Origin of the sequence: Ensifer sp. PDNC004, assembly GCF_016919405.1 — a bacterium.
Lineage (GTDB): Bacteria > Pseudomonadota > Alphaproteobacteria > Rhizobiales > Rhizobiaceae > Ensifer.
Genome location: NZ_CP070353.1, coordinates 228,321 through 283,599, shown reverse-complemented (window position 1 = coordinate 283,599; position 55,279 = coordinate 228,321). Strand labels below are relative to the sequence as shown.

General features: G+C 64.2%; 55 protein-coding genes, 1 other RNA gene and 2 pseudogenes (2 of these 58 only partly in view). 26 read left to right on the top strand and 32 right to left on the bottom strand.

What is annotated here, in order from left to right; genetic code table 11:
• On the bottom strand, positions 1 to 275 hold the 5' portion of the coding sequence (locus JVX98_RS09240) for a histidine phosphatase family protein (protein WP_205238388.1). It extends 382 nt beyond the left edge of the window; only the first 275 of its 657 coding nucleotides appear in the window; the start codon lies at positions 273 to 275; the stop codon falls past the left edge of the window.
• 25 nt (positions 276 to 300) lie between these two features.
• Positions 301 to 1,053 carry a pyridoxine 5'-phosphate synthase gene (locus JVX98_RS09235; protein ID WP_205238387.1) on the bottom strand — a complete coding sequence of 251 codons (753 nt, stop codon included), beginning with the start codon at positions 1,051 to 1,053 and terminating at the stop codon, positions 301 to 303.
• A 473-nt stretch (positions 1,054 to 1,526) separates the two neighbouring features.
• On the opposite strand from JVX98_RS09235, the gene JVX98_RS09230 reads away from it, so the two are divergent.
• From JVX98_RS09230 to JVX98_RS09220, 3 genes are all read left to right on the top strand, one after another.
• Positions 1,527 to 2,639, top strand: a complete 1,113-nt coding sequence (locus JVX98_RS09230) for a hypothetical protein (RefSeq protein ID WP_192446673.1) — start codon at positions 1,527 to 1,529, stop codon at positions 2,637 to 2,639.
• Between the two features lie 397 nt (positions 2,640 to 3,036).
• Positions 3,037 to 3,711, top strand: coding sequence for a MerR family transcriptional regulator (locus JVX98_RS09225; protein ID WP_043624165.1), 675 nt, complete (start codon positions 3,037 to 3,039; stop codon positions 3,709 to 3,711).
• Between the two features lie 252 nt (positions 3,712 to 3,963).
• A complete protein-coding gene (locus JVX98_RS09220) occupies positions 3,964 to 4,638 on the top strand; it encodes an MnmC family methyltransferase (RefSeq protein ID WP_192446674.1) in 675 nt (224 codons plus the stop codon).
• Positions 4,639 to 4,660: 22 nt separating this feature from the next.
• On the opposite strand, the gene JVX98_RS09215 is transcribed toward JVX98_RS09220, so the two are convergent.
• Entirely contained in the window at positions 4,661 to 5,164 is a 504-nt protein-coding gene (locus JVX98_RS09215) for a glyoxalase superfamily protein (protein WP_192446675.1), read from the bottom strand.
• A gap of 247 nt (positions 5,165 to 5,411) precedes the next feature.
• A complete protein-coding gene (locus JVX98_RS09210) occupies positions 5,412 to 6,539 on the bottom strand; it encodes an ATP-dependent RecD-like DNA helicase (protein WP_043624159.1) in 1,128 nt (375 codons plus the stop codon).
• Between the two features lie 403 nt (positions 6,540 to 6,942).
• On the opposite strand from JVX98_RS09210, the gene JVX98_RS09205 reads away from it, so the two are divergent.
• From JVX98_RS09205 to JVX98_RS09185, 5 genes are all read left to right on the top strand, one after another.
• Complete coding sequence (locus JVX98_RS09205; protein WP_205238386.1) at positions 6,943 to 8,031, top strand: AbrB family transcriptional regulator; 1,089 nt, start codon at positions 6,943 to 6,945, stop codon at positions 8,029 to 8,031.
• Between the two features lie 46 nt (positions 8,032 to 8,077).
• Positions 8,078 to 8,500 (top strand): hypothetical protein, encoded by a 423-nt coding sequence (locus JVX98_RS09200; protein ID WP_205238385.1) that lies wholly within the window; start codon positions 8,078 to 8,080, stop codon positions 8,498 to 8,500.
• 353 nt (positions 8,501 to 8,853) lie between these two features.
• Positions 8,854 to 9,231 (top strand): hypothetical protein, encoded by a 378-nt coding sequence (locus JVX98_RS09195; protein ID WP_205238384.1) that lies wholly within the window; start codon positions 8,854 to 8,856, stop codon positions 9,229 to 9,231.
• Positions 9,215 to 9,766 carry an RNA polymerase sigma factor gene (locus tag JVX98_RS09190; protein ID WP_034792734.1) on the top strand — a complete coding sequence of 184 codons (552 nt, stop codon included), beginning with the start codon at positions 9,215 to 9,217 and terminating at the stop codon, positions 9,764 to 9,766. The genes JVX98_RS09195 and JVX98_RS09190 overlap by 17 nt, the downstream gene beginning before the upstream one ends.
• The gene (locus tag JVX98_RS09185; protein WP_205238383.1) at positions 9,763 to 10,596 is read left to right on the top strand and encodes an anti-sigma factor; all 834 of its coding nucleotides are present in this window, start codon (positions 9,763 to 9,765) and stop codon (positions 10,594 to 10,596) included. The genes JVX98_RS09190 and JVX98_RS09185 overlap by 4 nt, the downstream gene beginning before the upstream one ends.
• 145 nt (positions 10,597 to 10,741) lie before the next feature.
• Here JVX98_RS09185 and JVX98_RS09180 read toward each other — a convergent pair whose 3' ends face one another.
• Positions 10,742 to 11,377, bottom strand: coding sequence for a TetR family transcriptional regulator (locus tag JVX98_RS09180; RefSeq protein WP_192447183.1), 636 nt, complete (start codon positions 11,375 to 11,377; stop codon positions 10,742 to 10,744).
• Between the two features lie 91 nt (positions 11,378 to 11,468).
• Between JVX98_RS09180 and JVX98_RS09175 the strand changes: the two genes are divergently transcribed.
• Together JVX98_RS09175 and JVX98_RS09170 are read left to right on the top strand one after the other, a co-directional pair.
• Positions 11,469 to 12,122 (top strand): O-methyltransferase, encoded by a 654-nt coding sequence (locus JVX98_RS09175; protein WP_205238382.1) that lies wholly within the window; start codon positions 11,469 to 11,471, stop codon positions 12,120 to 12,122.
• 54 nt (positions 12,123 to 12,176) lie between these two features.
• Positions 12,177 to 13,067 carry an SDR family oxidoreductase gene (locus JVX98_RS09170; RefSeq protein WP_205238381.1) on the top strand — a complete coding sequence of 297 codons (891 nt, stop codon included), beginning with the start codon at positions 12,177 to 12,179 and terminating at the stop codon, positions 13,065 to 13,067.
• Between the two features lie 130 nt (positions 13,068 to 13,197).
• On the opposite strand, the gene JVX98_RS09165 is transcribed toward JVX98_RS09170, so the two are convergent.
• From JVX98_RS09165 to JVX98_RS09145, 6 genes are all read right to left on the bottom strand, one after another.
• Positions 13,198 to 13,569: a nitrile hydratase accessory protein gene (locus JVX98_RS09165; protein ID WP_205238380.1), complete on the bottom strand. Its 372-nt coding sequence runs from the start codon at positions 13,567 to 13,569 to the stop codon at positions 13,198 to 13,200.
• A complete protein-coding gene (gene nthB / locus JVX98_RS09160) occupies positions 13,556 to 14,215 on the bottom strand; it encodes a nitrile hydratase subunit beta (protein ID WP_205238379.1) in 660 nt (219 codons plus the stop codon). Before nthB ends, JVX98_RS09165 begins: the two co-directional genes overlap by 14 nt.
• On the bottom strand, positions 14,212 to 14,856 hold the full coding sequence (gene nthA, locus JVX98_RS09155) for a nitrile hydratase subunit alpha (RefSeq protein ID WP_205238378.1): 645 nt from the start codon (positions 14,854 to 14,856) through the stop codon (positions 14,212 to 14,214). The genes nthB and nthA overlap by 4 nt, the downstream gene beginning before the upstream one ends.
• A 91-nt stretch (positions 14,857 to 14,947) precedes the next feature.
• The gene (locus JVX98_RS09150) at positions 14,948 to 15,541 is read right to left on the bottom strand and encodes a LysE family translocator (RefSeq protein WP_192446686.1); all 594 of its coding nucleotides are present in this window, start codon (positions 15,539 to 15,541) and stop codon (positions 14,948 to 14,950) included.
• Between the two features lie 36 nt (positions 15,542 to 15,577).
• A complete protein-coding gene (locus tag JVX98_RS32520; protein ID WP_256442668.1) occupies positions 15,578 to 15,706 on the bottom strand; it encodes a hypothetical protein in 129 nt (42 codons plus the stop codon).
• A 154-nt stretch (positions 15,707 to 15,860) separates the two neighbouring features.
• Positions 15,861 to 16,772 (bottom strand): MBL fold metallo-hydrolase, encoded by a 912-nt coding sequence (locus JVX98_RS09145; RefSeq protein ID WP_205238377.1) that lies wholly within the window; start codon positions 16,770 to 16,772, stop codon positions 15,861 to 15,863.
• Positions 16,773 to 16,888: 116 nt separating this feature from the next.
• On the opposite strand from JVX98_RS09145, the gene JVX98_RS09140 reads away from it, so the two are divergent.
• Together JVX98_RS09140 and JVX98_RS09135 are read left to right on the top strand one after the other, a co-directional pair.
• On the top strand, positions 16,889 to 17,797 hold the full coding sequence (locus tag JVX98_RS09140) for a LysR family transcriptional regulator (protein WP_205238376.1): 909 nt from the start codon (positions 16,889 to 16,891) through the stop codon (positions 17,795 to 17,797).
• 161 nt (positions 17,798 to 17,958) lie between these two features.
• Positions 17,959 to 18,804 carry an aldo/keto reductase gene (locus JVX98_RS09135; RefSeq protein WP_205238375.1) on the top strand — a complete coding sequence of 282 codons (846 nt, stop codon included), beginning with the start codon at positions 17,959 to 17,961 and terminating at the stop codon, positions 18,802 to 18,804.
• 164 nt (positions 18,805 to 18,968) lie between these two features.
• Here the strand turns inward: JVX98_RS09135 and JVX98_RS09130 are convergent, their stop codons facing one another.
• The 3 genes from JVX98_RS09130 to JVX98_RS09120 all read right to left on the bottom strand — a co-directional run bounded on the left by JVX98_RS09130 (position 18,969) and on the right by JVX98_RS09120 (position 22,755).
• Positions 18,969 to 20,000: an NADP-dependent oxidoreductase gene (locus JVX98_RS09130; RefSeq protein WP_246764983.1), complete on the bottom strand. Its 1,032-nt coding sequence runs from the start codon at positions 19,998 to 20,000 to the stop codon at positions 18,969 to 18,971.
• 381 nt (positions 20,001 to 20,381) lie between these two features.
• Positions 20,382 to 20,954 carry an acetolactate synthase small subunit gene (gene ilvN, locus JVX98_RS09125; protein ID WP_034792687.1) on the bottom strand — a complete coding sequence of 191 codons (573 nt, stop codon included), beginning with the start codon at positions 20,952 to 20,954 and terminating at the stop codon, positions 20,382 to 20,384.
• 22 nt (positions 20,955 to 20,976) lie between these two features.
• A complete protein-coding gene (locus JVX98_RS09120) occupies positions 20,977 to 22,755 on the bottom strand; it encodes an acetolactate synthase 3 large subunit (protein WP_205238374.1) in 1,779 nt (592 codons plus the stop codon).
• A 510-nt stretch (positions 22,756 to 23,265) separates the two neighbouring features.
• Between JVX98_RS09120 and JVX98_RS09115 the strand changes: the two genes are divergently transcribed.
• Entirely contained in the window at positions 23,266 to 24,639 is a 1,374-nt protein-coding gene (locus tag JVX98_RS09115; protein ID WP_205238373.1) for an MATE family efflux transporter, read from the top strand.
• A 46-nt stretch (positions 24,640 to 24,685) separates the two neighbouring features.
• On the opposite strand, the gene JVX98_RS09110 is transcribed toward JVX98_RS09115, so the two are convergent.
• From JVX98_RS09110 to cax, 3 genes are all read right to left on the bottom strand, one after another.
• Positions 24,686 to 25,054: a hypothetical protein gene (locus JVX98_RS09110; RefSeq protein ID WP_205238372.1), complete on the bottom strand. Its 369-nt coding sequence runs from the start codon at positions 25,052 to 25,054 to the stop codon at positions 24,686 to 24,688.
• Between the two features lie 389 nt (positions 25,055 to 25,443).
• Positions 25,444 to 25,833: a hypothetical protein gene (locus JVX98_RS09105; protein ID WP_246764982.1), complete on the bottom strand. Its 390-nt coding sequence runs from the start codon at positions 25,831 to 25,833 to the stop codon at positions 25,444 to 25,446.
• A gap of 80 nt (positions 25,834 to 25,913) precedes the next feature.
• Positions 25,914 to 27,014, bottom strand: a complete 1,101-nt coding sequence (gene cax / locus JVX98_RS09100) for a calcium/proton exchanger (RefSeq protein WP_192446692.1) — start codon at positions 27,012 to 27,014, stop codon at positions 25,914 to 25,916.
• Positions 27,015 to 27,287: 273 nt separating this feature from the next.
• Between cax and JVX98_RS09095 the strand changes: the two genes are divergently transcribed.
• The 4 genes and pseudogenes from JVX98_RS09095 to JVX98_RS09080 all read left to right on the top strand — a co-directional run bounded on the left by JVX98_RS09095 (position 27,288) and on the right by JVX98_RS09080 (position 30,665).
• Positions 27,288 to 29,300, top strand: coding sequence for an ATP-binding protein (locus tag JVX98_RS09095; protein ID WP_205238371.1), 2,013 nt, complete (start codon positions 27,288 to 27,290; stop codon positions 29,298 to 29,300).
• A gap of 132 nt (positions 29,301 to 29,432) precedes the next feature.
• Positions 29,433 to 29,766, top strand: a pseudogene (locus JVX98_RS09090) (class I SAM-dependent methyltransferase); the annotation flags it as partial.
• Complete coding sequence (locus tag JVX98_RS09085) at positions 29,741 to 30,145, top strand: MAPEG family protein (protein ID WP_371826558.1); 405 nt, start codon at positions 29,741 to 29,743, stop codon at positions 30,143 to 30,145. The pseudogene JVX98_RS09090 and the gene JVX98_RS09085, both read left to right, overlap by 26 nt.
• A 118-nt stretch (positions 30,146 to 30,263) precedes the next feature.
• The gene (locus JVX98_RS09080; RefSeq protein WP_205238370.1) at positions 30,264 to 30,665 is read left to right on the top strand and encodes a VOC family protein; all 402 of its coding nucleotides are present in this window, start codon (positions 30,264 to 30,266) and stop codon (positions 30,663 to 30,665) included.
• A gap of 19 nt (positions 30,666 to 30,684) precedes the next feature.
• On the opposite strand, the gene miaA is transcribed toward JVX98_RS09080, so the two are convergent.
• Complete coding sequence (gene miaA / locus JVX98_RS09075) at positions 30,685 to 31,596, bottom strand: tRNA (adenosine(37)-N6)-dimethylallyltransferase MiaA (protein ID WP_205238369.1); 912 nt, start codon at positions 31,594 to 31,596, stop codon at positions 30,685 to 30,687.
• On the opposite strand from miaA, the gene serB reads away from it, so the two are divergent.
• The gene (gene serB, locus JVX98_RS09070; RefSeq protein ID WP_205238368.1) at positions 31,595 to 32,482 is read left to right on the top strand and encodes a phosphoserine phosphatase SerB; all 888 of its coding nucleotides are present in this window, start codon (positions 31,595 to 31,597) and stop codon (positions 32,480 to 32,482) included. The two genes, miaA and serB, sit on opposite strands and share 2 nt — an antisense overlap.
• Entirely contained in the window at positions 32,479 to 33,054 is a 576-nt protein-coding gene (locus JVX98_RS09065) for a GNAT family N-acetyltransferase (protein WP_205238367.1), read from the top strand. The genes serB and JVX98_RS09065 overlap by 4 nt, the downstream gene beginning before the upstream one ends.
• Before the next feature lie 89 nt (positions 33,055 to 33,143).
• Here the strand turns inward: JVX98_RS09065 and JVX98_RS09060 are convergent, their stop codons facing one another.
• The 10 genes from JVX98_RS09060 to JVX98_RS09015 form a co-directional block, all read right to left on the bottom strand.
• A complete protein-coding gene (locus tag JVX98_RS09060) occupies positions 33,144 to 34,049 on the bottom strand; it encodes a LysR substrate-binding domain-containing protein (RefSeq protein WP_205238366.1) in 906 nt (301 codons plus the stop codon).
• 618 nt (positions 34,050 to 34,667) lie between these two features.
• A complete protein-coding gene (locus tag JVX98_RS09055; RefSeq protein WP_205239412.1) occupies positions 34,668 to 36,143 on the bottom strand; it encodes a DegQ family serine endoprotease in 1,476 nt (491 codons plus the stop codon).
• Positions 36,144 to 36,459: 316 nt separating this feature from the next.
• Positions 36,460 to 36,846, bottom strand: coding sequence for an ACT domain-containing protein (locus JVX98_RS09050; protein WP_034792627.1), 387 nt, complete (start codon positions 36,844 to 36,846; stop codon positions 36,460 to 36,462).
• Positions 36,847 to 36,852: 6 nt separating this feature from the next.
• Positions 36,853 to 37,038 carry a DUF2065 domain-containing protein gene (locus JVX98_RS09045; RefSeq protein ID WP_034792618.1) on the bottom strand — a complete coding sequence of 62 codons (186 nt, stop codon included), beginning with the start codon at positions 37,036 to 37,038 and terminating at the stop codon, positions 36,853 to 36,855.
• 7 nt (positions 37,039 to 37,045) lie between these two features.
• Positions 37,046 to 37,966, bottom strand: a complete 921-nt coding sequence (gene hflC / locus JVX98_RS09040) for a protease modulator HflC (RefSeq protein ID WP_060515963.1) — start codon at positions 37,964 to 37,966, stop codon at positions 37,046 to 37,048.
• Positions 37,963 to 39,081 carry an FtsH protease activity modulator HflK gene (gene hflK, locus JVX98_RS09035; RefSeq protein ID WP_034792611.1) on the bottom strand — a complete coding sequence of 373 codons (1,119 nt, stop codon included), beginning with the start codon at positions 39,079 to 39,081 and terminating at the stop codon, positions 37,963 to 37,965. Before hflK ends, hflC begins: the two co-directional genes overlap by 4 nt.
• Before the next feature lie 156 nt (positions 39,082 to 39,237).
• Positions 39,238 to 39,774: a dihydrofolate reductase gene (locus JVX98_RS09030; protein WP_205238365.1), complete on the bottom strand. Its 537-nt coding sequence runs from the start codon at positions 39,772 to 39,774 to the stop codon at positions 39,238 to 39,240.
• Complete coding sequence (locus tag JVX98_RS09025; protein ID WP_192446702.1) at positions 39,767 to 40,372, bottom strand: glutathione S-transferase; 606 nt, start codon at positions 40,370 to 40,372, stop codon at positions 39,767 to 39,769. Before JVX98_RS09025 ends, JVX98_RS09030 begins: the two co-directional genes overlap by 8 nt.
• A gap of 168 nt (positions 40,373 to 40,540) precedes the next feature.
• Complete coding sequence (locus JVX98_RS09020) at positions 40,541 to 41,335, bottom strand: thymidylate synthase (RefSeq protein ID WP_192446703.1); 795 nt, start codon at positions 41,333 to 41,335, stop codon at positions 40,541 to 40,543.
• A 99-nt stretch (positions 41,336 to 41,434) separates the two neighbouring features.
• Positions 41,435 to 41,743 (bottom strand): DUF2853 family protein, encoded by a 309-nt coding sequence (locus JVX98_RS09015; RefSeq protein ID WP_043621481.1) that lies wholly within the window; start codon positions 41,741 to 41,743, stop codon positions 41,435 to 41,437.
• A 146-nt stretch (positions 41,744 to 41,889) separates the two neighbouring features.
• Between JVX98_RS09015 and ssrA the strand changes: the two genes are divergently transcribed.
• The 5 genes and pseudogenes from ssrA (at position 41,890) to JVX98_RS08990 (ending at position 44,492) form a co-directional block, all read left to right on the top strand.
• Positions 41,890 to 42,248: a transfer-messenger RNA gene (gene ssrA, locus JVX98_RS09010) on the top strand.
• A gap of 157 nt (positions 42,249 to 42,405) precedes the next feature.
• On the top strand, positions 42,406 to 42,918 hold the full coding sequence (locus JVX98_RS09005) for an SspB family protein (RefSeq protein WP_043621479.1): 513 nt from the start codon (positions 42,406 to 42,408) through the stop codon (positions 42,916 to 42,918).
• Between the two features lie 18 nt (positions 42,919 to 42,936).
• Positions 42,937 to 43,149 (top strand): DUF4169 family protein, encoded by a 213-nt coding sequence (locus JVX98_RS09000; protein ID WP_205238364.1) that lies wholly within the window; start codon positions 42,937 to 42,939, stop codon positions 43,147 to 43,149.
• Positions 43,150 to 43,237: 88 nt separating this feature from the next.
• The gene (locus JVX98_RS08995) at positions 43,238 to 43,501 is read left to right on the top strand and encodes a ribbon-helix-helix domain-containing protein (RefSeq protein ID WP_205238363.1); all 264 of its coding nucleotides are present in this window, start codon (positions 43,238 to 43,240) and stop codon (positions 43,499 to 43,501) included.
• A 224-nt stretch (positions 43,502 to 43,725) separates the two neighbouring features.
• Positions 43,726 to 44,492: pseudogene (locus JVX98_RS08990) on the top strand (hypothetical protein).
• Between the two features lie 138 nt (positions 44,493 to 44,630).
• Here JVX98_RS08990 and JVX98_RS08985 read toward each other — a convergent pair.
• From JVX98_RS08985 to JVX98_RS08975, 3 genes are all read right to left on the bottom strand, one after another.
• A complete protein-coding gene (locus JVX98_RS08985) occupies positions 44,631 to 45,965 on the bottom strand; it encodes a TadE/TadG family type IV pilus assembly protein (RefSeq protein WP_205238362.1) in 1,335 nt (444 codons plus the stop codon).
• A gap of 462 nt (positions 45,966 to 46,427) precedes the next feature.
• Complete coding sequence (locus JVX98_RS08980) at positions 46,428 to 50,144, bottom strand: AsmA-like C-terminal region-containing protein (RefSeq protein ID WP_371826557.1); 3,717 nt, start codon at positions 50,142 to 50,144, stop codon at positions 46,428 to 46,430.
• A gap of 267 nt (positions 50,145 to 50,411) precedes the next feature.
• Positions 50,412 to 51,818, bottom strand: a complete 1,407-nt coding sequence (locus JVX98_RS08975; RefSeq protein WP_205238360.1) for an FAD-binding oxidoreductase — start codon at positions 51,816 to 51,818, stop codon at positions 50,412 to 50,414.
• Between the two features lie 399 nt (positions 51,819 to 52,217).
• Between JVX98_RS08975 and JVX98_RS08970 the strand changes: the two genes are divergently transcribed.
• The gene (locus JVX98_RS08970) at positions 52,218 to 52,394 is read left to right on the top strand and encodes a hypothetical protein (RefSeq protein WP_162770665.1); all 177 of its coding nucleotides are present in this window, start codon (positions 52,218 to 52,220) and stop codon (positions 52,392 to 52,394) included.
• 191 nt (positions 52,395 to 52,585) lie between these two features.
• Positions 52,586 to 53,041 (top strand): DUF1772 domain-containing protein, encoded by a 456-nt coding sequence (locus tag JVX98_RS08965; protein WP_205238359.1) that lies wholly within the window; start codon positions 52,586 to 52,588, stop codon positions 53,039 to 53,041.
• Here JVX98_RS08965 and JVX98_RS08960 read toward each other — a convergent pair.
• Positions 53,038 to 55,279, bottom strand: the 3' portion of a protein-coding gene (locus tag JVX98_RS08960; protein ID WP_371826539.1) for an efflux RND transporter permease subunit. It continues 932 nt past the right edge of the window; the window shows 2,242 of its 3,174 coding nt (coding positions 933-3,174); its start codon lies beyond the right edge, outside the window; the stop codon is at positions 53,038 to 53,040. The two genes, JVX98_RS08965 and JVX98_RS08960, sit on opposite strands and share 4 nt — an antisense overlap.

Sequence of the window (55,279 nt, the reverse complement as noted above, 5' to 3'; positions counted from 1 at the left end):
CCGGCCACGCCATAGCTGATTTCGCGAAGGGCGGCGGTTTCCGTCACGGGCGCGGCAAGGCGTGCGGCGATCGCCGCCGCCGTTTCGGCAGTGCGCAAGAGGTCGGAGCTGAAGATCTCGACCTGCCTCCCGCCGACAAGGGTCGCGAGACGCTCGGCCGTGGCCTCAGCATCCTGCCGGCCGCGCTCGGTCAGGCCGGTGTCGTACCACCCGCCCACCCTGCCCTCGACGTGGTGGACGGACTGCGTGTGGGTGACGACGAAGAGTTCCTTCATGGCGAAGGGCCCTCAGACTTCTTGGTCAGACCTCCTGGCCGCAGGCGCGGCGGAAGCGGCGCACGGTCTCGGCCATGCCGTATTCCAGCGCATCGGCGGTCAGGCCGTGGCCGATCGAGACTTCGGCAAGGTTCGGAATGTGCTTTGCAAGCAGCGGCAGGTTGGCGACCGTCAGGTCGTGGCCGGCATTGACGTCGAGACCGAGCTCGACCGCCATCGCCGCCGTACGGCCGAGTTCGCCGGCGATCTTCTCGGCTTTCTCCGGATCGTCATAGCAGCCGCCATAGGGGCCAGTGTAGAGCTCGATGCGGTCCGCACCCGTTTCTCTGGCGATGCGCAGCGCTTCCATGTCCTCGTCGCCACCGGCAAACAGCGAGACACGAAAGCCCTTCTTCTTCAGCCGGCCGACGACATTGCCGAGCAGATTGTGGTTTTTGCGGAAATCCCAGCCGTGGTCGGAGGTCGCCTGCGCCGGATCGTCCGGCACCAGCGTCACCTGCTCCGGCCGGTGCGCTTCGACGAGACCGAGGAACTCCTCGTTCGGGTAGCCTTCCATGTTGAATTCCGTCGCCGGGAATGCACCGTCGATCAGGTCGCGGATCGGCTGCAGGTCGGAAAAGCGGACATGGCGCTGATCCGGCCGGGGATGCACCGTCAGACCGGCGGCGCCGGCTTCGAGCGCGATGCGCCCGAGCGCGGTGACGGACGGCCAGGGCAGATCGCGCCGGTTGCGAAGCATTGCGACGGCATTCAGATTCACGGACAGTTTTGCAGGCATGTCTGAACTTTCCAGAGGCGGGGCCGCTCACGGCCCGATGCGGGCAATGTGGATGCAATGTTCTACTGCATATTTAACGAAAGCAGAAACGGTTTGAGGTCGGGATTATGCAGCAATTCCAAGGAGTACCAATGCAATGGCCGCGGCAATGGCGCGCAGTGCGTTTGCCCGCCTTGTCTTGATCGAATCTTGACAATCGATCTCTCTAATATGCAGGAAAGCTCAATCACCGGAACGAAACCTTCGCGCCGACGGCACGTCGGCTCCGGGTGAGCGGTCACCGCTACGATCTGTCACAGGGATTAAGGACGCAATTTTTACGTTTATTTCAGAAAAAACTCAAATTTGGCGTCTACCACCCCTGACAACCACTTCTTTTGGCCTTAAATTTCCGAATCAGATCGAATGGCCCTGGCCTAAGCCGCGATCGCTTTCATAGATTTTCAGATCACATGACACTGGAGCAAGCACCGATGACGACGGTCGAAAGACCCTGCGATGAGACGATACGGCGGACCCTCCGTCGCATCCTCGAAAGCAAGGCTTTCGCGCGTTCCGAGCGCTTGCGGGCGTTTCTTTCCTATGTCGTCGAAAAAGAGATGATCGGCGAAGGCCATCAGCTCAAGGGCTACTCGATCGCCATCGACGTCTTCGACCGGCCGCAGGCCTTCAACGCCGACAGCGACCCGCTGGTGCGCGTGCATGCCGGCAAGCTGCGCAAGCTGCTCAAGGCCTTTTACGAGGGCGACGGCGCCGACGAGGAATGGCGCATCGCCATCCCGAAGGGCACCTACGTTCCGGAATACCGCCACGCGCGGACGGAAGTGGCCGAAACGGTCGCCCCCGCGTCGCGCCAGCCGAAGCCGGCCAAGCGACGCTTTGCCGGGCATCGCCCCGCCTGGCCGCCGGCGCCGCTCTCTTCGCCGCTCTCCGTTCTGAGCGTCCTGCCGCTGTTGCTCTTTGCGCCGATGCCGTCGCAGGAAATGACGCTGGACCTCGACGCCCAGGCCAAACTCTTCAACGCCCGCCACGCCACCGAGCGGGTGCTCCCCGCCGTCACCGTGAAGCTCAGCGGCGCCGAAAACAGCGATGCGAAGGCCTTCGCCACGGCGCTTCGGCTTGCCGCCCAGCGTCACAAGACACTGGCGCGCGCCACCGACGGCGACACCGGCCGCCCCGTTTCGCGCAACTCCGCCCTCTCCTTCACCGTGCAGGTGACCTGGTACGAGGCACCGGCCCAGGGCATTCGCGTCACGCTCTCCCATGACGGCGAGACGGTGCCGTTGCGCCAGGACTTCATCACCTGGAAGCGGCTCGAGACCGAGCCGGACCTGCTTTTCGAGAGCATGTCGCTCGCCGCCGAACTGTTTTCGCTCGATGGCGAGATCTACAATCACGCCCGCGAAGAGCAGATCGAAAGCCCGCTGATGGGCTGCATGGCCGCTACCCAGCGCTATCGCAAGCACCTTACCCGCGACACCTTCGAGACTGCCTGGTCCTGCCAGCAGAAACTCTCGCCGCTGCGCGGCGACGAGCCGCTGTTCATCCTCAGCGCCAACAGCCCGCTCAAGGTCATCGGACACTGAACGTGCCCGGCGGGCCGGCAAGAGCGGCCCGCATGAAGCGGCTGCGGACCCGCGGTCCAGCATACTCACCCGCCTTACTAAAGACTGGTCATATTAGCGATTCGCGTATACGGTACACGCATGCGTTGGGAATGGGTGCCTGGGTGCTCGTCAGGCAAGCATCGATGTCCTGAGTAAACCGTGCCTTGCGCGCGGAGGTGCCCCAACCGAGCAGCAGGTATTGTCGTTGACGATCAACGAGTGCCTCACCGCGCGGATCCGTCCGCACCTTTGAGACCCGGCGATCGCCACCGCTTCCGGACGCGGATTGCGCGCACCCCTGGGTCGATCTCGATTCAGGAAAATGCAGAAACAGCGCGCCGAAAGACGCGCAGGCTGTAGACCGGGGACCTTCGACATGCCGCGAGACCACTGGAAATTCGAGGGCGTACTGGCCGCGCCCGATCGTGTCGGCTTTCTGCCGGACCTGCCGCTTCCCCACCATGACCCCACCACGCCGCTGGCGATCGCCGACATGGCCGACGCTTTCGGCGTCACCCATCGCACGCTGCATTTCTACGAGGAAAAGGGGCTCCTGACCGCCGCCCGCATGGGACCGATGCGGGTCTACAACGAAGATCACATTCGCCGCATGGCGGTCATCAATGCCTGCCGCGAGATCGACATGCCAATCTCGACCATCCTGGAACTGTTGACTGCCCTTGCGGGCACCGAGGAACAGGCCGAAGCGGACAAGCTGTTTCGCGACGCCCTGCTTGCCCGAAGGCGCGAACTCGCCGCCCAGCAGGCCAACCTGCGCCGGCAGATGCAGCGCATCACCGAACTGCTCGAAACCACCGACGGAGGTGAAGCCACCGACGAGGACGGCCATGTCCACCTCTCGCCGATCGAAAGCGAATGCCTGACCTTCATGGCCGACGGCTATCCGGCGGCGCGCATCGCTGGGCTGATGGACATGGACGTAGCGGCAGCGCTCACCCTCGAGGCCGGAATCATCCGCAAGTTCGGCGCCAACAACCGCTTCCAGGCGATCGCCAAGGCGGTGCTTTCAGGCATGATCTCGGCGGAATAGCGCGAACACGACAGCTGCTCCCTATGCCTTGCCGTCAGCATCCTCGTGTGTCACCGGGACGAGATAGAGCTGCTCTTCGCGCCGCTCGCGAAGCTTTCCCGCACCCCCTTCCCGCGAGCCTGCCACTGTAAGGCGCGCCGAATAGTTTACCGGTCCGCGCGGCACAATTCACTTGAACGATAGACATTGCGGTGTCGTCATCACCATGCGCGTGTTACGAGGGCGCCTGAACAACACGGATGAGAGACCCCGATGCTTCCCTGGATAGAGCTGGACCGCGCAACCATTCCCGGCGACGGCGACGAGCTGCGCCTGAAGCAGCGCGGGCAGGAATTCTCGATCATGCTCGGCTCGAACGAGCTGATGAACAGCCGGCTGAGCGGCTCGGAAGAAGCACTGGCGACACTCGCCCATGAGCGCATCGCCGGCCGGAAAAACCTGAGCATGCTGATCGGCGGCCTTGGCATGGGCTTCACACTGCGCGCGGCCCTCGGCGTGCTGCCGGACGATGCCCGCGTGACCGTCGCCGAACTGGTTCCGGCCGTCGTCGACTGGGCGCGCGGCCCCATGGCCGATCTGCACAAGGGCACGCTCGACGATCCCCGCGTCGACATCCATGTCGGCGATGTCGGCGCTCTGATCCGCTCGAAGAAGGCCGCCTATGACGCCATCCTGCTCGATGTCGACAATGGCCCTGATGGCCTGACGCGCCCTTCCAACGACAGCCTCTACAGCCACACCGGCCTTCGCGCCGCGCAAGCCGCCCTTCGGCCCGGCGGCGTGCTTTCGGTCTGGTCGTCTGCCCCCGACAGCGCCTTCACCCGTCGCCTGCGCGAAGTCGGCTTTGCCACCGACGAGGTGAACGTGCGCGCCAACGGCAAACGCGGCGGCGCCCGCCACATGATTTGGATGGCGACGAAGCGCTAGCGCATCCGGCTCATTTGGCAGATCAGATCACCTGCGATTTTCGATAGGCCTCGACAATCTCTTCGAGCGGCACCCCGTCGAGCGTAACGCCGGCGATGCGGCAGTTGGAAAAGGCCGCCCCGGAGAGATTGATATTCTGGAATTGCGCTCCGGACAGATTAACGTCGTTGACGTACCAGCCCGTCATGTTGCTGTCGTTGAACTTGGCGCCGGAAAAATTGATCTGATTGAACGATGTTGCCGACAGATTGGCGTCGTTGAAACGTGATCCCGCCAGATCGGTGTCGTTGACATCCAGCCTTTGTGTCGTGCGATGAAGCTTTATCTCATTGCCCTCGGCCGAGAAAAGAAGCGGCTTGTCGCCCGCATCCTGGCCGACCGCTGCGGAAAGCGCGTTCCAATCTTTCACCCCAAATTGCTTTGCAATCAATTCCAGGCAGTCGCTGTGCGACAGGTCCATCTTGCGATCACTGAGCGCCTGTCGCAGGGCTTTCGCCATGCTTTTGATACCAGCGGTTCTAAGCATTCGAGTTCCTCCAGGGGCAACCAAATGTCAGAGCTCACATTGCTGACCGACGGCCCAAGGGCTGGAAGTCGAACGGGGTATCACATAGGTGTTTTCACCATACCAAACGTGGCGTGAGCGGCGGGCAACACAAGGCCATCACAAATTAGTATAGGCCGAATCTGGATTGTCAATGAAGCCAACGGCCCGCGCACGACACGCGAGCTGCTTGCAAATGGCGCCACCCTTCCTCAGGGATCCGCCCCGCCTAGCGAACGATCGTCAGTCGCTCTGCCGCCCGCGTGATGGCGGTATAGAGCCAGCGTTCGCGGGTATCGCGAAACGCCCAGCTCTCGTCGAAGAGCACGACATTGTTCCACTGCGAGCCCTGCGCCTTGTGCACCGTCAGCGCATAACCGTAGTCGAACTCGTCGTAGCGCTTGCGCGTCGTCCAGGGGATCTCGCCCTCGACATCCTCGAAGGCCGCCTTCAGGAGCTTGATCTTGGCAGCACCCCGGTCCATGTCGTCGTCTTCCGGCCGGATCATCAGGTTGATGCCAGGCTTTACCGTCTCCTTCGACGAGCTCATCACCTGCCAGAGCGAGCCGTTGAGCAGGCCCTTGGCCGGATCGTTCCTGAGGCAGACGAGCTTGTCGCCGGATTGCGGGTAGTCGCTGGTGAACCCCTTCAGCTCGCGAAGGCGCTGGTTGTAGCGCCGGCGGGTCTTGTTGGTGCCGACCAGCACCTGGTCGGCTTCGAGCACCAGTTCCTGGTTGACCTGGCCGCGACCGATCACCTGCGTGGTGCCGTAGTCCCCGTGCATGATTTCCTTGCCTTCGCGCACCTGCATCGCCAGCTGGATGATCGGGTTGTCGCGCGCCTGGCGGTGAATGTCCGTCAGCAGGTAATCCGGCTCCTGGTTGGTGAAGAAGCCGCCGCCCGTAACTGGCGGCAACTGGCCGGGGTCGCCGAGCACCAGGATCGGCGTGCCGAAGCTCATCAGGTCCTTGCCGAGCGCCTCGTCCACCATCGAGCATTCGTCGACGATGATCAGCGCCGCCTTGGCGACCGGGCTCTGGCGGTTGATCGCAAACATCGGCGCGATCGAGGTCTTGCCGGTTTCCTCGTCGGAAACCTCTTCTTCGCCGCGCGGCCGGTAGATCAGCGAGTGGATCGTCTTGGCGTTGCTCGCACCCTTGGAGCGCAGCACCTGCGCGGCCTTGCCGGTAAAGGCGGCAAACAGCACGTCGCCATCGACATGCTCGGCAAAGTGCCGGGCCAGCGTCGTCTTGCCGGTACCGGCATAGCCGAACAGCCGGAAGAGCGGCGAGCGGCCCTCTTTCAGCCATTGCGAAACGGCCTTCAGGGCCTCGTCCTGTTGCGGTGCGAATTGCATGAGGCTGAGTGTCAGGATTCGGGCCGCACACGCAAGCCCGGAATTGCGGCCCCACAGGAGGGCCAGAGACAACCGGCATCGCGAACATCACCGCTGCGCGCAAAATTACCCCGTAAAATCAAGGTCGCGGCTCGTTACCGCGCCTGGCAGCAGGGCTTTCGGCCGGCGGAATTTGTTCACGTTTTTTTCTCATTTCGCCGCCTGCCCGCATGGCGTTTGTATTCCCCGCTGTCGATCCTGTGGCACTTTCTGGCTCTGCCCCTTGAATGCAACGCCGCATTGTTGCTAACGAGCGTGGCGTGATGGCGCCCGCGCTCCTGCTGGCGAAGACCATCGCTCTAAGCCCGTCAAGGCCGGCCCCGATGGCCGTTCTCGCCTTTCCGGGTCATGCCGGAGAGTGCCCGTGAAAACCGACAAGCCAGCTGCGCCGCCCACCCCGGACAAGGTCGGCATCGGTCGGCTCGCGCCCTGGCTGCAATGGAGCCTGCTGCTGGCGGTCTCCATCGTCCTTGCCTCGTTTTTCGAATTCATCGGCCTTCCGGCCGGGCTGCTCATGGGCCCGATGCTGGCCGCCGTGCTCGTCGGCATGAATGGCGGCACCATCCGGTTGCCGCGCCAGCTGTTCTTCTGCGTACAATTCATCCTGGCGATGATGATTGCCGGCGCCATGACGCCGGGCATGCTCGTCACCTTCTCCGGCAACTGGCCGCTGTTTCTCGCCGTCATCCTCTCGGTCATCGCCGTCAGCACGCTCTGCGGCTGGGTCATCACCCGCATGCGCATCCTGCCGGGCACGACGGCGATCTGGGGCTCGTCGGCCGGCGCTGCCTCGACCATGCTCTTGATGGCCGATGCCTATGGCGCCGATGCGCGCCTCGTCGCCTTCATGCAGTATCTGCGCGTGATTTTCGTCGCCAGCACCGCGACCGTGGTTGCGCATATGTGGGTCACCGGCGCCGAAGTCGAGCAGACCACCCATTGGTTCGCGCCGATCAATGGCCTGCTCTTCCTCGAGACCATCGCGGTCGGGCTGGGCGCAGCGCTCGCCGGCCGCTTCCTGCGCGTGCCCGCCGGCGCCTTCCTGCTGCCCTTCCTTCTCGGCGCCGTGCTCAATGTCTCGGGCGTTATGACCACCGCGCTGCCGCAATGGCTGCTGGCGATCTGTTTTGCCATGCTCGGCTGGAACATCGGCCTTGGCTTTACCCGCCAGATCCTCATCCATGCCCGCCGCGCGCTGGTGCCGACGATCATCTCGATCGTCGTACTGATCTCGTTCTCCGGCCTGCTCGCCCTGCTTTTGATCAAGGTCGTCGGCATCGATCCGCTGACCGCCTATCTCGCCACCAGCCCCGGCGGGCTCGATTCGATCGCAGTCATCGCCGCCTCGAGCAATGTCGACCTCTCCTTCGTCATGGCGCTGCAGACCGCCCGCCTGCTGATCATCACCATGATCGGCCCGACGCTCGCCCGCTTCGTCGCCGACCGGGCTTGACGATGCTGGCCCGGCACGTTTCCAATGCGCTGCCGGGAGGACACAGGTGAAGACGCTCAGAATCTACGGACCTCCGGGAGCCGCGCTTCCCTTCGACCTGCGCGACATCCTGCAACGCCTCGCACCGCGCTCGCTGGGCGCGTCGTGGAAAGTTTCCGCGGTCGACGCAGGCTATCAATGGTTCGATGCCACCGGCCCCGGCGGCGGCGTTCTCGAGACTTGGGCCCAGTACGGCAGCATGGTCGAGGGCCGGCAGCTCGCCGCCGCTGCGCAAGACGTTCTGCAAGTCATCTGGGGAGAGTTTGCCGGCTTCCTGCCGAGCGCCCCGGACAGACCCTGGATCATCGTTCGCGCCATCGACAGCACATTTTACGAAATCACCACGGATGACGAGACGGTTCTGCGACAGTTGGAAACCGGCTTCCAGGACGTTCGCCGTTCTGATGCCCCGTGGAAACCGGCCGGCTAGCACCATCGGCCGCTCCCTCACGAAAGCGTCTGCAATCCTCAGGCGCTTTCCGCCGAACGCGCAGCGAAGCGCGCCATCACGGTAGAGACCGCCTCCTTGGTGAGCCGCACGCGCGGCAGTTCGGCCGATTGTTCATGGACCCGCAACGCGATGAACGTCGCGTGGCCGGTTGCGTCCTATGGCCCGAGCGGAGACAGGGCCAACCGAAACTTCCGCCCGTTCTCCGGGAATAAATCCTGTGCTTGCCGTGTCTTACGGTTGGATCTGCACCATGCGGCTCCCGCGGAAACGGGACGAGGAGGCTTTTCGCCCGTTTCCGGACAGGAAAACCATCTTGAGGAAGGACAATTGCCATGAGAACGTTTCCACTGACGATCGCCATGCTGCTTGCGGCCAGCGTAACGGCTTTCGCCGCGCCGCCGGTCAAGGAAGTCGAGACCGCCAAGGGCACGGTGCTGGCCGGAGAAAACGGCATGACGCTCTACACCTACAAGGACGATCATGGCGGCGCGTCCATGTGCTACGACGATTGCGCCAAGAACTGGCCGCCCTTCTTCGCGGAAGCCAGCGCCAAGGCAGATGGTGCCTATACGGTCGTCGAGCGCAAGGACGGCAAGAAGCAATGGGCCAAGGACGGTATGCCGCTCTACTTCTTCATCAAGGACAAGAAGATGGGTGACATGACCGGCGACGGCATGAAGAAGGGCGAATGGAATGTCGCCAAGCCGTAACGGCGGCAACGAGGATGCGGGGGCACCCCCCGCCTCCGACCGGTTCGAAGAGGATGTGCTGGCCCTGGTGCCGGCACTGCGGCGCTATGCCCGCAGCCTGGTGCGCTCGGACCCGGATGGCGAGGACCTGTTGCAGGATTGCGTGGAGAAGGTGCTTTCGCGCCGCGCGCAGTGGCGCGGCGTGAACCTGCGCGCCTGGGCCTTCACCATCATGACCAATCTCGGCCGCAACCGGCACCGCTATGTGGCGATGCACCCGCAGGTGGCGCTGGACGAGGACCTGGGCCTTGAGGCCGAGACCCACGAGAGCGACCCGCTGGAGCGCTCGCGGCTCGAACGGGCGCTGAACGGGCTTTCCACGGAGAACCGCTCGGTGCTGATGCTCGTGGTGATCGAGGGATACCGCTACCAGGACGTGGCCGAGATGATGGCCATACCGATCGGCACCGTGATGTCGCGCCTGTCGCGCGCGCGGCGCCAGCTTGCAGAAGCCATGAAGGACGACAATGTGATCAGCATGCGGAGACCGAAATGACGGAAGGCCACAACACCGTCTCCGAAGACGACCTGCACGCCTATGTCGACGGCGCCCTTGGCCCGCGCGAGCGGTTGCGGATCGAGCAATGGCTCGAGCAAAACCCCACGCAGGCCGAAGAGGTCCGGCAATGGCGGGCGCAGGCGGTCGAGTTGCGCGCGCTCTTTGCCGGCTATGCCCGCAGCGACGCCGATGACCGGGCGCTGCTTCTGAGCAACGGCAGCGAACGCCCGCAACAGGATCCCGGCAAGGACACCCGATCTTTTGCCAGCATCGCCCGCGCCGTCGCCGCCGGCCTGGTGCTCTTTGCGGCCGGCGGCCTCACCGGCCTTTACGCGCCCTCCTTGCTCGCACCCGAGCAAAGCCCCCGGCCGACGCAGACGGCCGACAGCCTGCCGCGCCAGGCGCAATCGGCCTTCCTGGTCTATGCGAGCGAAGTGCGCCATGCCGTCGAGGTCGGCGCCGACGACCAGACCCATCTCGCGACCTGGCTTGGCAAGCGCCTCGATCATCCGCTCTCGATCCCTGATCTCTCCACGCTCGGCTTCTCGCTGGTCGGCGGCCGGCTGCTGCCGGTCAACGGCAAGGCGGGCGCGATGTTCATGTATGAGGATGGCACAGGCCGGCGGCTGACGGTGCTGCTCGGCCGCAACGACGACAACCGCGAAACCTCGTTCCGCATCGACGAGAACGACGGCGTCGAGACCTTCTACTGGATCGACGGCCCGCTCGGCTACGCCGTCACCGGCGAGGTGCCGCGCGATCTGCTGCAGCAGGTGGCGGATGAATGCTACCGGCAGTTCGAAAAGAGCGAGGCAACGAAGAGCTGAGGGGTAACCCAGCCAACGCCGATCAGGCTTTGTCGGCAAGGTATTTCAAAGAGTTACGGTCGAGCCCGCACATTCGTCTCACCCTGCGTGACCCGAGACGCCCTGCGCTCAAAATCGCCGGGACGCTCACAATTTTCGGGATGCATCAGGTGCCGGCGCCCTTCGCCACGAGATAGGCCGAGAACATGTCGGCCATCGCATCCGCATAGGCCTCGATCTCCGCATCGCTGCGCGCCGTTCCCGAAAAATCCTTCCCCACCGTGGTCATCGTCGTCATGATCAGGTCGCCGGCACGTTCCCTGATGTCGCCGGGTGCGCTCGGAAGAAGCTCGATCATGAACCGGTCGATGAGCGGGTCGTTGGCCTCCTTGGCTTCCCGGGCTTCGGGCGCATCGCGATAAAGAGGTGCCGCGTCGCCCAGGGCGACCCGAACGGCCGCTTCCTCGCATTCCGAGCGCAGGAAGGCGTGAACCAGGGACCGCAGTCGATCGAGCGGCGCGCGCGAGCCATCGCGAAGGATCGTCGCCAGCAGCCCCGACGTCTGCCGCCACTCATCGCTTTGCAGGCGAAACAGGATCGCGCCCTTGTTGGGAAAATACTGGTACAGTGACCCGACGCTGACACCCGCCCGTTCCGCCACGCGAGCGGTGGTAAAACGCTGCGCGCCCTCCTCCTCCAAAACCTGAACAGCAGCCTGGAGAATGGCCCTCACCAGCTCGTTCGAGCGCGCCTGCTTGGGCGCTTTTCGTGAAGAAATACGGACACTTGATCTGTTGGCCATTGGCAGCGCCTGCAATGCGATTAGCGAATGCGACGAATTATTCGTATTTTTCTTCGTGAACGCAAGCCCATCGAAAACGAAGGAACATCCGATGACAACGCTCACCAGCCAGCCTCTCAAGGGCCTTCTCGACCGCCTGTTCGACGAGGCCGATGCCGCAACCAGCCCCGCAGTCGCGCAACTGCCCCCAGGCGAACGCGAACGATTGCTGCACAGCAAGACCGAATATCTGCAGCTCTACGGGCTCTTGAAGGACCTGTGGCTGCCGGTTTCGCGCGAGACCGGCAACCTCCTCTACATGCTCGCCCGCGCGAGCCGCGCCCAAAGGATCGTCGAGTTCGGAACGTCCTTCGGCATCTCGACGCTCTTTCTCGCAGCGGCGCTGCGCGACAATGGCGGCGGCGAGCTGATCACCAGCGAATTCGAACCGGCGAAGGTGGCGCGGGCCGGACAGAACCTCGCGTCAGCCGGTCTCGACGATCTCGTCGAGATCCGGCAAGGCGACGCGCTGACGACTTTCGCCGACCTTCCCGATGCGATCGACCTGGTGCTGCTCGACGGGGCAAAACCGATCTATCTCGACGTCTTCAAGCTGATCGAACCCCGGCTGCGCCCGGGCGCCCTGATCATCGCCGACGATGCCGACAGTTGCCCCGAATATCTCGACTACATCCGCTCAGCGTCCGGAACCTACCTGTCGACCCCGTTTGCCGACGACATCGAAGTGACGATGCGCCTCGCCTGATCGGCGCCATCGCCTCACGGACCCGCGTGGTCCGCCCAATCAAGGAGAACAGCAATGCATGTATTCGTAACGGGCGCGACCGGCTGGGTCGGGTCCGCCGTGGTGAGGGACCTGATCGCGGCGGGGCACAGGGTGTCCGGCCTGGCGCGCTCCAGCGAAAAGGCCGTGGCGCTGGCCGCAACCGGGGCTTCGGTCGTCGAAGGCGGCCTTCAGTCCGCGGCGATCCTGCAGCGGGCCGCTGGCCAAGCCGATGCCGTCATCCACACGGCCTTCCGGCACGACTTCGTCCACGGCCCGCTCGACCAGGATTTTTCCAGTTTTTTGGAAAGTTCGGCCGAGGATCAGCGCGTCATCGCGCTTCTGGGCGAGGTTCTCGCCGGGTCGGATCGGCCGCTGCTTGTAACCTCCGGTCTAGCCGGGCTGCCGCCCGGCGCGACGGAAACCGATCGCCCCAATGCCGCCGTGCCGCGCAAATCCGAAGCCGCCGCCCGTGCCCTTGCCGAGCGCGGCGTTCGGGCGGCAACGGTCCGGCTCGCACCTTCCGTTCACGGCACGGGCGATTACGGTTTCATCCCCATCCTCGTGCGCCTGGCGCGCCAGACCGGCGTTTCGGCCTATCTCGATGACGGCGCCAACTGCTGGTCGGGCGTCTACCGGGACGATGCTGCACGCGTCTATCGGCTTGCGCTTGAAAGTGGCACGACCGAGAGCGTCTACCACGCCGTGGCGGACGAAAGGATCCCGTTCCGGCAGATCGCGGAGGTCGTCGGCCGAAATCTCGGTCTGCCGGTCGAAGCCCGCCCGCGCGCGCATTTCGGCTGGTTCGCCGGCATGGCCGGCGGCAACATGGCCGCATCCAGCGCTCATACCCGCGCCGTGCTCGGGTGGAGCCCTGCCGGCCCCGGCCTGCTCGCTGACCTGGATCAGCCGTCCTATTACGCATGAAAGAACGGATGGCGCCTCACGCTGCGCGAAGCCTTGTGGGCTGGCCCTCATCCGGTCTACCGACTACCTTCTCCCCGCAAGCGGGGAGATTAGGACGAGGGGCAGGTCTGAGAAGTCTTTGGCAAAGGGACTACCGCAGCGGATCGTTCTCTCTGACGATCGGTTGCCCGTGCGGCGTTGCCTCGGCCGCGCGTTGCCAGCTGAGTGTCAGGTCGTCCAGTTCGCGGCCGGATGCGAGCGAAAGCTCGGTGACGAGGCGTGAAAGGGCTGCCACCCAGCAGTCGTAATAGTCGCTGGCATCGGCCTTGCGGCCGGGCTTGTAGAGTTCTGCCGAAAGCGCTTCTGCCCATTCCGGCCAGGAGAACACGCCCTTTTCGTGCAGGCGCACCGTCATGGCGAAGGCGTTGGCCTGCCAGGGCTCGGCAAAGACCGGATCGCCCTCCGGCGACTTCGGCAGTTCGGCCGAGGCGACGAGCGGCGATGTCACCTTACACGTGCTCAAGGTAGCTCTCCCAGGCGTCGATCGACACCGTCAGCGTCGGGTCGGCGCCCTCGCCCCAGATCTCCGGCCCATCGAAAACGACTGTGTAGACCCATTGCGGATTTTCGCCGCGGCCATGGGCGTTGTCGTCCGGAAAGACGAAGGCGCCCTGCACCGCCTCGACCCGGCCGAGCTTGGCGCGGGCATAGCGCGGCAGGCGCGTATGGGTCTCCGGATTGAAGTTCTTCGTCTTCACCCGGTCGCCGACAGCAAAGCGTGGCGCGGCATCGACAGGCCGATCGCAGGGGCCGCCCTTGGCAAGCACGCCCGCCACCATGTCGGCCTTCAGCACCCGCTTCGGCGCTGCCCCCTGCTCCGACATGTGCCCGCCATCGAGCTCGGCCTGGGTCACGAAGCCGTGGCGCTTCAACAGTGTTTCCAGCGCGCGGGTCCAGATCTCGTAATAGCTCGCCGAAAGATAGGTCGCCGGCGGCAGGCTTTCGCGCGCGTGCCGGCTTTCGTCGATCGTCCACGCGCCGAAGGCGCCGCAGGACAGCGTGACGCCGAGCGCCCGCTTTTCCCATTCGCCGTGGAAATAGGGCTCGTCCTTTTCCGGCGCCACCGGGCCGAGGCCGTGGGCACCGCCGAGATCGTGCGGACCGTTCATCGAAGCGCCTCCGCGGAAAGGGCAAGGCCCGTGCCGATCATCGCGTCGCGCGTGACCAGCGCTGCAAGCTCGTCCTCGCTGAAGCCATCGGTCCCTGCCGGGCGTTCGGGGATCACCAGATATCTGAGCTCTGCGGTCGAATCCCAGACGCGGATGCGCGTCGGTTCAGGCAGGCTCAGGCCGAATTCCTGGAGCACCCCACGCGGATCGATGACCGCGCGCGAGCGATAGGGCGGCGCCTTGTACCAGACCGGCGGTAGCCCGAGCACCGACCAGGGATAGCAGGAACAGAGCGTGCAGACGACGAGGTTATGGGTGTCGGGCGTGTTGAACACGGCCCGCATATGCTCGCCCTGCCGGCCGGTATAGCTGAGGCTGGCGATCGCTTCCGTCGCATCGCGCTTCAGCCACGCGGCGAAATCCGGATCGACCCAGGCCTTGGCGACCACACGCGCGCCGTTGCGCGGGCCGATCTTCGTCTCATAGGTCTCGACGATCGCATCGATCGCCGCCGGGTCGATCAACCCCTTCTCCGTCAGCACCGTTTCCAGCGCCTTCACCCGCGCTTCCATGTCGGTGAAGTGGTTGTCGTGGTGGTGATCATGGTCGTGATGATCATGGCCGTGATGGTGTTCGGACATTGCCTGGCTCCTCCGCCGGGAATTCGCTGCCACTTCTACTGCAGAATCGCATCAGCCGAAACTGGATTGCAGGGCAAGGCGATAAGCGCTCTCACTTCAACATCGGCCAGAGGCTGATGACGAGCAGCACCGCCATGGTGATGTTGAACCACTTGAGCCGCGACGGTTCCGACAGCCATTGGCGCAGCGCCGAGCCGAAGCCTGCCCAGGTGGAAACGCTCGGCACGTTGACCAACGCGAAGACGAGGCCGACGACGAGCACGCTGAAGAGGTAGCTGTCGCTGCTGGTATAGGTGGCCATCGCCGACACCGCCATGACCCAGGCCTTGGGGTTGACCCATTGGAAGGCAGCGGCCCCGATGAAGGTCATCGGCTGTGCGCTGGCCTTGCCTTCGGACAGCGAACGCGAGGTGCCGATCTTCCAGGCGATCCAGATGAGATAGGCGCCGCCGGCAAATTTCAGCGCGGTATAGACGACTGGCACGGAATGGAGCAGCGCGCCGAGGCCGAAACCGACGGCGATGAGCAGTAGGAAGAAGCCGGCGCCGATGCCCAGCATGTGCGGAATGGTGCGCACGAAACCGAAATTCACGCCAGACGCGAACAGCATCATGTTGTTCGGCCCCGGCGTGATCGAGGTGGTGAATGCGAACAAAAACAGCGCCAGCAGCGTATCGGCCTGCATGGTTTCCTCCCGGTCAATTGGGTCAGCATAGCTGTCCTAATAACCGGCACCAGCCGCGAACTTGTCATGGTGACAATTGCTGGTGGTGGCCCGGCGCATCGGGCGACGGCTGTTGTTGCGGCAACCCCATTCGCGCGCCGCCGACCGCCGGATATCGGCGATCATTCGGTTTCCGACCCCCGATTGTCCCGGGTCAACATCTCCAACGACCGGCGCTCACATCCCCGTCAGGCTGACGCGGATGTGAGCGGCTTTACGCAAGGGACATTGCCGCAGCAGGCGGCAAAGCCAGCCTGCCCCGCCCGGCCGAGCACCCGGCTCAGCCCCACTTCATCTCGCCCTTGGCGACCTTGGCGCCGAGTTCGAGCGTGGAGACGCCGGGCAGATCCGGATAGCGCTTGGTTATCGCCGCGATCAGTTCGCCGCTGTCCTTGGCGACGGCCGCCGCCTCGTTGAAGGCTGCGAGATAATCGCGTGTGAAGCGGATGGCCTCGACGCCCTCCGGCCCGCCCGCGCTCTTGTGCGCCGGCACGACGACCGCGGGCTTGCGCGCTGCCATGGCATCGAGCGCTTCGATCCATTTCTGCCGCCCTTCCACCGTTGCCTCGTCGGCCACCCAGACATGCGAACCGGAATAGACGAGCACGCCGCCGAAGATCGCCTGCAGGTCCGGTACGAAAAGGTAGCGCCGGTCCTGCATCCCTTCGATCGTGGCGATCTCGATCGTGCTGCCTTCGAGCGTCAGGGCGGTGCGATCGTCGGCCGTCGGCATCACCACATCGGCGAGCGTCTGCGGACCATTGTCCTTCAACTGCGGTCCCCAGGTCTCGAGCTTGCCCTGAACATTGGCCTTGATCGCCGCGACGGTCGCCGAAGCGGCGATCACCTTCGCATCCGGAAAGGCTTCGACGATCGGCTTGAGGCTGAAATAGAAATCCGGATCGTTGCAGCTGACATAGATCGTCGTCAGCCGCTTAGCCGTTGCCTTGATCGCCTCGGCCACCGCCCGGCCATCGGAAAACGTAAAGCCGCCATCGATCAGGATCGCGTCGCTCTTGCCGGTCAGGAGCACCGGAGTGCGGTTGAAGCCGGCATCGTCCGCCTGGAAATAACGCCATTCGAGCTTCGAGGCAGCCCTGGCAAGGCTGCTGCCAATGGGCTGAATGAGGATGGCGGCGCCGGCCGCCACCGCCGTCTTGAGTGCGGTCCGCCGGGTCAACTGGATCTGCATGGGGTCTCCTTGGGCTTTTGTCGTGCCCGGCAGGATGACGGCATGGGCGCTCTTGAAAAAGCCCGACCGTCCGAACAGACTGTCTGAGGACCTCAGACAATCACAAAGAATTTCGAATGACTGTAAACTTAAATCGATTCTCGCATTTCGTTGCCGTAGTCGAGTGCGGCTCGTTTACGGCCGCCGCCGAACGGCTCGGGCTTGCCAAGGCCGCCGTCAGCCATCAGGTCGCTCAACTGGAAAAGGAGCTTGGCACCACCCTGCTCGTGCGCACCACCCGGCGACTGAGCCCGACCGCCACCGGCCAGCGCTTCTACGAGCGCTGTGCACTGATCCTGCGCGATGCGGACGAGGCCGTCGGCGCGGTCTCGGCCGAAACTGAAATCCCGAGCGGCACGCTGACGCTGACGGCGCCGCTCGACTATGGCGCCAAGGTCGTGACCAACGCCGTCGCCGCCTATCTCGCGGCCTATCCCGACATGCGGGTGGAGCTGAGCTTCGGCGATACCGTTCTCGACATGATCGAGAAGCGCCTCGACCTCGCCATCCGCGCCGGCTGGCTGGTAGATTCCAGCGAGCGGGCAAAACGCATCGGCACCTTTCAGCAGCACCTCGTCGCGACACCCGCCTATGCCGCCAAGCTCGGCGCCATCACGCATCCCGGACAACTGGCATCAGCCGACTGGATCGCCAATGGCGCGTTGAAGGCACCGCTCGAATGGACCTTCACGGATGCAGCGGGCGCCGCGACGCCGATCATAGGCAAAGCGCTTGTCACCGCCGACAGCACCGATTCCGCCCATTGCTGCACTGTCGCCGGCATCGGCCTTGCCGTGCTGCCGGACTATCAGGTGCGAACCGACATCGCCGAGGGCCGGCTGGTGCGCCTGCTCGTCGATTGGTCGCTGCCCTCGGGCGGCATCCATGTCGTCTATCCGCCCTCCCATTTCCGGCCGGCGCGCGTACGCACCTTCGTCGAGATCCTGCAACGCATGGAGAAGGAGCGCGGGCGGCTTTCCGGATGAAGGCTCGAAAGACCGGCCGGATGCGCTAGATTGCCCGCTACCCGCCTGTTTCCTGAAAGCGTTTCCGCTTTTACGGATAGAAACTTGGTGCACGTCAAAGTGCTACATGACCTTGGCGCATCGTGAAGGGTGCGGGCAAATTCGGCCGCGAGGAGAACAGCATGCACGATCCGATCCCGACGACGACACTTCCCAACGGCCGCGCGATCCCGGTTCTCGGCCAGGGCACCTGGCGCATGGGCGACAGCGCCGCGCGCAAGGCCGACGAGGTGAAGAGCCTGCAACTCGGCCTCGATCTGGGCCTGACACTGATCGACACGGCGGAAATGTACGGCAACGGTGCGTCCGAGCGCGTGGTCGGTGAAGCGGTGCGCGGTCGCCGCGACGAGGCCTTCATCGTCAGCAAGGTGCTGCCGTCCAATGCCAGCCGCATTGGCACCGAGGCCGCCTGCGAACGTAGCCTGAAACACCTCGGTCTCGACCACATCGATCTCTACCTGCTGCACTGGCGCGGCGGCTATCCGCTGGCGGAAACCGTTGCCGCCTTCGAGGCGCTGAAGAAATCCGGCAAGATCGGCGCCTGGGGCGTCTCGAACTTCGACGTCGACGACATGGAGGAACTGCTTAGCGTACCGGATGGAAAGAACGTTGCCGTCAACCAGGTGCTCTACAACCTCTCGCGCCGCGGCATCGAGTTCGACCTTTTGCCCTGGTGCCAGAGCAAAGGCATCGCCATCATGGCCTATTCGCCGCTCGACGAGGGCCGGCTGCTGCGCAACCCCGATCTCATCCACATCGCCAAGGCGCACCAGGCGACCCCGTCACAGATCGCCCTTGCCTTCCTCAAGACCCGCCCCGGCGTGATCTCGATCCCCAAGACCGGCTCGGCCGACCGCCTGCGCGAAAACCGCGACGCGATGGACATCCACCTGACCGCCGACGACCTCGCGACTCTCGACAACGCCTTCCCGCCACCGAAGCGCAAACGGTCATTGGAGATGATCTGAGGGCTTTGCTCGCGGACGAGGCCGCCCGCCGATGAGGAAGCCCCTTCCGGCCTGCCGGCCGGCGGGGAGAAGGAGATTCGCTGCACTCGCACGTTCCATCGAATACCGTTGACGGCCGCCCCATGCCTGGAAGGCTGGCGCATCTGAGAGGCAACCAAGCTCAATCAGCCGGTACGGCCCACAATCTCCACCACCACCTTGCCCTTGGCGCGGCCGGATTCCAGATAGGCGAAGGCTAAGGCGACATCGTTCAGTGCAAAAACGCGGTCGATCACCGGCCTGACCGTCCCGGCGTCGATGAGGCCGGCGAGTTCGGTCAGCTCGGCTCCGCTCGGATGCATGAAGAGGTAGCGGTAAGAGACGCCGTGCTTTTGGGCGACGGCGCGGATCTTGTAGGATGCCAGCCAGAACAGCGCCCTCAGGAGCAGGCCGCGGCCGAGATCCTTTCGTGCGGTTTCCGGCTCGGGCATGCCGGCGATGGACACCACCTTGCCGCCGCGCTTGACGACGCCGAAGGATTTTAGAAGCGTCTCGCCGCCGAGCAGGTCGAAGGCGCCGTCCATGTCGCGCAGGCGCTCTTCGAAACGTTCCTTCGTGTAGTCGATCACCACGTCGGCGCCGAGCGCTTCGACCAGCGCACGGCCGCGCGGCGATGCGGTGGTCGTGACCTCCGCGCCCAGCCATTTCGCCAGCTGAATGGCGAAGGTGCCGACGCCGCCGGCGCCACCAGAGATGAAGATCCGGCTGCCCCGCCCCACGTGAAGCTCGTCGCGCAGCGCCTGCAGGGCCGTGAGGCCGGCAAGGGGCACCCCGGCCGCGGTGTTGAAATCGATCGATGCGGGCATCCTCGCCAGGAACCGCTCGGGTACGACGGCATATTCGGCGAGACCCCCCATGGTGTCCTTTGGCATGCGCGCAAAGACCCGGTCGCCAGGCGCAAACGACGTGACGCCCTCTCCCAGTTCCTCGACGACACCCGCAAGCTCGTTGCCCATGACGACAGGCAAGGAGTAGCGCTGGACGACCTTCAGCATCCCGTCCCGTGTCTTGTAATCGACGGGATTGAGGCCGGCGGCATGCACCCGCACAAGCACCTCGCCGCGCGCTGCGCGTGGGCGCCGCACGTCGCGCAGTTGCGCGGCATCGGAACGACGATATCTCGTAAGGACCAAAGCCTTCATCTTCGTGGAATTCATCGGTCACCTGCGATCGTGAGAGATCTTCTTCGGGGCTACTCCGCGAGAAATACCGGGCGAAGTCAACCATGGGCTTGGCGTTTGGCGGTTTCGGTCGCGACGGCGTGCACCGATGAGGCGGCCTGCCGAGGTTTCGGCTGCGACTGCCCTCATCCGGCCTGCCGGCCACCTTCTCCCTGCACACGGGGAAAAGGGGCGCCGTGGCGAGCGCCTGGCCCCGGGGATGCGGGGACGTCTTCGACAGAGCACGGAACCCTGACCGCGCAGTGGGTTTCAATCGAAGTGAACCACTCAAAACGAAAAGGGCAGCCCAGCGCGAAGCGTGGGCTGCCCAATTTGAAGCGAGGGCGAGGCCTTGTCGGCCCCTTCACGAAATCAAGATCACATGCCCTGCGGGCCGCGGTTCATCGCTGCGATGCCGGTGCGGCAGACTTCGATGAGGCCGAGCGGCTTCATGATGGCGATGAACTGTTCGATCTTCGACGGCTTGCCGGTGATCTCGAACACGAAGTGATCGATGTTGGCGTCGATGACCGAGGCGCGGAAGGCGTCAGCGAGACGCAGCGCCTCGACCCGATGATCGCCAGATCCGTGCACCTTGACGAGCGCCAGCTCGCGCTCGATCGGCCGGTCATGGCCCAGGCTGGCGGCGCGCACGGTCAGGTCGACGACGCGGTGGACCGGAACCAGCCGTTCCAGCTGGTTCTTGATCTGGTCGAGCACGTGCGGCGTGCCGCGCGTCACGATGGTGATGCGCGACAGGTGCGCCTCGTGTTCCGTTTCCGAAACCGTGAGGCTCTCGATGTTGTAGCCGCGGCCGGAGAACAGGCCGATGACGCGGGCAAGGACGCCCGGTTCGTTGTCGACGAGAACCGAAAGCGTGTGGGTTTCGGCGACTTCGGTCTCCTTGGCGATGAAGTAGGCGGAGCCGGTCGGTTGAAGGTGTGCGTTCATGTGCGTGGTTCCTCTACCTATCTCAGACCAGCTGACGGCCCTTGGCGTCGATCGCGTTGGCGACCGCTTCGTCCGTGGCTTCGTCGGGCAACAGCATCTCGTTGTGGGCCTTGCCCGAGGGGATCATCGGGAAGCAGTTGGCGAGGTTGGCGACGCGGCAATCGAAGATGACCGGCGCCGGCGTGTCGATCATCTTGCGGATCGCTGCGTCGAGCTCGCTCGGCTTGTCGCAACGGATGCCGACGCCGCCATAGGCTTCCGCCAGCTTGACGAAGTCAGGCATCGCTTCGGTGTAGGAATGCGACAGGCGGTTGCCGTGCAGCAGCTGCTGCCACTGGCGCACCATGCCCATGTACTGGTTGTTGAGGATGAAGATCTTGACCGGCAGGCCGTACTGCACCGCGCAGGACATTTCCTGGATGCACATCTGGATCGAGGCGTCGCCGGCGATGTCGACGACGAGGCTGTTCGGATGCGCGACCTGCACGCCGATCGCCGCCGGGAAGCCGTAGCCCATGGTGCCGAGGCCGCCCGAGGTCATCCAGCGGTTCGGCTGTTCGAAGCCGAAGAACTGGGCCGCCCACATCTGGTGCTGGCCGACTTCGGTGGTGATGTAGGTGTCGCGGTCCTTGCTCAGTTCATAGAGCCGCTGGATCGCATATTGCGGCATGATGACGTCGTCGTTCGGCGCATAGGCGAGCGAATTGCGGGCGCGCCACTTGGTGATCATCTCCCACCAGTCCGAGAGACGCGCCTTGTCGGTCGACTTGGAAGCGGCCCGCCACAGGCGAACCATGTCTTCGAGAACGGTGCCGACATCGCCGAGGATCGGCACGTCGACGCGGACGTTCTTGTTCATCGACGACGGGTCGATGTCGATGTGGATCTTCTTGGAGTTCGGCGAGAAGGCGTTGAGGCGGCCGGTGATGCGGTCATCGAAGCGCGCGCCGATGCAGATCATGACGTCGCAGTCATGCATCGCCATGTTGGCCTCGTAGGTGCCGTGCATGCCGAGCATGCCGAGCCAGGCCTTGCCGGAGGCCGGATAGGCGCCGAGACCCATCAGCGTCGAGGTGATCGGAAAACCCGTCAGTTCGACGAGTTCGCGCAGGAGGTGCGAGGCTTCGGGACCCGAATTGATGACGCCGCCGCCGGAATAGATGATCGGCTGGCGCGCATTGCGCATCAGTTCGACCGCTTCCTCGATCTTCTTCAGATCGCCCTGCTTCTTCGGCTGGTAGCTCTTCTGCGTCGGAACGGCAGATGGCGGCGTGTAGGTGCCGGTCGCAAACTGGACGTCCTTCGGGATATCGACGACGACAGGGCCCGGACGGCCCGACTGGGCGACGCGGAAGGCCTCATGGATGATGCGGGCGAGATCGTTGACGTCGCGAACCAGCCAGTTGTGCTTGGTGCAAGGCCGGGTGATGCCGATCGTGTCGCATTCCTGGAAGGCGTCGGAGCCGATCAGCGAGGTCGGAACCTGGCCGGAGATGCAGACGAGCGGGATCGAATCCATCAGCGCGTCCTGCAGCGGCGTCACCGCATTGGTGGCGCCGGGACCGGAGGTTACCAGCATGACGCCGACCTTGCCGGTGGAGCGGGCATAGCCTTCGGCCATGTGGCCGGCGCCCTGCTCGTGACGAACGAGGATGTGCTGGATATCGTCCTGCTGGTGGATTTCGTCGTAGATCGGAAGCACGGCGCCACCGGGATAGCCGAAGATATGCTCGACGCCATTGTCCTTCAGTGCCTGGAGAACGATCTCCGCGCCTGTCATCTGGTTTTCTGTACCGCTCATTGACTTGCTTCCGTCCCTTTTCCCAGTTGGGTGCTTAGCTTGTTTGAAGGCATAAAAAAAGGCCCCGTCAGGAGCCTCGTTCAGCGCATGGGTGGCTACCGCCGGATGGTTACACCATCCTGCCCATGCGCCGTCCCACCACAAGAATAACCGCAAAATTTTTCATGGGCCGAGTTGATAACCACAAATGCCCAAGGCGTCAACGGCTTTTAGTTACGCGATCTGGCTTTGCCGCGGAACAATGTTGCGCGCGCCGACGCGCGTGACCGCGTGGCCAGCCCGAGAAAGCGGCGCGTCTGCGGATGGACGAAGACCATCAGGCGCCGACTTGACGGCGGTGCGGCTTGGCGTTACCTCCCTTTCCGGGCTTCAGATCCCCGCCGCTCGCAGGCTTCCGGTCTCGGTGAAATCTGACTTCTGACGATATCCTCTCGCCCCGAACGCATTTCGTGTGGCAGGCAATGCGAGCCCCTCCTCTTCCCAATCGAAATGCGAGAACAGGAGCGCGGGATGTCCAAGGACACCTCCAAGCCGAATGCCTTTCTGACAGCACCCCTCGGTGCGATCTTCCTGAAGACGGCGCTGCCGATCATTTTCGTCATGAGCATGAACGGGCTGCTGACGGTGGTCGATGCCGTCATGCTCGGCATCTATGTCGGCGCCGAAGCCGTCGGCGCCGTAACCACGGTGTTTCCGATCTTCATTCTCACGGTGGCGCTGGCCACCCTCGTCGTCAGCGGCATGGCGAGCCTGCTTGCCCGCCACCTCGGCGCCGGCCGCTTTACAGAGGCCCGCGGCATCTTCGCCGGCGCCCATATGCTGGCGCTGACGATCGCGGCAGCATTGATCGTGCTGTTCATCGCCTTTGGCGACCGCCTGGTGCTGACGCTTGCCAATGGCCCGGGACCGCTCGCCGGCATGGCCGAGCGCTATATCGCGATCATCATCTTCTGCGCGCCCGTGCAGTTCCTGCTGGCGGTGCAATCGGATGCGCTTCGCTGCGAGGGGCGTGCCGGGCTGATGGCCGGCCTCAGCCTGCTGGTCTCGATCGCGAACCTCATCCTCAACTATGTGCTGATCGCGCTCATGCACATGGGCGTAACAGGCTCCGCCACCGCCACGGTACTGGCGCAGGTCCTGGCGCTTGTGCTGATTGCCCTCTTCCGGCTGTCCGGACGCACGGAGCTGCGGCTCTCCGCCCTCCTCCGGCATAATCCGCTGACGGGATGGAGCCGGATGATCGCGCTGGGCAGCCCCCAGAGCCTCGGCTTCATCGGCATGGCGCTGGTGTCGGTGACGATCATGGCGGCGTTGCAGAAGACGGCGGCCGATAACTACGACACCACGGTCGCCGCCTACGGCATCATCACCCGCATCATGACCTTCGCGCTACTGCCGCTCTTGGGCCTGGGCCAGGCGATGCAGGCGATCGTCGGCAACAATGTCGGCGCTGGCCTCGCGGACCGGGCAGAAAGGATGCTGCGGCTCGGGCTCCTTGTGGCATTCTTCTACTGCCTCGCCGTCGAGGTGCTGCTCGTCGGCTTTGCCCGGCCGATCGGCGCGGCCTTCGTCGACAACGATGCTGTCATCGCCGACGTCGCGCGGATCATGCCGGTGATGGTCGCGATGTATGTCTTCTCCGGGCCGCTGATCATGCTTGGCAGCTACTTCCAGGCAATCGGCGATGCCGGCCGGGCGGCGATCCTGGGGCTTGCCAAGCCCTATCTCTTCACCATGCCGCTGGTCGCACTCTACGCGTCGATCTTCGGCGAACCCGGCATCTGGTTCGCGACGCCGACAGCAGAGGCGCTGCTGCTTGCGGTCGCGCTACTGGTTCTGTGGCGGGCCTCGCGGCAGCAAACCGCAACGGCGCCGTCAGGCTGATCTGCGCACGACGCGCCGGCTCTCCGGCGCGTCGTGGCCCTTGTCGCTAGAACCGCGAGAACCCGATAAGCGGCGGCATGATGGAGCCGCGGCCATCGCTGATGAACGGCGCCAGCCCCGCGGCCACCTCTTCGCTCGGATTGCCATAGACCTCGAGCCGCTCCACCGTGCAGTGGGCGGAGACGTCGTTGATGTGCGCATCCGACATCTGCCAGTGCCCGAGCACGTCCTCGGAATTCCGGTAGAGCTGGATGCTCACCGCCTGCATCTCTTTCTCGTCGATGAAGGTCTGCACCATCAGCTGCGGCGCATGCGCTTCGACGAAGGCGATTGCGCTGCGCACCGCCTCGCAGAACGGTTCGAGATGGCCGGGCGTAATCCTCATCAGGTTTCGGAAAAGCAGTTGCTCGGTCATGCGTCCTCCCTGTCGCGCATCGTTGGCTCCCCGGGCCGGATTCAAGCCGGGGACGGCGTTCGGGTGAACGCCGACGGAGAGGTTTGTAGGAGCTCAAGCATGGTTGAGGTCAAGCGCCGAATACCAGGGCAATATTAGAGGTCGGCCGCGTGCGCATGCACCCGGCATTAACACTTGCCGTGGCAAATTAGCTTGGCTGCATGATGCAGCTTAAAAACAAAGGCAATGAGATGCTTGACCTTTCCTTTCTCACTCCCCTCCTCCTCAGTTTCGGCGCGATCTACCTGTTCTTTCGCTGGGTCGTGTTCGATATGAACGCCCCGAAATAGTCCGCCCAAAGGCTGCCTCCGCGCACGCCCGCGATCCCCTAGGGAGCGCGGAGGCGACCCCTATTCGTCGACAAGTCGCGCGACCAGATCGCCAAGCACACGCTCGAGTGCGGCGTCGCGATCCTTGCTCAGCGCGTCGAGCCCCACCACCTGGCGCATGATCTGGACGCCGGCGACGAGCGACATCAACAGCGCCGCACGCTCGGCCGCGTCGGGGCCTAAAAGGGCTTCGGTCACGTTCTTCTGGTGATGGCTTTCCACCACCGCACGCGCGATCTCCACCGCCCGCTGGTTGGAGATCGAACGCAGCATGATCAAGAAGCCGTCGAGCGCGGTCGCCTCCGGTTCCGTCTTCTTGAGCGGCGCCTTGCTGATGCGCGCCGCCCGATCCGGTGCTGAAAGCGTCTCTGGCGTCGCGATGATCGGCCGCCTGTTGGCGGTCGAAAGCACTACCGAGGCCGGTGAGCGCCACCATCCTCGACTGCGCCCGCAGCCTGATTGCGGCCGGCGGGCGCTGATTTCAGACTGCCTCAGGGCTGGACCTGCGGCGGCAGCAGGAACAGCGTCATGCCAAAGATCACGTAAACGGTGAGCGCCAGCACGCCCATGTACCAGGCAGAGCGGCCGCCATTGGAAAGCAGCGTCGCGGCCATGGTCGCGACCAGCATCATCACGATCGCACCCGGCCAGAACTGCAAGTCCATCGGTTGCGGCCCGAGCACATAACTCAGGAGCACCAGCAGCGGCGCCACGAAGAGCGCAATCTGCACGGCGCTGCCGAGCGCAATGCCGACGCTGAGGTCGAGCCGGTCCTTGCGCGCCGCGGAGAAAGCCGTCGCCATCTCGGCGGCGGCACCCACCAGCGCGACGACGACGAAGCCGACAAAGGCCGGCGTCATGCCCAGTTCTTCGGCCGCCACCTGCACCGAGCTGACGAAGACTTCGCTGACGAGCGCCACAAGAACCGTCACCACCAGCAGGACGACGATGCCCACCGAAAGCGGCCAATGCGGTTCATCGCCGCCATGCTCCGATGCAGCCGAGGCGAAAAGCTCGCTGTGGGTCTTCAGCGAAAACAGCATCCAGAGTCCATAGGCGATGATGAGTACGACGGAGAGACCGGCGCTCAGTTGCTGGGTGAAGGCTGCCTGCGGCTGGCCGTCGGCAGCCCCGATCAGCGACGGCACGAGCACGGCGATCGTCGCCATGAACAGGAGGCTCGACAAAAACCGCGCATTGACCCGGTTGAACTCCTGCAGGTGAAACTTGAGCCCACCGAGCAGAAACGAACCGCCGAGCATGAACAGCGTGTTGGTGACGATCGCACCGGCGATCGAGGCCTTGACCAGCAGATACTGGCCGGCGGCGAGCGCCATCAGCGCAATGACAAGCTCCGTCAGGTTGCCGAGCGTCGCATTGAGCAGTGCGCCCACCGTGTCGCCGGTGCGGGACGCGACCGCCTCCGTCGCCTGGCTCAACAGTGCGGCCAGCGGCACGATCGCCGCCACCGACAGGAGGAAGAGCAAGGTGTGCGCTTCCGGCCAGATGTGCTCGCCGGCGATGGCGACGGGCACGAAGACGATCAGCCAGAGAATGGGTGTACGACGAAAATGATCCAGTGCACCGCTCATGGCCGTTTTCCCCTAGCCCCTTGAGCATCCGCAGTCCCAAGCGCCCTCCCGGTCCGCGAGACGAGCCGCTCGAACGCACTGTGATTATCCCGCGTTCGGCATGAGCCCGCATTGACTTTCGTCAAGTCCTGCAGCCGCGCGTTGAAAGTACGGGCCGGATCGCTCAGATCCGCTCCAGCGCAGTGAGCGCCCTTTCACGGGGCAAACCCAGCGAAACCACTTATTAAATCCCCTTGGCTAACATGAAGCGCCGTATTGCCGGGGTTTCTCGCGTTGCTGAACAATGAACTTCATTCCTCGATCCGTGCCGGAGAGCAGGATCGCCGTGACGGCCTGAAGCCTGGCAACCGTTTCCTCGGACGGGTGGTTGCCTGCAACGGCGCGCGCGCCACGATCGCCGCCATTGCTGAAAGCGGCGAGACGTCACTCACCGAGCTCTGGTCCGTCGGCCGGCTGATCTCCATTTCCGTCGGCAGGAACCGCGTGGTAGCGCTGGTCTATTCGATGCAGACAGCCTCCAGCGAGTGGGGCGAAGAGGCCAACAACACCTTCCGCATCGAGGTCGAGCTGATGGGCGAGGTCCACAGGGGACCCGACGGTCGCGAAGAGTTTTCCGCCGGCATCAGCCAATACCCCTATCTCGGCGCCATCGCCCACCGCATCCGCGCCGCCGACCTCGCGCGCATCTACGATTCCGGCCGCAACGACAGCTGCATCATCGGCAAGCTGACCCAGGACGAGAGCCTCGACGCGACGATCCATGTGCCCTCGATGCTCGCCAAGCATTTCGCCATCGTCGGCACGACCGGCGTCGGCAAGTCGACCGCGGTGACGCTGCTGCTCAACAAGGCGATCATTGCCGATCCGAAGCTGCGCGTGCTGATCCTCGACCCGCACAACGAATTCGCCGCCGCCTTCCCCGACCTGGCCGTCGTCATCGACACCGATACGCTCGACCTGCCCTTCTGGTTCTTCCGGCTTGAGGAGTTCGCCGAGGTGATCTTCCGCGGCCGCCCGGCGCCGCCGGACGAACTCGACATCCTGCGCGACATCATCCCCGAGGCGAAGAAGGCCTTCCGTGGCGGTGGCGGCGACGGCATCGTGCGCCGACAGACCGAAAAGAGCTCGATCACCGCCGACACGCCGGTGCCCTACCGCATCGCCGACCTGCTCGCGCTGATCGACGAGCGCATCGGCCGGCTCGAAGGGCGCAACGACAAGCCGCATCTGCGCTCGCTCAAGGTCAAGATCGTCTCGGCGATCAACGATCCGCGCTATCATTTCATGTTCTCCTCGAACACGATCACCGACACGATCCAGGACACGATCGCCCGGGTGTTCCGCATTCCCGGCGACGGCCGGCCGATCGCCACCTTCCAGCTGGCCGGCATCCCCTCGGAAGTCGTCAACTCCGTTGCCTCAGTGCTTTGCCGCATGGCGTTTGAAATCGGCCTCTGGAGCAATGGCGGCATCCATATGCTCGTCGTCTGCGAAGAGGCGCACCGCTACGTGCCGGCCGATCCGTCGCTCGGCTTTCTACCGACCCGGCAGGCGATCGCCCGCATCGCCAAGGAGGGCCGCAAATACGGCGTGTCGCTCGGCATCATCACCCAGCGCCCCGGCGAACTCGATCCGACGATCCTGTCGCAGTGCTCGACGGTCTTTGCCATGCGGCTTGCCAACGACCGCGACCAGGACATCATCCGCTCGGCCATTCCGAACTCATCGACCTCAACCACCAGCTTCATTTCCTCGATCGGCAACGGCGAGGCGATCGCGTTCGGTGAGGCTGTCGCCGTGCCGATGCGCATGCGGTTCTCCCGCATTGCCGAGGAGCGCCTGCCGCGCGCCCACGGGATCATCGACCGCATCGACGAGGACCATCCGCCGACCGTCGACCTGCGCGCGATCGTCAGCCGTATGCGCGCCATCAACGGGCCGGATATTTCGAACTTCCAGCAGAGCTACATCGCTGCACAGACCGCCAGCGAAGAGCAGCGCTGGGAAGCGGAACTGGGCGCCACGGCAGAAACCAAGCCGCAACAGGGGCTCAGCGAGCCACAGGTCGAAATCGAGCCCTATCGTCCGGACATGCTTCCGCGCGCGCCTGCCCCCGTCAACCCGGAACTGGAGCGCTTCAACCAGATCCGCCAGCAGCTCCTGAACGAGCCGCCCGCCGCCGACCAACGCCGCCCGGACCCGACGCCCGGCGAGCGCCCGCGCCAAGGCTCGCTTCGCGAAAGCCTGTTGAAGCGCCCGCTCGGCAGCATCATCCGCAAGCCATAGTTCACGGCACCGGCCGACCAGGCAGCACCGCACATTCGGTCTTGCCCGATCGCGGCACCGGCCGATAAGATAGTTATTTCAATCGCTTCGACAGCCGAATGGCGCTTTCCGGCGAGCCGCAGAGGAACAATCTTGTCTGAGAACGACGACGACGCCTTTGCGGCAGACTATGATGCCGACAATGAAAACAATGCCTGGAACGCCTATTACGAGCGGCCGGCGACCCTGTCTCGCCGGCGACGTCGCCCGCCTTCGGGTGCTCGACGCCGGCTGCGGCGGCAGGGCGCATGCGGCAGCGCTCATCGCGCGCCGCGCCACGGTGACGGGCATCGACCGCAGCGCCGGACTGCTGGAAATCGCCCGGCGTCGCCTCGAAGGCCATGCGCGATTGCTGCTGGCCGATCTGAGCGAACCCCTGACGTTCGGCGACGGCGACTTCGATCTCGTCGTGGCATCGCTCGTCATGCAAGCACGGAGATGACCGTTCTGGCGCTCGACTGCGTCTTCGGCATCGTCCAGGTTTTCTCGCGGCGCAACTCCAGACCCGCCAGCATGGGCTCGCCTGGTCGCTCTCCTCACGGGAAGCGGCCGTGCCGCCACCAACGCCCCTGGTCGGCCGGCTGAAACGCGCGCAGGCAAATTTTCTCGAGACTTTTCCCTTCGCGGCGTCCGCGCTGCTGGCGGTCGAAATCACCGGCGCAAACGACGCGACGACGGAACTCGGTGCGATCGTCTGGCTTTCGGCTCGGCTCGCCTATGCGATCGGCATCCCCGTGCTGCGCTCGGCCCTGTTTGCGACCAGCATCATCGCGATCGGACTGGTGCTGTGGCCGCTCTTGGCGTGACGACGACGGTCAGGAGCAACGTGGGAACAATCGGGCAAGCCACCCGTTGTCGTGGCGACACCTTGGGGTAGTATCGCTCAAGAGGCTGTCGAGCGGCCGACGATAACGGGAGCGCGCCATGGTCACAAGCATCACCCCTTTCCTGATGTTCCAGGGTGGCGTCGCCGACGCCGCCATGGCCTTCTACGTCTCGCTGTTTCCGAATGCCGAGGTGCTGGAAGTCGAGCGCTATGGCCCGGACGAGCAAGGTCCCGAAGGCAGCGTCAAGGTGGCGCTCTTCCGGCTCGGCGCGCAGCGGGTCAAATGCATCGACAGCCCGGTCAGGCACGCCTTCGATTTCACCCCGTCCTTTTCCTTCTTCGTCGAATGCCAGAGCGAGGACGAGATCATCACGCTTTCAGGCATCCTCGCCGAAGGCGGAGCGGTGTTGATGCCGCTCGGCAATTACGGCTTCAGCCAGCGTTTCAGCTGGGTCAACGACCGCTTCGGCGTGTCCTGGCAGCTGAACCTCGCCGACTGATCGGCACCAGCAGCACTCGTCAAAGCACCTCGTCGGCGCTGGCGATCCGCTGCCAGCTGTCGTCGAGCTGGTTGCGGAACCAGGTCATCTGCCGCTTGGCATATTGCCGCGTGGCCGCAGCGCCCATCTCGATCACCTCGGCCTCGTCGAGTTCGCCCTTCAGAAGGGCTGCGATCTGGCTGACGCCGATCGCCTTCGTAACAGGCATTTCCGGCGGCAGCTGGAGGGAAAGCAGGGCCTTGACCTCGTCGATTGCGCCGCCGGCAAGCATCAACTGAAAGCGCCGGTTGATGCGATCGTGCAGGAGCTTTCGCTCCGGCAGCACCACATATTTCTTGGCCCGGTCCGGATCGACGATGACAGGCCCGGTCTGCTGCTGGAAGAAACGGATCGGCTTGCCGGTCGCCTCCACCACTTCGAGCGCCCGCACGATCCGCTGGCCGTCGCCGGGCTTCAGCGTCGCCGCCGTTTCCGGATCCCTGGCTTGAAGGTCGCGATAAAGCGCCTCCGGCCCTTCCGCCTTCAGCCGCTCGCGAAGCCTTTCCCGGATTGCTGCCGGGATTTCCGGCATATCCGAGAGCCCCCCGGTCAGCGCCTTGAAATAAAGCCCCGTGCCGCCAACGAAGACCGGCAAGCGCCCCTCGCCCTTCAGCCGCGCGACCAGAGCCTGCGCCTCGCGCGCCCAGGCGCCGGTGGAATAGGCCGACGCTGCCGGCACATGGCCGTAAAGACAGTGCTCGATGCCACCCATGTCGGCCTCGTCCGGCCGCGCCGTCAAAAGCCGCAGCGTGTCATAGACCTGCATGCTGTCGGCATTGACGACCACACCGCCGTGTCGCCGCGCCAGTTCGACGGCAAGCGCAGACTTGCCGCTGGCGGTCGGCCCGGTTATCAGGATCGCGTCGCTCTCGGTATCAAGGTTGTTGTCCATGGCTCTCGTTGCCACGCTTATCGCCAATCCGTCAAATCCTGTTCTGACGCCAGCACTGGCGGAAGCCGCCGCTGACGCCGTCAAGGCATCCGGCCTCTATTGGCTCGCCGATGGCATCGCCTGTGATATCGCGCTGACCGACGGCACCGATCCGGATGCGGCCGAAGCCCTGCTGCGCGCCGTGATCGGCGATGCGCCGGTCGATGTCGCCGTGCAGGAGGCCGAGAGCCGCCGCAAGAAGCTGCTCATCGCCGACATGGATTCGACCATGATCGGCCAGGAATGCATCGACGAACTCGCCGCAGAAGTCGGCCTGAAAGACAAGGTGGCAGCGATCACCGCCCGCGCCATGAACGGCGAGATAGCCTTCGAGCCGGCCCTGATCGAACGCGTCGCCCTGCTGAAGGGCCTGCCGCTCGGCGTCGTCGACGAGGTCATCGCCAGGCGCATCACGCTGACCCCGGGCGGAAAACAACTGATCGCGACGATGAAGAGCAAGGGCCATTACACAGCGCTCGTTTCCGGCGGCTTCACCGTTTTCACCGGCCCGATCGCCGAGATGCTCGGCTTTGACGAGAACCGCGCCAATACGCTGATCGCCGAAGACGGGATCCTCACCGGCGAAGTCGCCGATCCCATCCTCGGCAAGCAGGCCAAGGTCGACTCGCTGGTCGAGATCGCAGACCGCCTCGGAATCTCCACCGACGATGCGCTTGCCGTCGGCGACGGCGCCAACGATCTCGGCATGATCCAGCTTGCCGGCACCGGCGTGGCGCTGCACGCCAAGCCCGTGGTCGCCGAGCAGGCGAAGGTACGCATCGACCACGGCGACCTGACCGCCCTTCTCTACCTGCAGGGCTATCGCAAGACGGATTTCGCCGGATGATCATTTCCGAGACCGAGCGGCTTCGCATTCGCACGTGGAAGGAGAGCGACCGCGCTCTCTTCTTCACGATCAACAGCGATCCCAAGGTGATGGAGTTCTTTCCCTTCCGCCGCAGCCGCGAAGAGGCAGATGCGCTCTTTGCGCGCGTCGGCCGCGGTATCGCCGAAACCGGCTTCGGTTTCTTCGCCGTGGCGCTCAAGGCCGACGACCGACCGATCGGCTTCTGCGGCCTCGCGCTCACCGATCTGGAGCCGCACCTGCCCAAGGGAACGGTCGAGATCGGCTGGCGGCTGGCAACGCTCTTTTGGGGCAAGAGCTATGTCACCGAAGCGGCCAGCGCGCTGCTGCGCTATGGCTTCGAGGACAGGGGCTTGAGCGAGGTCGTCTCCTTCGCGGTTCCCGCCAACACCCGCTCGACCGCCGTGATGCAACGGATCGGCATGCACCGCGACCCAAGCCGCGACTTCGATCACCCCCGCGTTCCAACCGACCAGCCGGCGCTGGTCCGGCATGTGCTTTACGCCATCAGCGCCGAGGAATGGCGCGCGCACCGTTCAAAGGCTGGGACGTAAGCCGCCGCTTTCGAGCGTGCCCCTCACTGCCCTGCCGGCCATGTCTCCCCGCAAGCCGAGGGAGAGACGCCAGTGGCAGACGCCGGCGCTTACCGTGGCTGCCGCCCCGCCCCCGGATAGCTTCGCTCGACCCAGTCGACAAAAGCCCGCGCCGCCTGCGACAACGCCTCGAAGCGTCGCGTCACCAGAAAGAATGCGCCGTAGGGCACGGTGACGTTGAACGGCTGGATCAGCCTTCCGGCCGCGAGATCATCGAGCGCGTGGTCACGGTCGATCAGGCCGACGCCGCTGCCCCTGACGGTCGCCTGCAGCACCATCGCGCCATCGGCAAAGATGGCGCCACGCTCCAGCTTGACCGGAGCCACGCCCGCGGCTGCGAACCATTGCTCCCAGAGCGCACGGTTGTCCTCGTGCAGAAGCGCATGCTGCAAAAGGTCCTCTGGCCGGTCGAGCGGCCGGCCGGCCGTGGCAAGTGCCGGCGCGATCACCGGGATCATCTGCACGCGCGCGAGCGGTCGCGCCTCGACCCGCGGCCAGCGTTCCGAGGCCAGGCTGTGGCGGATGGCGATGTCGGCCTCGCCGCTGCGAAACTCGGCAAGTCGCGGATCGGCATCGATCACCAGATCGATGTCCGGGTGCTGCCGCTGGAACTCCTGAAGGTGCGGCACGAGCCAGCAGCCGGCAAAGGACGGCTCGGCGCTGACCCTCAGCGTCTGCGACAGCCCTCGTCCGGAAAGCGCGTCAAGGCCTTCGCTGACCATGTCAAAGGCCGACGTCAGCGTGGCAAGCAGCGTGCGGCCGTCGGCCGTCAGGCGTACACTGCGGTGGTGCCGCTCAAACAGCGGCCGGCCAACCAGTTCCTCGAGTTCCCGCACTTGGCGGCTGATCGCCGCCTGCGAAACGAAGAGCTCGGCGGCAGCCAGTGTAAAACTCTCCAGCCGCCCGGCCGCCTCGAAACTCCGCAACGCCGTCAGGGGCAGTCGTCCACGCTTCATGCATAACCTCAAGTTATCTGAAGACGACTGTAAACTCGTTTGAGGGATGCCGGCAAGTGGAGTGAAATGCTTGCAGGAAAGGAGGTGCGGCAATGCATATGATCATCGAAATTCTGTTCGAAGCTCTCAGGCTGATGACCTTCCAGCCGGCAGGCAAGTCGGGCCCGCACCCCACGCAAGCGAGCAACGACTGCTGAAGGAAAGGCACCTCACCGCTTCGGGAATGCCCCTTCAGCCTAGCCCTCTCCCCGCCGACGGGAGAGGAAAGGTGCGCCACCGCGAACGCTCTGCTGCGGCACGGTCTGAGAAGTCACGGGATCGCCCAAGGAGTGTTGTAAGGGGATGGCGCAGGTCTTCGAGCGGGTGCGGCAACGTCCCTTCTTCCCGCAAGCGGGGAGAAGGTCCCGGCAGCAAAATGAGGGGCTGAGCCTGATACCCATTACAAGCGCACTGCGGCCCGTCGAGCGGAGCGCAGCCTTGAATCAAAACCTGAGGACGTGGATTCAGCCTCTCAGCCCCAGAGGCGATACCACTGAAAAGACTCAGACAATCGGCCTCGACCGAAGCGGTGCTGCGGCATCGATCCGATGCCGCAGGATCAGGGAAGGCGCGACACGCCTATTCCACCCTGACACTGACGAAGCGCAGTTCGCCAGTCTTGTTGGAGAGCAACAGTTGCGCGTGGCGGCGGCCGCTGGATTTCAGCTCCTCGACCCGATCGACCACGTCGGCGGGCGTCTCCATCGCCTCCTGACCGACCTCGACGATGACGTCGCCCGGCTCCACGCGCCGCTCTGCCGCAACCGAATTCGGTGTCACCTCGGTGATCACGACGCCGTCGATGTCTTCGGCAATGCCGTATTTCTTGCGCGCCTCTTCGTTGAGTGTCGCAAGCTTCATGCCGAGCACGACATCGGTCGCTGGAAGCGGTGCAGCCTCCGGCTTGTCGGGCTTCGCCCCCTCGTCGCCGTTTGCCGCGTCAGCACTTGCAAGCGCGCCATCCTCGAGGCGTCCGAGCGTCACCTTGACTGTCTGTTCCTTGCCGTCGCGGATCACCACCACATCGACCGCCTTGCCGACGGGGCTTTCGGCGACCACGCGTTTCAGGTCGCGCACCTCGCCGACATCATGGCCATCGAATTTGACGATGACGTCGCCGGCCTTGATCTCGCCGTGCGTAATCGGCCCGCCCTCGATGATGCCGGAGACGAGCGCGCCGCGCGGCGCGTCCATCTTCAGGCTCTCGGCGATATCGTCGTTCACCGGCTGGACCCGCACGCCGAGCCAGCCGCGCCGCGTCTCGCCGAAGTCCTTGAGCTGCAGCACCACATTGGCGGCAAGTTCGGTCGGCACGGAGAAGCCGATGCCGATCGAACCGCCCGTCGGCGAGATGATCGCCGTGTTGATGCCGATCACTTCGCCGGCCATGTTGAACAGCGGTCCGCCGGAATTGCCGCGGTTGATCGCTGCGTCCGTCTGGATGAAATTGTCATAGGGACCGGCGTTGATGTTGCGGCCGCGCGCCGAGATGATGCCGACCGAAACGGAACCGCCAAGGCCGAACGGGTTGCCGATCGCCATCACCCAGTCGCCGATGCGCATCTTGCGCGAATCCCCGAAAGGCACGGCCTTCAGCGGCGCCTTCGGCTCGACCTTCAGCAGCGCGAGATCGGTTTGGGTGTCCTTGCCGACGAGCTTCGCCTTCAGCTTGCTGCCATTGGCGAAGTTGATCTCGATGTCGTCGGCGCCCTCGATCACGTGGTTGTTGGTGACGATGTAGCCGGAGGGATCGATGACGAAGCCGGAGCCCAGCGATTCGACCGTGCGCTGGCGGTTACCGCTCTGATTGCCCTGACCTTTAAAGAATTCGTCGAAATAGCGCTGGTAGGGCGAGCCCTCCGGCACCTGCGGCGCCGGTGCGTCGTCGTCGTTCTTGACCTTCTGCGAAGTCGCGATGTTGACGACGGCATCCAGCAGTCCGGCAGCGAGATCGGCAACGGAGGCCGGGCCATTGCTCGGCGGACGGATCGCCGCGTTCTGGGCGAGTGCGGTGCTGCTAAAGGCGAGCGCGCCTGCGAGCGCCAGAACGCCCAGGGACGCGCCAAGCGAGTGTACTCGGGATTTTGATCGCGTGGACAATTCGCTTCAGCTCCTCTGGCTGTGTGCGGCGACACCGGCACACCATAGCACTTTGATTCTTCGCATAATTCCGCCTCGACCGAAACCGCCGGCCGGGCTTATGCGGCGGATTTGACAAACGCAAGCCGCAAGGCTGCGACGTCCGACCTTCCTCTGAAGATAAGGCGGAATTCGGAAGGGTCCAAACACGATTTCCTGATCCTTGCGCAGAAGGGTGCGAAAGGACGGGCGTTCCCGGCCAAGCCGTTACGTCGAGGCCGGGCGTGGCTGATCAGGTGGTAAGCTCGTGGCCGTGGTCTTTCAGCGCCTGCACCGCCTTGTCGAGATCGGAGCCGGCAACGAAGATGTAGTCGGTGCTGAAGGTCGAATTGGCAAAGACACCGACACCGGCATCCGAAAGCGGCCGGAGCACCGAGGCGAGCACGCCGGGCACGTCAAAGGCAAAATGCTGCTCGACGCGGAAGCAGCGCCAGCCGAGCGAACTCTGGACGCTGGACGGCACGCGGGCGGCCCGGCAGACCAGCGTCATCTCCTCGCGCGAGCTCGACACGGTCCAGAAGCCCGGCCCCGGCAGCCATTCCGGCATGCTGGAGCCGATATTGAGGCGGGTGATGGCGTATTCGGCATCGACCAGCCGGATCAGCAGTTTATGTGGCATTTCGCATTATCCTCGAAGCAACCATACAAGTCCGACCCCGGCAGCCACGCAAACGAGCCCCGCCAGTCGAAGCTGATGTTCGGGGACATACGGCAAACGCTTCGCCATTTCCACCAAAACCAAAGGGGCCAGTGCGTACACCAGCCCCTCGATGATCAGGAAGAAAGCGAATCCTGTCAGAAAGTCTGACATCGCCCGCCTAGTTTCCGGTCGCTGCTTGAGGTGCCGCGGCCGGCGGGGTGCCTTCCGAGTTATTGAAGTAACGGAAGAATTCCGAATGCGGCGAAAGCACCAGCGTCGTGTCCGGGCTACCGATCGACTGCGTGTAAGCGGTCATGGAGCGATAGAACTCGAAGAACTTCGGATCGCGCGCAAAGGCGTCGGCAAAGGTCCTTGTGCGTTCGGCTTCGCCTTCACCGCGCAGGATTTCCGAATCACGCTGGGCCTCGGCGACGATTTCGACGACCTGACGGTCGGCAATCGCGCGGCGGCGCTGGCCTTCTTCGTTACCGCGGGCGCGGATCAGTTCCGCTTCCGCCAGACGCTCGGCCTTCATGCGGTCGTAGGTCTGTTGCGAGACCTCCTGCGTCAGGTCGGTACGACGGATACGGACGTCCTCGATGTTGAGGCCGAGCGACTCGGCGTCGGTTTTGAGGTCGGCGCGCACTTCGCGCATCATCGACGCACGCTCGTCCGAAAGGGCAGCCTCGAAGCCACGCAGACCGTAGACGCGACGCAGCGATGCGTCGAGACGGGTGCGCAGGCGCGATTCCGCCGAGTCCCGATCGCCCGATACCGTCTCGCGGAAGCGGCGTGGATCGGAGATCTTGTAGACGACGAAGGCATCGACTTCATAGAACTTGCCGCCCGAGACCTGGACACGGATGTTGTCGAGGTCGAAGCGCAGCGCCTGGTCTTCGACGTACTGGACGCGGTCGGCATCCATGAAGGCGAAGGGCAGCTTGAAGTAGAGGCCCGGCTGGCTCTTGACATCCTTGATCTGACCGAAGCGCACAACGATCGCCTGCTGGCGCTCGTTGACGACGAAGACCGAGGAATAGATGCCGACGAAGACGACGGCGAGCAGGATCAGGATAACTGAGGTACGATTGTTGATCACTGGCCTGCTCCCGAAACTGCTGCGGCACCCGACGTCGTCGGACGACCGATTTCATTCAGCGGCAGATATGGCAGAACGCCCTGCCCGTTCTTCTCGTCGATGATGACCTTCTTCGACTTGCCGAGAACGCCCTGCATGGTTTCGAGATAGAGACGCTTGCGGGTTACGTCAGGCGCCTTGGAGTACTCGTCGTAGACGGAGATGAAGCGCTGCGCCTCACCCTGTGCTTCCTTGACGACACGGTCCTTGTAGGCGGCCGCTTCTTCGCGGATCTGCGCACCCTGACCGCGTGCCTTGCCGAGCACCTGGTTGGCATACTGGTTGGCTTCTTCGACGAAGCGGTCTTCGTCCTGCTCGGCGCGCTGCACTTCGTCGAACGCATCGGCCACTTCGCGCGGCGGTGCGGCGTCCTCGATCGCGACCGTGTTGACGGAAACGCCGGTACCGTAGGTGTCCATCGTTGCCTGGATCGTGCTCTTCACGTCCGCGGCGATCGCCTGACGGTTGTCACGGAAGATGTCCTGCGCCGGACGGCGGCCGACGACTTCGCGCATCGCGCTTTCGGCGACCTGCTGCAGCGTGTCGGACGGGTTCTCGACGTTGAAGAGGTAAGCCTTCGGATCGGTGACCGAATAAAGCACCGAGAACTGGACGTTGACGATGTTCTGGTCGCCGGTCAGCATCAGGCCGGAATTCGACTGACCGCTGGAGCGCCCGCCGATGTTCTGCTGCTGCTCGGTGATCTTGACGAATTCGACGGTCTCGAATGGCCAGAAATGATAATGCAGGCCAGGCATCGAGATCTCGTCCTTCGGCTTGCCGAAGCGCATCTCGACGCCGCGCTCGTCCGGCTGCACCGTGTAGATCGAATTGATCAGGACAAAACCGACGATCAGCAGGCCGATAATGGCAAAGACGCCACCATTGAAGCCGCCGGGAACGACGTTCTTAAGCTGGTCCTGGCCACGGCGAATGATCTCTTCCAGATCCGGCGGGCCGCCCTTGCCGCCACGCGGCCGGTTTGGCCCCTGACCCCAGGGACCTCCCTGATTGCCGCCACCGCCGCCGCCGCCCCATGGGCCACCGCCGCCGCCATTCTGATTGCTCCAGGGCATCAAAACCTCTCTTTTGAATACTTCCCACGATGAACGGCCGCGCCACCGCACGTTCGTTCATGATGTGAAACCGTTATAGGTATCACCCGCACCGCTTTCAACGCGATAGACCCGAGTTCACCGTAAATGGTTCAAAATAGTTGACGATCCGCCGCGTCAGGCTGTCGCACGCCGCTTAAACGTGACGAAATGCATGGCGTGGCTGTCCTTTTCACCCTGCGGCAGGTCCTCTTCGAAGACCTTCTCGAAAATGCCGGGATCGATATCCGGGAAGCGCGTATCGCCATCCACGGTCGCCTGCACCTCGGTCACATGCAAGATATCGGCACGCGCGATCGACTGGCGGTAGATCTCGCCGCCACCGATCACGCAGATCTCGTCCACGCCCGCAGCCTGCGCCTCTCGGCCCGCAAGCGCGATCGCCGCATCGAGCGACGGCACGGCGCTTGCGCCTTCCGCCACAAAATCCGCGTTGCGGGTGATGACGATGTTGGCGCGGCCCGGAAGCGGGCGCCCGAGCGAGGCCCAGGTCTTGCGCCCCATGATCACGGGCTTGCCGATCGTCAGCGCCTTGAAGCGCTTGAGGTCGGTCGAAAGCCGCCAGGGCAGATCGCCATCGCGGCCGATGACGCCGTTGGCTGCAACGGCGACGACGATCGATATCTTCGGATGAGTGGTCTTCGTTTCAGTCATGGAACCCGTTCGGTTTGCTGTCGATTTCTCTGGCCCGGTCATGGGCGGCCCGGTCCGTCACGACGCGGATGTAGCGATCGACGACCGTGCTTTCCGGCAGTAACTTGCGCATCCACTGCAGCGCGCTTGCTAGAAGCAGGTCGGCCGCGCTCATCGTTTCGCCGAGGAGATAGGTCTGGCGGGTGAGCACGTCGATCACATGGGCGCACATTTCGCTATAGAGCCGCGCCTGCGCCGGGTTGTTGATGGTCGCACCGGAGATATGGGCGAGCGCCGTCGGCTCGATCACGCCCGCATAATAGGCAAGCCAGGAGAGATAGGCGCCGCGCTCCTTGTGTCCGGGCGGCCGGCCGAGGCTGCTGTTGGGATGAAGGTCGGTGAGATATTGCACGACCGCGGCCGACTCCCAGATCACCGCGCCATTATGAATGAGCGCCGGCACCTGCTTGTGCGGATGCGGGTTGTTGTCGTCGGGCGCGCCGGATCCGTCCCAGCGGCGGATCGAGACGTAGCGGATCTCGTATTCCGCGCCCAGCTCCTCAAGCAGCCAGACGATGCGCGAGGATCGCGACAGCGGCGCATGGACGAGTGTGAGCATCGATACCTCCCTTGGACGACAGCCCTCCCCGGCCGCCCCTCAGCTTCGGATTGCCGGCCCCTGCGCTTGTGGGCGACGGAAGCACCTGCCCCGCCCGAAGGGTGGCGCGGCATCGGCATCGAGAAGAATTCAGAAATGCGGACCGGCCACCCGCAGCATCAGGATATGTCAGACGGCGATCGGCGCCTTGATCGATGAATCGGCTTCGTAGCCGACGAGCGTAAAGTCTTCGAAACGGAAGGAAAAGAGATCTTTCACGCCTGGATTGATTTCCATCCGCGGCAGCGCCTTCGGCGTGCGGGTGAGCTGCAGCCGGGCCTGTTCGAAATGGTTGTGGTAAATGTGTGCGTCGCCGAGCGTGTGCACGAAATCGCCCGGCTTCAGGCCCGTCACCTGCGCCACCATCATCGTCAAAAGCGCATAGGAGGCGATATTGAAAGGCACGCCGAGAAAGATGTCGGCCGAGCGCTGGTAGAGCTGGCAGGAGAGTTTGCCGTCGGAGACGTAAAACTGGAACAGGCAATGGCAGGGCGGCAGCGCCATCTCGTCGACCAGTGCCGGGTTCCAGGCCGAGACGATGTGGCGGCGCGAATTCGGGTTGGTCTTCAGGCTTTCGACAAGGCCGGCAATCTGGTCGATGTGGCGTCCGTCCGGCGCCGGCCAGGAGCGCCACTGGTAGCCGTAGACCGGGCCGAGGTCGCCGTTCTCGTCGGCCCATTCATCCCAGATGGTCACGCCGTTTTCCTTGAGGTAGCGGATATTGGTATCGCCCTTCAGGAACCACAGCAGTTCATGGATGATCGAGCGCAGGTGCAGCTTCTTGGTCGTCAGCACCGGGAAGCCTTCGGAAAGGTCGAAGCGCATCTGGTGGCCGAAGACCGAGCGCGTGCCCGTTCCGGTCCGGTCGCCCCGGTCGGATCCGTTGGTCATCACATGGTCGAGAAGGTCGAGATATTGCTGCATGGTCTGGCGCCGCCGATTCGTATTTTCCCTAAATTTAGGACGAAGCCGGCGGCGAACCAATGACCACAGGACGATTATCCCGGATAATTCGGCGAGGCGCTACAAGGTCTGCAGCTTGCCGAGGTTCTTGGCCACCAGATAATAGAAGGTGACGCGCGATTTCGACCGGTCCGCCGACATCGCCTTGACGGTGGCGTCGATCGCACTGTCCGCATCGGCGCCGCTGATGCCGAGCTTCTTTTCGCACCATTTCTCCCTGACCCGCTCGAGCTCCTTCGGATCCGAGGCCGAAACGAGCGACGAATCCCGGTTGCGAAGCGCAATGCCAAGGTGGCGCACGATCTTGTTGACGATCGCTTCGTCGGCGCCGCTGTCGTATTTCTGCACATCTGCGAGGTAGTCCGTCATGAGGCCTCCAGCTTGCTTTGCTTTTCGAAATTGCAGCCGGAGAATGCCGGCCGCGTGGCAGCAGCGGGAGTTTTTCACGGATGCCGGTCAAGTCAAGGCAGTTTGCCGCGAGCCAGTCCGGGAGAAAGTCATATATCCGACACATCCCCCTTTTCTTGGGGCCCGGAAAGACCTATATGAACTCTGCCGTCTTCGGGCGGCTATGGCAATAAACGGGCGATGAAATAAACCCATTGGACCCGGGGGCGGTACCCGGCGCCTCCACCAAAAACCGATCACGACCGATCGGCTTTTGATGGGGGCGAAATAGGATCGACAAGGGCGTAAAGATCGACTTTTTGCTCGGCATTGTACCACCGTTATCGGGCTAAACTTATAGTTGCAAACGACAACTATGCTGAAGCACGTCTCGCTGCTTAATCGCGGTGCGACACTTCAAATCAAGTCCTTCCGGGTAGCACCGTAAGGCGGGGTCCGAAGGCACCTGGCAACAGAAGCCTTCACCTTCTCCCCCGCTTCGAAATGGTCTATAGATGCTTGAATAATTGACTCGTCTGCTTCAGATGGGCAATGAAAAAGCCGACGGCTTGACGTCAGTGCCTGTAGCAGACTGCGGGCCGGCAGCAGACAGTAGATTGAGTTCGAGGAAAGACGGGACGCTCATGGGCCAGGACCACATCCGCTACGACATTCTGGCACAGGACGCACTGCGTAGCGTCATCCGCAAGGTCCTGACGGAAGTTGCCACGACCGGTCATTTGCCGGGAGAGCATCACTTCTTCATCACCTTTCTGACCGGCGCGCCGGGCGTGCGCATCTCGCAGCACCTGAAAGCAAAGTATCCCGAACAGATGACCATCGTCGTCCAGCATCAGTTCTGGGAGCTGAAGGTCACGGACGTCGGCTTCGAGATCGGCCTCTCCTTCTCCGACACGCCGGAACGTCTGGTCATCCCGTTCAACGCCATCCGCGGCTTCTACGACCCGTCGGTCAATTTCGAACTGGAGTTCGACGTGGCGGCCGGCGAGGAGGAAGAACAGGAATCGGCGGAGATCACCGCCTACCCCGTTCCGGAAGAAAATGCCGAGACCTCGGCCAAGGACGACAAGCCCACCGAGCCGAAGAACGGCGGAGGCTCCGTCGTTTCGCTCGATTCCTTCCGCAAGAAGAACTGATCCGAGGAGCCGCGGCTCATGACCGGCGACGTCATCAATCTGCGCCAGTTCCGCAAGCGCCGCGAGCGCACGGAAAAGGAAAAGCAGGCCGAGCAGAACCGCATCTCCTTCGGCCGTACCAAGGCCGAAAAATCCCTGACGAAGGCGCTGAACGACAAGGCGGAAACCCGCCTTGACCAGGGCCGCATCGAGCGCCCTGCCGCAGACGAAGGCGACGCCGGCAAGGACTGAGCCTGCAAAAGCGATTCCGGAGCAAGGACTTGCGGCGATGTCCGGACTCGATATGCCAATCCCTTGAATCAATCTCTAAGGCCGGGCGATGATCCGTAAGCATTCCGCGACGCTCCACGGCCACCGCACCAGCTTCTCCCTCGAAGACGCCTTCTGGCAGGAACTGAAGACGATTGCCGCAAAGCGGGCGATGCCGCTTGCCCAGCTGATCGCCGAGATCGACGACCAACGTACGCCCGACAGCAACCTCTCCTCGGCACTGCGCGTCTATGTGCTCGAATGGCTGAAATCGATTACCCCCCGCGCCCGACGCGCGATAGCCCGGCGACGGGCCCGGACCATGCCGCTTTGACCGAGCGGTGAGCGCCACAGTGTGGCGCAACAGCTGAAACGGTTTCGCCCGCCGAGCCGACCGCCAGCAACCGATTTCCGTTGATTTCGATATCGCTTACATAAAGATGGCAAGGGCGGTCATGGCAGCGTCTGCCGTCGTCGCGTATAGCTTTGAAAGCACGCCGTTTTCGCACGGAACCCTCGCAGCGTACTTGCGGGAGTGGCACAAGCGGGAGGCGTTTTATGAGTATCTCTGCGCGACTGGGCCTTGCGGCCTGCCTGAGCCTGGCGCCGCTCCTTTCGGCCAATGCTGCCGACATCACGACATTGATGGCCCCTGCGGCGCCGGTGGAAGAAACCGAAAGCGGCTGGCAATTCACCATCGCCCCCCACTTCTGGATGGCAGGACTTTCCGGCGACACTGCGCAGCTCGGCCTCCCGACCGTTCACATCGATTCCAGCTTCAGCGACATCTGAGCCATCTCGACTTCGCGGCCTCGGCCACTGCCGAGGCGCGCAAGGACCGCTTCGGCTCACCGACATCGCCTACACCAAGCAGTCGGGCGACGGTAAGGTGCGCGGCATCTTTACCGACACGGTGGACGTACAGTCGGAAACCTTCGCCGCCCTCATCGGCGTCGGCTACACGGTGTTCGAGGACCAGCAATCGCATCTCGACATCGTCGGCGGCGCCAAGATCTGGTCGGTCGACACGACGATATCGTTCCGCGGCGGGCCGCTCGACGGGGTTAGCCGTGACGAGGGTCGACGGCATGGTGGGCGTGCGCGGCAACTACTTCTTCACGCCGGAAATCTACCTGACCGGCCCTAGTCGGGGGCGGTGGCGCCGACATCGACTGGGACGTGGCGCTCGGACTTGGCTACCGCTCAACGATACGATCTCGGCAATTGCCGGCTACCGTGCCCTGGGCGTCGACTACGACCACGGCGGCTTCATCTACGACATCGTGCAGCAGGGCCCGATCCTCGGCCTGTCGATCCGCTTCTAAAGCCGGAGCCTGTCGCGACGGAGAACACCCGGCTGTCCCGCAGCCGGGTTCTTTTTACGGAATGTTACACACGCCCGCTCCGGTGCTCGGACAACGCGCTCAGCGAGAGCGGGCCTCCAGCAACGGCCATGCCGGCGCTCACCGCACCAGCCGGATCGCACCGGGATTGTTGATCGTGGTGTTGGCCAGCACCGCCTTGCAATCCAGCTTGAAGCTGCTGTTGCCGATCATGGTGATTTCCTGGGCGACAATGCGCACGCATTCACCGCCGGTCGATCCGTTGCCGGCATACTGGATCTCTCGCGATGCCGGCATGTAGATGATGCCGGCGAGCGACGAGGCGCTGTTGCCGTTGATGGTGGCGCTGGCCGTGTTGTTGCGCCCGGCGACGATCGAGAAGCCGGCCCAGTCGCCGGTCGTCGGCGCGCTGACCTGGAAAGTCGCCCCGCCGTGAATGTCGAGCTGGGCGCCGTTCAGGAGGAAGAAGGTTACCCCTTCGGCGGTCACCACGGACTGGCTGGTGAACTTCAGGCTTCCGCCGTCGATGATGTAGTTGCCGGGTCTCAGAAGAACCTTGCCCTTGATTTCGAGATCGCCATAGGTGCCAGGCTTCAGCTCGACGCGGTAGGTGTCGGGCGCGTTGTTCGGTGTCCTGCCGGTGCCGTTGCAGTCGCCGTTGCCGCCACCGCCGCCGACGAAATTCTGGCCGCAGCCGGCAAGGCTCACCCAGCCTCCCGTGGTCGGCATCTTCTTCGAGCGGAAGGGGTCGGGGATAGGCGCCACCTCCTCGACCGCCTTGCCGCAGGCAAGCTGAAGATTGGCGAGCGTCGCCGACACCTTGCCGGCGGCATAGAGGCACTCGGCCTTGAGCGTTGCCGAGCCGCTGAGATAGATCGACTGCGCATCGGTCGAGTTCGACGTGATCGTGCAGCCGGACGTGTCGACGCTCGCGCCGCCGCTGACCTCGAAGGCCCGGCTCGCCGTCGGGTGCAGCGCCAGGATGCAGGCCTCCCGCCCCGGCATGCGCGCGGCAACGCTTTCCCGGTCGATCGTATAGGGCTGCAGCCCGAAGAACAGCGGATTGTATTTAAGCGCATAGGCCGCCGTCGCCGTGGTCTCGACGCCGGCGGCGCCGAAGGCGATCTGTACCGGCGCAGCCGTCACCGACACCCCGCTCTCCGCGCCGATCTGGTCAACGGCCTCCGCCTGGCCGAAATTCGCGAAGAAAACGTTGTTGGCGAGATCCCTGGCACTGGCCTCGGTCTCACCCTCGCCGTAGGATTTGACCGCCGAAAAGGCAGCGGCATCGAGCGCCGTCTGCATCTTGGCGGCCTCGAGGTTGATCCGCGCCAGGTTGATGGCGATCGACGCGGCGCTCAGCAACGGCACCGCTATCAGCGCGGTCAGAACCGTAAAGTTACCCTTCTCGTCCGCAAGGATGCGGGCGGCTCTCTTCCTCAAATTGTAGCGCATCTCTGATCGTGGCCCCTCAGCAGACGGCGACGCGCCGCTCAGGTCAATCCGGAGCGATCGACGTCATCCTTCCCACGCGCCGATTAACGACGCGGCCCGCAAGCCGCACCCCCCTACCCCAATCAACGCAATTTGCTAATTTAGCGATCAATAGTGGAGGATGTGCTTCAGAATTCGTTAAAACTCTGTCGATCCATTCGCGCGCCACGATGCGCCGGACGAACGGCGGTTCGATGAACCCACCTTCGAAATCTGAAGCAGAAGCATGTCGCACAACGGTGCGCAGCCGTTTGCGATAACGGCATGCGAAGCTTCAAAGACCGAAAGCGCAGAGAGCGAGGCTAGGATTGCGACAGGCTTCAGGGGCCGCCAGCCAAGGATGGGATCACGGCCGCCTGCGGAAGCGGCGGCACATCTCCGGCCCCGAAAGCACGGGACCGTCGTGCTCCGCGCAATCGCCTGCTACTGCACCGTGACGTCGGGCAGGACGTCGAAGTTGAGCTTCTGTCCGGGAGGGGTGCCCGTGGCTCCGTCCGGTTGGGTCTGGGGATTCGGCCCCGTCTGTGGCATCGGCTGGCCCTGGACGGCGCTGCGCGCTGCCTCTGCTGCCCGGCGCGCGGCTTCCGCCTGCCGCTCCGCTTCGGCCTTGCGTTCGGCCTCTGCCCGCGCATCTGCTTCCGCCTTGAGGCGGGCGGCCTCGGCAGCGCCGGCAGCCCGCCGGCGTTCCTCGGCAACAGCGCGTTTGCGCTCCAGTTCCCTTGCCTCCGCCCGCGCCTTGTAAAGCGCAAGTTCGCGTCGCAGGCGCTGTTTCTCCAGCACGTTCGCCTGCAGGATCTCGACCCGCCGGCGCTCGCGCTCGAAAGCGCGCAGCGACAGGAAGTTCGCAAGATCGGCGACGTTGAGATCGACGCCCGGATCTTCCATCAGGCCGGCATAGCCGATGCGCACGCGCGGTTCGGCGCCGGCAAGCGCCTCGTCGCCGGGCCGGAAGGTCAGGTCGATGCCGGCGTCGATACGGCCCGCCGCAAGGTCCAGCGAAGCCTCGCCGGTCATCGCCGCGTTGCCGTCGCCGGCCGTCACGTTCTGCGCCCGCAGCACCCCGCCGGCGATGCTGAAGGGCGCCTTGACGACGCCGACCAGCGACTGGCCAGAGAAGATGGTCGCCTCCGCGGCACCCTTGATTGCGTCCGCCGAGATCTGCGTCTTCAGCGCATCGGCGGCTGCGATCAGCTGCGGCAGCGCTGCGCTGTTGATGCCGGCAAGCGTCATGCCGTTGAAAGTTGCCGTACCCGAGCCGCTTGCCGAATGGGCCATCGCTTCGGGCGTCGCGCCCGAAGCCTCAAGCGCCACGGAAAGATCGAAGGTCCCGGTCGCGACCGGCGTGCCCGCATGGGCCCAGCCCGCCTGCGCAAGGTCGCCGCCCTTGACGTCCAGGCGCGAGCGCAGGAAGCCAGAGCCGTTGGCATTGCCGATCTGCACCCGTCCGGCGAGCTTGCCGCCCAGCCAGTCGCCGGCCGCATCGGTGAGCGCGACCTCGTCGCCCTTCCATTCCAACTTGCCGGCAAAGCTCGTGACCGCGCCATAGACGCCCGGCCAGAATTTGCCCGCCTGCACGTCGAGCGCGACATTGAGGCCGGTCCAGGCCGGCTGCGCCAGGGCGCCCTTCGAGAAGGCCCCGTTCGTATCCTCGATCGGGCCGAGGATGCCCTCGCCGAGCCAGGCAAGATCGAGCGTGTCGAGCGTCAGCTGTCCGCTGGCCGCGCCGGGCGTCTTGCGGTCGATCGTCAGATTGCCGCTAAAGCCGTTATGGTCGGCCTTGCCCTCGACGGTGGTGAGCGCGATGGTTTCGGGCGTCGTCGCGATATCGGCAGAGACGGTGAGCGGCAGGCCGCTGCCCATCTGCGGCACGGCCACGCCCTGGAGCAGAAGATAGGGCTCCAGGTCCTCGGTCTGCAGCGTCACCTTCGCCTGACCTTCAAGGAAATGATCGCGGGAAAGATCGACGCTGCCCTTGGCGGCAAGCGACGTCTTCTCGGTGGTAAAGGTCACCGTGCCGTTCGCAGTTGGTCCGTCGGTGCTTTGCAGCTTGACCGAGAGAATGCCGTTGGCATCCGCATCAAACGGCAAGGGATCGAAACCCGTCTGGCCGAGCAGCAGCCGCGTCTCTGGGTTTTCGAGCGTCGCTTCCAAAAGCATCGCCTTGCCGGTCAGCGCCTGCGCCATGTCAGGCGCCTGGTAGCTGGCGGCGATCTTGGTGCCGTTGGCGGTCCCGAAGATGCCGAAGGTCGCCGGCGCATTGCCCTCCTTGTTGCCAGCCGTCAGCGTCACGTCGAACGCCGTGTCGCTGTAATAGGGACCGGCCTTGATCAGCTGCCTCAGCGCCGGATGATTGACCGCGTGGCGGCCGATCATTTCCAGGAACGGCGTCAGGTTCTTGGCCGCAAGCTTCATCTTGGCCGAAACCACGGGCTTGTCGAGGTCGCCGCTGGCCCGGCCGGAAAAGGCGAGCTGCGCGCCGGCAAGCGAGCCGATCGCCACGCGCTCGGCCTGGAGCTGGCCGTTCTTCAGCGTCAGCACCGCCTGCACGTCGTGCGCCTCCTCGCCGAAGGCGGAAAACTCGTCGGCGGAAAGATCGGCGGCAATCGCATGCTGCAGCAGCGTGTCGGTGGAAGCGTCGCCCGCCACCAGCCCGGTCAGCGCCTGCAGCGCTTCGAAGTCGATGCGGTTGCCCTTCAGCTGCAGCGAGAGGTTCGGTTGCTGGTCGGCGAAGGACTGCCGCTCGAGCCGACCCTTGAGGCTCGCCTCGTCGGCCGCCACTTCGAGGTTCTCGAACTGCTGCAATGTATCGGTCAGGTTCACCTTGGCCGAAAAGCCGGCGGTCCTCAGCTTGCGGATCGCCGGGTCGACGGAGCCCGCCAGCCAGTTGGCAAGACCGGAAGGCTGGTTGGAGGCAAGCAAGAGGTCGCCGCGGAAACTGCGCTGCCCCTTGAGGTTCAGCCGCCCCTTGGCTTCGAGCTGCGTGCGCCCCGGCAGTAGCGCCACGACATTGTCGATTACCCAGCCGGCGCCATCGGGCTGTACGTCGATGCGCACGTCGCGCACGGTTGTATCGCCGACGACGATCGCCGGCAGCTTCAGGCTGGCGCGGCCGGGCACCTGCGGGATGGGAATGTCGGCGGCGATCGCCAGCATGGCTTCGAGCCGCTGGCGCATCGAAATCGCCGGGTCGCGGCCGGTCTTGTTGTTGCGGCTCGGGCCGATGCGGCTGACGTCGATCTGCTGGCCGTCGGCGATCAGCAGGAATTTCTGGTCCTTGCCGGTATCGAGCGTCGCCTCGCCGGTGACCACATAGGGATCGTCCGACGGGCCGATTTCGAAGCGGTATTCCGGAACGCGGATACTCTCGTTGGTCAGCTGGAAGTTGCCGTTGATACGCAGCGGCGCCCGTCCGTCCGCATCCTTCGTCTCGCCCTGCGGCCGGTTCTCCGTCAGCGTGAAGCGGCCACTATAGACAGGCCTGAAATCGACGATACGCAGCGAGCCGTCGGTCTCGACGCCGAAGGGGCGCTTGTCGGGTGTCACGCGCGCCTTCAGGCTGAGCGTACCCGCCTCGTCCACCTCGTTGCTGGTCAGCGAAAAACTGCCGGCTTCGCCATCGAGCGCGGCGCGCCCCTCGACCTTCCAGGGCCCGGCCAGCGTGCGGGCCGAAATGTCTGCGGCAAGTCCGCTCACGCGGCGGGTGCGGCCGGTCTGTTCGTCGACGAATTCGATCTGGCCATTGGTGATCTCGACATTTTCGAGCACGACGGTCTTGGCCGGGATCGAGGCCCGCCGGCCCCTCGCCCAATCGAGCGTACCGTCCGGCAGCAGGCGCACCTTGGCTTTCGGGCGGTCAAGCTTCATGTCGAAGATCAAGGCTTCGCCGCTCAGGAACGGCGCAAGCTCTGCGCTCATCGAGAACTGCGCCACCTGGATCAGTGGGTCGCCATCCTCGGCAGCGCCGACGCGAACGTCGTTGAGCGTCACGGTCGGGAACGGGATCAGCCGCGCATCGACGCTTCCATGCACGACGACGGGCTTGCCCATGATGCGGCTTGCCTCACGCTCGAACTCCTTGCGGAAATCCGTCCAGTCAATGAACCACGGAGCGATCAGCGCCGCAAAGAGCGCAACGACCACAAGTCCACCGACGGCAAGCAGAATTCGCGAAAGCACCGTGCCTATATTCCCATATCAGTTCAGCGGCGCATGGCGCGCCGCGCATCGATTGGAGCGCCAGGACCTGGCGCCCGCCGACAGCGCCGTGTCCGGCACTGTAGCATCTTGATTTGCCGCATAAATCGCCGCGCGTCCATGCCGACATCGGAACTATGCAGTATCACACTTTCGCCCCGGCGCATCGCCCCAAAAAAGCGCAACGCCCGACGGTCACATTCCTTCTCCGCCTCAGGCGAAAATCTTGCCGGGATTGAAGATGTTGTCCGGATCGAGCGAGCGCTTGACCTGCCGCATGAGGTCGAGCGCATCGCCAAGTTCCGCCTCGAGGAACGGCATCTTGCCCTGGCCGATGCCATGCTCGCCGGTGCAGGTCCCGTCCATCGCCAAGGCGCGAGCGTTCAGGCGCTCGACGAACGCCTCGGCCCGCGCCACGTCGGCGGCATCCTTGTCGTCGAACAGCAGGCCGACATGGAAGTTTCCGTCGCCGGCATGGCCGACGATCGGCGCGGTCAGCCCGTGGGCGGCGCTGTCCTCCTGCGTTGCCGCCACGCATTCCGCCAGCCGCGAGATCGGCACGCAAACATCGGTCGACAGGATCGCCGCACCCGGGATCAGGCTCTTTTGCGCCCAGTAGGCATTGTGCCTGGCCTTCCAGAGCCGCGCCCGCTCCTCCGGATTGGTGGTCCAGAGGAAGTCGCTGGCGCCGAATTCCGAGGCGATCTCGCCAAACTGGCGCGCCTGCAGTTCGACGCTTTCGGGGCTGCCGTGGAACTCGACGAACAGCGTCGGCGTCTCCTGGTAGGAAAGGCCGGAATAGCCGTTGCACGCCTTCATCTGCAGCGCATCGAGCAGTTCGATGCGCGCCACCGGAATGCCCGACTGGATCGTCAGGATCACCGCATTGCAGGCGTCTTCGATCGTCGGGAACGGGCAGACGCCGCCGGAAATCACCTCCGGAATGCCCTGAAGCCTGAGCGTGATCGAGGTGATGATGCCGAGCGTGCCTTCGGCGCCAACGAAGAGCCGCGTCAGGTCGTAGCCGGCCGAGGACTTGCGCGCCCGGTGCGCGGTGCGGACTTCACGTCCGTCAGCGGTCACCACCGTCAGCGCCAGCACATTGTCCTTCATGGTGCCGTAGCGCACCGCATTGGTGCCGGACGCCCGCGTCGAGGCCATGCCGCCGATCGAGGCGTTGGCGCCGGGATCGATCGGGAAGAACAGGCCGGTGTCGCGCAGGTAGGTGTTGAGCTCCTCACGCGTGATGCCCGGCTCGACGCGGCAGTCGAGATCCTCGGCATTGACCTCGAGCACCTTGTTCATGCGCGAGAGATCGACCGAGATGCCGCCATGGGGCGCGTTGATATGACCTTCGAGCGAGGAGCCGGTGCCGAACGGGATCAGCGGCACCTTGTGACGGGCGGCGATCTGGACGATCTCACGCACGTCACCGGCGCTTTCGGCAAACGCCACGCCATCGGGAAGCTGCGCCGGAATATAGGTCGTCGTGTGGGCGTGCTGGGCGCGGATCGCCTCGCCCGTCTGGAACCGGTCGCCGAAGCGGGCGGAAAGCTCCGCCTTCGCCGCCGCAATCCCCGCCTCGTTTCTCGCGCCAGCCCTGATCGCCTTCAATGCCACGGAAAACGCCCTTCCTCTTGCATTCGCCGCGCTGCCTTTTCGATCTTCGGGAAGCGCAGTCATTTCAAGGCGCTACTGTGCAAATCGGAATCACTTTGTCCAGACGCTCGCCCACTTCCCGCTCACAGTAGCGCAGGAAAACGCCTGACGTGAGACCGGAGTGTCACAAGACTGTATGACAGCGTGGAAAACACCAACGCTGAAAAGCCGACACGATATGTCTCCGTTTGCCGAAATGTCATTTCCACACCGCGCCGCGCGGTGATCCGTTCGGGAAGTCCTTGCGTATGAAGGCCGAGCGGAAGGACGTGTGACGTGCTTGGAGAGATCGGCAGAAAGCGACTGATGATGCGGTTGCCGCACTTGAGGGGCAGCATCGCGTCGGCATCGTCAGATTGCATGATTGAGCTGTTCTGCAGCTACGAACTTGCGGTCAACATGCGGGACGCACTCGTGTTGGGCGGCGGCCGCCCGGATCTCGCTGACGAATACCGGCAGATCTGCCTCGAACTCGAAGAAGAGGTGGAGGTCGTGCTCTGCGCGACGGCGCTGGCCGTGCGGCGTGACGGCACGTAGCGCGGGCGGGCCGGTAGACAGAGGGCCTTGCAAACGAGCAAGCCGCGTCGCACCAGATTTGCCGTTGGCAAAAGGAACGCCTCAGACCGACCGAACTCCGCTACTGCTACGTATGAGAGCGAAACGGCGGAAAACACCTGCCGTTTGCCCGGCCTTGCGCTATGATATCGGCGTGAAGGAAGGAGAGGCAAATGCTGGGTCTCACCGCTTTGCTCACCGCGTCGGTCTTCTTCGGCGCCGCCATCTACATCACCTGGGCCGAACAGCCGGCACGGCTGCATCTCGACGATCGCGCCGCACTCGTGCAGTGGGTGCCGTCCTATCGCCGCGGCTTCGAGATGCAGGCGACGCTCGCGCTCATCTCGGGCCTGCTCGGCGCCGGCGCCTGGGGGCAGACCGGCCATGTCCTTTGGGGACTGGGCGCCGCGATCATCATCCTGAACTGGCCCTATACGCTGCTCTTCGTCCTGCCGGTCAACCGCCAGCTGGAGGCAGTCCGGCCCGAAGACGCCGGCAACGACAGTCGCGAGCTGCTCAAATATTGGGGCAGGCTCCACGCCGGGCGCAGCGCGCTTGGCGGCAGCGATCTTTCTCGTTGCCGCCTGGCTCGAATTGTAAGCCGCCCCGCTGACGGCCGTTTCGGTTAGCGCACTTCCATGGCGGCCGCTGCGTCCATCTCCTCGTGCAGCTTGCGCTCCTCGTCCGCATGCGGCTTGGTAAAGCGGGCAATGACGAGATAGGCGACCGGCGTCAGGTAGAGCGTGACGATCACCGCCAGGCCAAGGCCGCCGACGAGCACCCAGCCAAGCGCGATACGCGCCTCGGCGCCCGCGCCGCTGGCAAGCACCAGCGGCACCGCGCCGACGATGGTGGCGATCATCGTCATCATCACGGGGCGCAGGCGGATGTTGGCGGCATTCTCGATCGCCGAGCGCACGTCCTGGCCGCGGTCGCGCAGCTGGTTGGCGAATTCGACGATCAGGATGCCGTTCTTCGCCATGATGCCGACGAGCATCACAAGGCCGATCTGGCTGTAGATGTTCAGCGTGTTGCCGGTCATGATCATCGCAAACACCGCACAGGCAAGGCCCAGCGGCACCGTCGACATGATGATCAGGCCGCTGACGAAGCTTTCGAACTGGGCCGCCAGCACCAGGAAGATGATGACGAGCGCAAAGCCGAAGGTGACGAACAGGCCATTGGCGTTTTCGTTGAGCGTTGCGGCTTCGGCAAGCGGCATGATGCGGGAGCCCGGCGGCAGCAAGGGTTCCGCCATCTGCTCGACCATGGTCAGTGCCTCGCCAAGTGCCAAGTCGGACTTGAGACCCGCCGAAAGCGACACGGCGCGAAGCTGCGATTCCCGCGACAGCTGCGGCGCCACCGCCATCTCCTCGACGCTGGCGATCGTCGACATCGGCACGATCTTGCCGTCGCCGGCCTTGAGGAAGATGTTCTGCAGGTCGGTCGGGTCGTTGACCGGATTGGTCGAGGAGAGCAGCTTCACCGGATAGGATTCGCCGTCGACATAGACATCGACAACGCTGTTGCCGTCGAGCATGGCCTGCAGCGCCCAGGCGAGGCCGCCAATATCGACGCCCATGTCGGATGCGCGCTCGCGGTCGATGGTGATCGAAAGCTGCGCCTGGTTGGCTTCATAGTTGAGGCGGACGTTTTCGAAGCGCCCAGTGTCTTCCATCTGGCGCACCAGCTTCGCCGCCGCATCGCCGAGCTTGTTGTAGTCGTTGCCGACCAGCGCCACCTGCAGGCCGCTACCGGCGCCGCGAATGCCGAGACTGTTCGGCTGCATGGCAAAGACGCGAACCGAGGGGATCCGCCCGGTCACCTTGTTGATGTCAGCGACAATATCCTGTTGCGTTCGGTCGCGCTTGTCCCAGGGAGCGAGCGTCAGCACCATGAAGCCGCTGTTGACCGAACCACCCTGCCCGGAGATCGAGAAGATGTTGTCGATCTCGCCGGATTTGACCAGCGGCTGCAGGCCGTCCTCGATGCGGCGCATCTGGGCCTGGGCATATTCGAGCGAAACGCCCTGCGGCGCGTTGATGCGCATCATGATCTGCGAGCGGTCTTCGGTCGGGGTCAGCTCCGATTTCAGCGTCAGGAAGCCGGCAGCCCCCATGGCGGTGAAGAAGCCCGCGATGACGAAGACGATCAGCGGCGCGTTGAGGCAGGCGCGCAGCGTCACCCGGTAGAACCCGGCCGCCCGCGCACCGAACCGCGCCATCGGCCCCGGCACCGTATGCGTATCCTTCGTCAGCATGCGCGAGGCGAGCATCGGGCAAAGCGTCAGCGACACGAAGGAAGAGAGCAGGATCGCAAACGCAAGCACGAAGCCGAACTCCCGGAAGAGGCCTCCGGTCTGGCCCGGAAGGAACGACAGCGGCACGAAGACGGCGGCAAGCGTCGCGGTCGTCGCCAGCACCGCAAAGAACACTTCGAGCGTGCCGTGCACGGCGGCGGCCCGTGGGCCCAAGCCCTCGGCGCGACGGCGCACGATGTTTTCAAGCACCACGATCGCATCGTCGACCACGAGACCGGTCGCAAGCACGATGGCGAGCAGCGTCAGAATGTTGATCGAGAAGCCGGCGAGATAGATCGCCGCCACCGTGCCGATCAGCGCGATCGGCATCGAGATCGTCGGGATCAGCGTCGCCCGCCAGTCAAGCAGGAACATGTAGATCACGAGCGTCACGATGAAGACGGCGACGATCAGCGCGATTTCCACCTCGTGAATGGCGCCGTTGATGAAGACCGCATCGTCGCTGGTAATGCGGAGCTGGGTGCCCTCGGGCAGGATCTGCGTCTGGATCGTCTCGACGACCTTGCGCACGCCCTCGGAGATATCGACGGTATTGGACTGCGCCTGG

What these genes read in the sequence shown, in the direction of transcription:
- JVX98_RS09235 (WP_205238387.1), bottom strand. Translation starts at nt 1,053, where the DNA reads ATGCCTGCAAAACTGTCCGTGAATCTGAATGCCGTCGCAATGCTTCGC.
- JVX98_RS09230 (WP_192446673.1), top strand. Translation starts at nt 1,527, where the DNA reads ATGACGACGGTCGAAAGACCCTGCGATGAGACGATACGGCGGACCCTC.
- JVX98_RS09225 (WP_043624165.1), top strand. Translation starts at nt 3,037, where the DNA reads ATGCCGCGAGACCACTGGAAATTCGAGGGCGTACTGGCCGCGCCCGAT.
- JVX98_RS09220 (WP_192446674.1), top strand. Translation starts at nt 3,964, where the DNA reads ATGCTTCCCTGGATAGAGCTGGACCGCGCAACCATTCCCGGCGACGGC.
- JVX98_RS09215 (WP_192446675.1), bottom strand. Translation starts at nt 5,164, where the DNA reads ATGCTTAGAACCGCTGGTATCAAAAGCATGGCGAAAGCCCTGCGACAG.
- JVX98_RS09210 (WP_043624159.1), bottom strand. Translation starts at nt 6,539, where the DNA reads ATGCAATTCGCACCGCAACAGGACGAGGCCCTGAAGGCCGTTTCGCAA.
- JVX98_RS09195 (WP_205238384.1), top strand. Translation starts at nt 8,854, where the DNA reads ATGAGAACGTTTCCACTGACGATCGCCATGCTGCTTGCGGCCAGCGTA.
- JVX98_RS09190 (WP_034792734.1), top strand. Translation starts at nt 9,215, where the DNA reads ATGTCGCCAAGCCGTAACGGCGGCAACGAGGATGCGGGGGCACCCCCC.
- JVX98_RS09185 (WP_205238383.1), top strand. Translation starts at nt 9,763, where the DNA reads ATGACGGAAGGCCACAACACCGTCTCCGAAGACGACCTGCACGCCTAT.
- JVX98_RS09180 (WP_192447183.1), bottom strand. Translation starts at nt 11,377, where the DNA reads ATGGCCAACAGATCAAGTGTCCGTATTTCTTCACGAAAAGCGCCCAAG.
- JVX98_RS09175 (WP_205238382.1), top strand. Translation starts at nt 11,469, where the DNA reads ATGACAACGCTCACCAGCCAGCCTCTCAAGGGCCTTCTCGACCGCCTG.
- JVX98_RS09170 (WP_205238381.1), top strand. Translation starts at nt 12,177, where the DNA reads ATGCATGTATTCGTAACGGGCGCGACCGGCTGGGTCGGGTCCGCCGTG.
- nthB (WP_205238379.1), bottom strand. Translation starts at nt 14,215, where the DNA reads ATGAACGGTCCGCACGATCTCGGCGGTGCCCACGGCCTCGGCCCGGTG.
- nthA (WP_205238378.1), bottom strand. Translation starts at nt 14,856, where the DNA reads ATGTCCGAACACCATCACGGCCATGATCATCACGACCATGATCACCAC.
- JVX98_RS09150 (WP_192446686.1), bottom strand. Translation starts at nt 15,541, where the DNA reads ATGCAGGCCGATACGCTGCTGGCGCTGTTTTTGTTCGCATTCACCACC.
- JVX98_RS32520 (WP_256442668.1), bottom strand. Translation starts at nt 15,706, where the DNA reads ATGATCGCCGATATCCGGCGGTCGGCGGCGCGCGAATGGGGTTGCCGC.
- JVX98_RS09145 (WP_205238377.1), bottom strand. Translation starts at nt 16,772, where the DNA reads ATGCAGATCCAGTTGACCCGGCGGACCGCACTCAAGACGGCGGTGGCG.
- JVX98_RS09140 (WP_205238376.1), top strand. Translation starts at nt 16,889, where the DNA reads ATGACTGTAAACTTAAATCGATTCTCGCATTTCGTTGCCGTAGTCGAG.
- JVX98_RS09135 (WP_205238375.1), top strand. Translation starts at nt 17,959, where the DNA reads ATGCACGATCCGATCCCGACGACGACACTTCCCAACGGCCGCGCGATC.
- JVX98_RS09130 (WP_246764983.1), bottom strand. Translation starts at nt 20,000, where the DNA reads ATGAATTCCACGAAGATGAAGGCTTTGGTCCTTACGAGATATCGTCGT.
- ilvN (WP_034792687.1), bottom strand. Translation starts at nt 20,954, where the DNA reads ATGAACGCACACCTTCAACCGACCGGCTCCGCCTACTTCATCGCCAAG.
- JVX98_RS09120 (WP_205238374.1), bottom strand. Translation starts at nt 22,755, where the DNA reads ATGAGCGGTACAGAAAACCAGATGACAGGCGCGGAGATCGTTCTCCAG.
- JVX98_RS09115 (WP_205238373.1), top strand. Translation starts at nt 23,266, where the DNA reads ATGTCCAAGGACACCTCCAAGCCGAATGCCTTTCTGACAGCACCCCTC.
- JVX98_RS09110 (WP_205238372.1), bottom strand. Translation starts at nt 25,054, where the DNA reads ATGACCGAGCAACTGCTTTTCCGAAACCTGATGAGGATTACGCCCGGC.
- cax (WP_192446692.1), bottom strand. Translation starts at nt 27,014, where the DNA reads ATGAGCGGTGCACTGGATCATTTTCGTCGTACACCCATTCTCTGGCTG.
- JVX98_RS09080 (WP_205238370.1), top strand. Translation starts at nt 30,264, where the DNA reads ATGGTCACAAGCATCACCCCTTTCCTGATGTTCCAGGGTGGCGTCGCC.
- serB (WP_205238368.1), top strand. Translation starts at nt 31,595, where the DNA reads ATGGCTCTCGTTGCCACGCTTATCGCCAATCCGTCAAATCCTGTTCTG.
- miaA (WP_205238369.1), bottom strand. Translation starts at nt 31,596, where the DNA reads ATGGACAACAACCTTGATACCGAGAGCGACGCGATCCTGATAACCGGG.
- JVX98_RS09065 (WP_205238367.1), top strand. Translation starts at nt 32,479, where the DNA reads ATGATCATTTCCGAGACCGAGCGGCTTCGCATTCGCACGTGGAAGGAG.
- JVX98_RS09060 (WP_205238366.1), bottom strand. Translation starts at nt 34,049, where the DNA reads ATGAAGCGTGGACGACTGCCCCTGACGGCGTTGCGGAGTTTCGAGGCG.
- JVX98_RS09050 (WP_034792627.1), bottom strand. Translation starts at nt 36,846, where the DNA reads ATGCCACATAAACTGCTGATCCGGCTGGTCGATGCCGAATACGCCATC.
- JVX98_RS09045 (WP_034792618.1), bottom strand. Translation starts at nt 37,038, where the DNA reads ATGTCAGACTTTCTGACAGGATTCGCTTTCTTCCTGATCATCGAGGGG.
- hflK (WP_034792611.1), bottom strand. Translation starts at nt 39,081, where the DNA reads ATGCCCTGGAGCAATCAGAATGGCGGCGGCGGTGGCCCATGGGGCGGC.
- JVX98_RS09030 (WP_205238365.1), bottom strand. Translation starts at nt 39,774, where the DNA reads ATGACTGAAACGAAGACCACTCATCCGAAGATATCGATCGTCGTCGCC.
- JVX98_RS09025 (WP_192446702.1), bottom strand. Translation starts at nt 40,372, where the DNA reads ATGCTCACACTCGTCCATGCGCCGCTGTCGCGATCCTCGCGCATCGTC.
- JVX98_RS09020 (WP_192446703.1), bottom strand. Translation starts at nt 41,335, where the DNA reads ATGCAGCAATATCTCGACCTTCTCGACCATGTGATGACCAACGGATCC.
- JVX98_RS09015 (WP_043621481.1), bottom strand. Translation starts at nt 41,743, where the DNA reads ATGACGGACTACCTCGCAGATGTGCAGAAATACGACAGCGGCGCCGAC.
- JVX98_RS09005 (WP_043621479.1), top strand. Translation starts at nt 42,406, where the DNA reads ATGGGCCAGGACCACATCCGCTACGACATTCTGGCACAGGACGCACTG.
- JVX98_RS09000 (WP_205238364.1), top strand. Translation starts at nt 42,937, where the DNA reads ATGACCGGCGACGTCATCAATCTGCGCCAGTTCCGCAAGCGCCGCGAG.
- JVX98_RS08995 (WP_205238363.1), top strand. Translation starts at nt 43,238, where the DNA reads ATGATCCGTAAGCATTCCGCGACGCTCCACGGCCACCGCACCAGCTTC.
- JVX98_RS08985 (WP_205238362.1), bottom strand. Translation starts at nt 45,965, where the DNA reads ATGCGCTACAATTTGAGGAAGAGAGCCGCCCGCATCCTTGCGGACGAG.
- JVX98_RS08970 (WP_162770665.1), top strand. Translation starts at nt 52,218, where the DNA reads ATGATTGAGCTGTTCTGCAGCTACGAACTTGCGGTCAACATGCGGGAC.
- JVX98_RS08965 (WP_205238359.1), top strand. Translation starts at nt 52,586, where the DNA reads ATGCTGGGTCTCACCGCTTTGCTCACCGCGTCGGTCTTCTTCGGCGCC.